The 57,671-nt window shown below is 53.4% G+C and carries 51 protein-coding genes and 1 tRNA gene (1 of these 52 running past the window's edge); 22 read left to right on the top strand and 30 right to left on the bottom strand.

Annotated elements, in window-relative coordinates; translation table 11 throughout:
• Positions 1–101, bottom strand: partial view of an MltF family protein gene (locus tag G506_RS19490; protein ID WP_051202058.1) — the beginning only. Its footprint begins 1,408 nt before the window's first position; the window shows 101 of its 1,509 coding nt (coding positions 1–101); its start codon is at positions 99–101; its stop codon lies beyond the left edge, outside the window.
• A 350-nt stretch (positions 102–451) separates the two neighbouring features.
• On the opposite strand from G506_RS19490, the gene G506_RS19485 reads away from it, so the two are divergent.
• The gene (locus G506_RS19485; protein WP_051202057.1) at positions 452–814 is read left to right on the top strand and encodes a MaoP family protein; all 363 of its coding nucleotides are present in this window, start codon (positions 452–454) and stop codon (positions 812–814) included.
• Positions 815–860: 46 nt separating this feature from the next.
• On the opposite strand, the gene G506_RS0110620 is transcribed toward G506_RS19485, so the two are convergent.
• Both G506_RS0110620 and G506_RS0110615 read right to left on the bottom strand, forming a co-directional pair.
• Positions 861–1,112, bottom strand: a complete 252-nt coding sequence (locus tag G506_RS0110620) for a hypothetical protein (RefSeq protein WP_028116848.1) — start codon at positions 1,110–1,112, stop codon at positions 861–863.
• A 10-nt stretch (positions 1,113–1,122) separates the two neighbouring features.
• Positions 1,123–2,016: a LysR family transcriptional regulator gene (locus G506_RS0110615; RefSeq protein ID WP_028116847.1), complete on the bottom strand. Its 894-nt coding sequence runs from the start codon at positions 2,014–2,016 to the stop codon at positions 1,123–1,125.
• A gap of 132 nt (positions 2,017–2,148) precedes the next feature.
• On the opposite strand from G506_RS0110615, the gene G506_RS0110610 reads away from it, so the two are divergent.
• Positions 2,149–3,333 carry an MFS transporter gene (locus G506_RS0110610; protein ID WP_028116846.1) on the top strand — a complete coding sequence of 395 codons (1,185 nt, stop codon included), beginning with the start codon at positions 2,149–2,151 and terminating at the stop codon, positions 3,331–3,333.
• Between the two features lie 72 nt (positions 3,334–3,405).
• Here the strand turns inward: G506_RS0110610 and G506_RS0110605 are convergent, their stop codons facing one another.
• Positions 3,406–3,807: an ACT domain-containing protein gene (locus tag G506_RS0110605; protein ID WP_028116845.1), complete on the bottom strand. Its 402-nt coding sequence runs from the start codon at positions 3,805–3,807 to the stop codon at positions 3,406–3,408.
• Between the two features lie 13 nt (positions 3,808–3,820).
• Positions 3,821–4,615 carry an MBL fold metallo-hydrolase gene (locus G506_RS0110600; protein ID WP_028116844.1) on the bottom strand — a complete coding sequence of 265 codons (795 nt, stop codon included), beginning with the start codon at positions 4,613–4,615 and terminating at the stop codon, positions 3,821–3,823.
• A 299-nt stretch (positions 4,616–4,914) separates the two neighbouring features.
• On the opposite strand from G506_RS0110600, the gene G506_RS0110590 reads away from it, so the two are divergent.
• The gene (locus G506_RS0110590; RefSeq protein ID WP_084631323.1) at positions 4,915–6,351 is read left to right on the top strand and encodes a sodium-dependent transporter; all 1,437 of its coding nucleotides are present in this window, start codon (positions 4,915–4,917) and stop codon (positions 6,349–6,351) included.
• A gap of 170 nt (positions 6,352–6,521) precedes the next feature.
• Here G506_RS0110590 and guaA read toward each other — a convergent pair whose 3' ends face one another.
• On the bottom strand, positions 6,522–8,096 hold the full coding sequence (gene guaA / locus G506_RS0110585) for a glutamine-hydrolyzing GMP synthase (RefSeq protein ID WP_028116842.1): 1,575 nt from the start codon (positions 8,094–8,096) through the stop codon (positions 6,522–6,524).
• 110 nt (positions 8,097–8,206) lie between these two features.
• On the bottom strand, positions 8,207–9,670 hold the full coding sequence (gene guaB / locus G506_RS0110580; protein WP_028116841.1) for an IMP dehydrogenase: 1,464 nt from the start codon (positions 9,668–9,670) through the stop codon (positions 8,207–8,209).
• 153 nt (positions 9,671–9,823) lie between these two features.
• On the opposite strand from guaB, the gene G506_RS0110575 reads away from it, so the two are divergent.
• Genes G506_RS0110575 through G506_RS0110565 form a run of 3 tightly spaced genes read left to right on the top strand, consistent with a single transcriptional unit; the run spans position 9,824 to position 13,338 of the window.
• Positions 9,824–10,438 (top strand): type II secretion system protein, encoded by a 615-nt coding sequence (locus G506_RS0110575; RefSeq protein ID WP_084631321.1) that lies wholly within the window; start codon positions 9,824–9,826, stop codon positions 10,436–10,438.
• Between the two features lie 59 nt (positions 10,439–10,497).
• Positions 10,498–11,841, top strand: coding sequence for an exodeoxyribonuclease VII large subunit (gene xseA / locus G506_RS0110570; RefSeq protein WP_028116839.1), 1,344 nt, complete (start codon positions 10,498–10,500; stop codon positions 11,839–11,841).
• Positions 11,842–11,850: 9 nt separating this feature from the next.
• The gene (locus G506_RS0110565) at positions 11,851–13,338 is read left to right on the top strand and encodes a carboxypeptidase M32 (protein ID WP_028116838.1); all 1,488 of its coding nucleotides are present in this window, start codon (positions 11,851–11,853) and stop codon (positions 13,336–13,338) included.
• Between the two features lie 56 nt (positions 13,339–13,394).
• Here G506_RS0110565 and G506_RS0110560 read toward each other — a convergent pair whose 3' ends face one another.
• The 4 genes from G506_RS0110560 to G506_RS0110545 all read right to left on the bottom strand — a co-directional run bounded on the left by G506_RS0110560 (position 13,395) and on the right by G506_RS0110545 (position 17,822).
• Entirely contained in the window at positions 13,395–14,372 is a 978-nt protein-coding gene (locus G506_RS0110560) for a PstS family phosphate ABC transporter substrate-binding protein (protein ID WP_035387257.1), read from the bottom strand.
• A gap of 41 nt (positions 14,373–14,413) precedes the next feature.
• A complete protein-coding gene (gene phoR / locus G506_RS0110555; RefSeq protein ID WP_028116836.1) occupies positions 14,414–15,715 on the bottom strand; it encodes a phosphate regulon sensor histidine kinase PhoR in 1,302 nt (433 codons plus the stop codon).
• 72 nt (positions 15,716–15,787) lie between these two features.
• Positions 15,788–16,477, bottom strand: a complete 690-nt coding sequence (phoB, locus tag G506_RS0110550) for a phosphate regulon transcriptional regulator PhoB (RefSeq protein ID WP_028116835.1) — start codon at positions 16,475–16,477, stop codon at positions 15,788–15,790.
• A 385-nt stretch (positions 16,478–16,862) separates the two neighbouring features.
• Positions 16,863–17,822: a porin gene (locus G506_RS0110545; protein WP_028116834.1), complete on the bottom strand. Its 960-nt coding sequence runs from the start codon at positions 17,820–17,822 to the stop codon at positions 16,863–16,865.
• Between the two features lie 273 nt (positions 17,823–18,095).
• Between G506_RS0110545 and rdgC the strand changes: the two genes are divergently transcribed.
• The 6 genes from rdgC to G506_RS0110515 all read left to right on the top strand — a co-directional run bounded on the left by rdgC (position 18,096) and on the right by G506_RS0110515 (position 24,956).
• Positions 18,096–19,010, top strand: coding sequence for a recombination-associated protein RdgC (gene rdgC, locus G506_RS0110540; RefSeq protein WP_028116833.1), 915 nt, complete (start codon positions 18,096–18,098; stop codon positions 19,008–19,010).
• Between the two features lie 19 nt (positions 19,011–19,029).
• Entirely contained in the window at positions 19,030–21,123 is a 2,094-nt protein-coding gene (locus G506_RS0110535; RefSeq protein WP_156904873.1) for a tetratricopeptide repeat protein, read from the top strand.
• An 84-nt stretch (positions 21,124–21,207) separates the two neighbouring features.
• Positions 21,208–22,563, top strand: a complete 1,356-nt coding sequence (ppnN, locus tag G506_RS0110530; protein WP_028116831.1) for a nucleotide 5'-monophosphate nucleosidase PpnN — start codon at positions 21,208–21,210, stop codon at positions 22,561–22,563.
• Complete coding sequence (gene xni, locus G506_RS0110525; RefSeq protein ID WP_028116830.1) at positions 22,560–23,318, top strand: flap endonuclease Xni; 759 nt, start codon at positions 22,560–22,562, stop codon at positions 23,316–23,318. Before ppnN ends, xni begins: the two co-directional genes overlap by 4 nt.
• 26 nt (positions 23,319–23,344) lie before the next feature.
• Complete coding sequence (locus G506_RS0110520; RefSeq protein WP_028116829.1) at positions 23,345–24,037, top strand: SDR family oxidoreductase; 693 nt, start codon at positions 23,345–23,347, stop codon at positions 24,035–24,037.
• A 106-nt stretch (positions 24,038–24,143) separates the two neighbouring features.
• Positions 24,144–24,956, top strand: a complete 813-nt coding sequence (locus G506_RS0110515; RefSeq protein ID WP_028116828.1) for an MBL fold metallo-hydrolase — start codon at positions 24,144–24,146, stop codon at positions 24,954–24,956.
• Here G506_RS0110515 and G506_RS0110510 read toward each other — a convergent pair.
• Both G506_RS0110510 and sstT read right to left on the bottom strand, forming a co-directional pair.
• Positions 24,953–25,516, bottom strand: a complete 564-nt coding sequence (locus G506_RS0110510; protein ID WP_035387252.1) for a GNAT family N-acetyltransferase — start codon at positions 25,514–25,516, stop codon at positions 24,953–24,955. The two genes, G506_RS0110515 and G506_RS0110510, sit on opposite strands and share 4 nt — an antisense overlap.
• A gap of 92 nt (positions 25,517–25,608) precedes the next feature.
• Positions 25,609–26,829, bottom strand: coding sequence for a serine/threonine transporter SstT (sstT, locus tag G506_RS0110505; protein ID WP_028116826.1), 1,221 nt, complete (start codon positions 26,827–26,829; stop codon positions 25,609–25,611).
• 287 nt (positions 26,830–27,116) lie between these two features.
• On the opposite strand from sstT, the gene G506_RS19480 reads away from it, so the two are divergent.
• A complete protein-coding gene (locus G506_RS19480; protein WP_051202056.1) occupies positions 27,117–27,518 on the top strand; it encodes a DUF3192 domain-containing protein in 402 nt (133 codons plus the stop codon).
• Between the two features lie 125 nt (positions 27,519–27,643).
• Here the strand turns inward: G506_RS19480 and G506_RS0110495 are convergent, their stop codons facing one another.
• Positions 27,644–30,361: an alpha/beta hydrolase family protein gene (locus G506_RS0110495; protein ID WP_035387251.1), complete on the bottom strand. Its 2,718-nt coding sequence runs from the start codon at positions 30,359–30,361 to the stop codon at positions 27,644–27,646.
• A gap of 176 nt (positions 30,362–30,537) precedes the next feature.
• Between G506_RS0110495 and G506_RS0110490 the strand changes: the two genes are divergently transcribed.
• Positions 30,538–31,548 (top strand): isocitrate dehydrogenase, encoded by a 1,011-nt coding sequence (locus G506_RS0110490; protein WP_028116824.1) that lies wholly within the window; start codon positions 30,538–30,540, stop codon positions 31,546–31,548.
• A 66-nt stretch (positions 31,549–31,614) separates the two neighbouring features.
• Here G506_RS0110490 and G506_RS21030 read toward each other — a convergent pair whose 3' ends face one another.
• The 10 genes from G506_RS21030 to G506_RS0110440 form a co-directional block, all read right to left on the bottom strand.
• Positions 31,615–35,490: a hypothetical protein gene (locus G506_RS21030; RefSeq protein WP_169628098.1), complete on the bottom strand. Its 3,876-nt coding sequence runs from the start codon at positions 35,488–35,490 to the stop codon at positions 31,615–31,617.
• 516 nt (positions 35,491–36,006) lie between these two features.
• Positions 36,007–36,768, bottom strand: a complete 762-nt coding sequence (locus tag G506_RS0110480; protein ID WP_028116822.1) for a hypothetical protein — start codon at positions 36,766–36,768, stop codon at positions 36,007–36,009.
• Positions 36,769–36,814: 46 nt separating this feature from the next.
• On the bottom strand, positions 36,815–38,734 hold the full coding sequence (locus tag G506_RS19475; protein ID WP_035387250.1) for a hypothetical protein: 1,920 nt from the start codon (positions 38,732–38,734) through the stop codon (positions 36,815–36,817).
• A gap of 266 nt (positions 38,735–39,000) precedes the next feature.
• On the bottom strand, positions 39,001–39,822 hold the full coding sequence (locus tag G506_RS0110470; protein ID WP_028116821.1) for a nucleotidyltransferase domain-containing protein: 822 nt from the start codon (positions 39,820–39,822) through the stop codon (positions 39,001–39,003).
• A 122-nt stretch (positions 39,823–39,944) separates the two neighbouring features.
• Positions 39,945–40,484, bottom strand: coding sequence for a DUF924 family protein (locus G506_RS0110465; RefSeq protein WP_028116820.1), 540 nt, complete (start codon positions 40,482–40,484; stop codon positions 39,945–39,947).
• A gap of 30 nt (positions 40,485–40,514) precedes the next feature.
• Positions 40,515–41,600, bottom strand: coding sequence for a 23S rRNA (cytidine(2498)-2'-O)-methyltransferase RlmM (gene rlmM / locus G506_RS0110460; protein WP_028116819.1), 1,086 nt, complete (start codon positions 41,598–41,600; stop codon positions 40,515–40,517).
• Complete coding sequence (locus tag G506_RS0110455; RefSeq protein ID WP_028116818.1) at positions 41,593–41,976, bottom strand: DUF423 domain-containing protein; 384 nt, start codon at positions 41,974–41,976, stop codon at positions 41,593–41,595. The genes rlmM and G506_RS0110455 overlap by 8 nt, the downstream gene beginning before the upstream one ends.
• A 25-nt stretch (positions 41,977–42,001) precedes the next feature.
• Positions 42,002–42,700 carry an alpha/beta family hydrolase gene (locus G506_RS0110450; RefSeq protein WP_205619500.1) on the bottom strand — a complete coding sequence of 233 codons (699 nt, stop codon included), beginning with the start codon at positions 42,698–42,700 and terminating at the stop codon, positions 42,002–42,004.
• Complete coding sequence (locus tag G506_RS0110445; protein WP_028116816.1) at positions 42,678–43,592, bottom strand: transcriptional regulator GcvA; 915 nt, start codon at positions 43,590–43,592, stop codon at positions 42,678–42,680. The genes G506_RS0110450 and G506_RS0110445 overlap by 23 nt, the downstream gene beginning before the upstream one ends.
• Positions 43,593–43,678: 86 nt before the next feature.
• On the bottom strand, positions 43,679–44,497 hold the full coding sequence (locus G506_RS0110440) for a sterol desaturase family protein (RefSeq protein ID WP_156904872.1): 819 nt from the start codon (positions 44,495–44,497) through the stop codon (positions 43,679–43,681).
• Positions 44,498–44,670: 173 nt separating this feature from the next.
• Between G506_RS0110440 and G506_RS0110430 the strand changes: the two genes are divergently transcribed.
• A complete protein-coding gene (locus G506_RS0110430) occupies positions 44,671–45,684 on the top strand; it encodes a hypothetical protein (protein WP_156904871.1) in 1,014 nt (337 codons plus the stop codon).
• A 69-nt stretch (positions 45,685–45,753) separates the two neighbouring features.
• Here G506_RS0110430 and kdsA read toward each other — a convergent pair whose 3' ends face one another.
• The 6 genes from kdsA to hemA all read right to left on the bottom strand — a co-directional run bounded on the left by kdsA (position 45,754) and on the right by hemA (position 51,865).
• Positions 45,754–46,605: a 3-deoxy-8-phosphooctulonate synthase gene (gene kdsA / locus G506_RS0110425; RefSeq protein ID WP_028116813.1), complete on the bottom strand. Its 852-nt coding sequence runs from the start codon at positions 46,603–46,605 to the stop codon at positions 45,754–45,756.
• 33 nt (positions 46,606–46,638) lie between these two features.
• Positions 46,639–47,886 carry a DUF819 family protein gene (locus G506_RS0110420; protein WP_028116812.1) on the bottom strand — a complete coding sequence of 416 codons (1,248 nt, stop codon included), beginning with the start codon at positions 47,884–47,886 and terminating at the stop codon, positions 46,639–46,641.
• 13 nt (positions 47,887–47,899) lie between these two features.
• Positions 47,900–48,280 carry a SirB2 family protein gene (locus G506_RS0110415; RefSeq protein WP_028116811.1) on the bottom strand — a complete coding sequence of 127 codons (381 nt, stop codon included), beginning with the start codon at positions 48,278–48,280 and terminating at the stop codon, positions 47,900–47,902.
• A 315-nt stretch (positions 48,281–48,595) separates the two neighbouring features.
• The gene (prmC, locus tag G506_RS0110410) at positions 48,596–49,432 is read right to left on the bottom strand and encodes a peptide chain release factor N(5)-glutamine methyltransferase (protein WP_420806084.1); all 837 of its coding nucleotides are present in this window, start codon (positions 49,430–49,432) and stop codon (positions 48,596–48,598) included.
• Entirely contained in the window at positions 49,429–50,508 is a 1,080-nt protein-coding gene (gene prfA, locus G506_RS0110405; RefSeq protein WP_028116809.1) for a peptide chain release factor 1, read from the bottom strand. The genes prmC and prfA overlap by 4 nt, the downstream gene beginning before the upstream one ends.
• Before the next feature lie 106 nt (positions 50,509–50,614).
• Positions 50,615–51,865, bottom strand: coding sequence for a glutamyl-tRNA reductase (gene hemA / locus G506_RS0110400; RefSeq protein ID WP_028116808.1), 1,251 nt, complete (start codon positions 51,863–51,865; stop codon positions 50,615–50,617).
• A 146-nt stretch (positions 51,866–52,011) separates the two neighbouring features.
• Here hemA and lolB point away from each other — a divergent pair, with 146 nt between their 5' ends.
• The 7 genes from lolB to ychF all read left to right on the top strand — a co-directional run bounded on the left by lolB (position 52,012) and on the right by ychF (position 57,342).
• Positions 52,012–52,617 (top strand): lipoprotein insertase outer membrane protein LolB, encoded by a 606-nt coding sequence (gene lolB, locus G506_RS0110395; protein ID WP_028116807.1) that lies wholly within the window; start codon positions 52,012–52,014, stop codon positions 52,615–52,617.
• Between the two features lie 26 nt (positions 52,618–52,643).
• The gene (ispE, locus tag G506_RS0110390) at positions 52,644–53,489 is read left to right on the top strand and encodes a 4-(cytidine 5'-diphospho)-2-C-methyl-D-erythritol kinase (RefSeq protein WP_028116806.1); all 846 of its coding nucleotides are present in this window, start codon (positions 52,644–52,646) and stop codon (positions 53,487–53,489) included.
• 20 nt (positions 53,490–53,509) lie between these two features.
• Positions 53,510–53,584: transfer RNA gene (locus tag G506_RS0110385), tRNA-Gln, on the top strand.
• A 156-nt stretch (positions 53,585–53,740) separates the two neighbouring features.
• Entirely contained in the window at positions 53,741–54,688 is a 948-nt protein-coding gene (locus tag G506_RS0110380; RefSeq protein WP_028116805.1) for a ribose-phosphate pyrophosphokinase, read from the top strand.
• A gap of 285 nt (positions 54,689–54,973) precedes the next feature.
• The gene (locus tag G506_RS0110375) at positions 54,974–55,618 is read left to right on the top strand and encodes a 50S ribosomal protein L25/general stress protein Ctc (RefSeq protein WP_028116804.1); all 645 of its coding nucleotides are present in this window, start codon (positions 54,974–54,976) and stop codon (positions 55,616–55,618) included.
• Positions 55,619–55,627: 9 nt separating this feature from the next.
• Positions 55,628–56,224 carry an aminoacyl-tRNA hydrolase gene (gene pth / locus G506_RS0110370; protein WP_028116803.1) on the top strand — a complete coding sequence of 199 codons (597 nt, stop codon included), beginning with the start codon at positions 55,628–55,630 and terminating at the stop codon, positions 56,222–56,224.
• Positions 56,225–56,250: 26 nt separating this feature from the next.
• Positions 56,251–57,342, top strand: a complete 1,092-nt coding sequence (ychF, locus tag G506_RS0110365; protein ID WP_028116802.1) for a redox-regulated ATPase YchF — start codon at positions 56,251–56,253, stop codon at positions 57,340–57,342.
• Positions 57,343–57,671: the final 329 nt, after the last annotated feature.

The raw sequence follows: 57,671 nt of genomic DNA, 5'->3' as shown, positions 1-57,671 counted from the left end.
GCCGGTGCATTGCCGTATTGATTGGCCGACGTCGGTGCGACAAACGCCAGTGCCAACGCAATCATCAAGGTGTTGCTTCGGCTGGCCTTTAACGCCGCCATCGCCCTTCGCCACATCGTACTTCGCCACATAGATTTAATTGGTCACAGCCGTGAAATATTGCTCTATCAGAATCAAGCTAGTTTATCAGGTTAGCGCGAGCCCTTTGCCGACGATTTCGGTGCTGCAAACTTGAGCTCGCGCCAGTCGTTATGTGACCAATGCCGATCTACCTCAAATAATCGCAAATTGGCACGAGACAGAATGCGGGTTCTGAATAGAATCGGGGCAAAACTGGCAACACAGCGTTTCTGTACGATCTGTGATTTGTCAGCTATCCATTAAATCAGATCGCGCACGGCGCGAGCGCAACACTGAACGTACAATCGTTATTGTATCAAGGAGCCAATCCGTGACTGCCACTACTGCGGCCCAGAGCTTCAAACAAGCTGGCCTATTTTCCGACAAACGTTACCCTCGTGGCCTAGCCCGTAGCGGCGTTTTCACCTTTAGCGAGGCACAGTTACTGGAGCGTCATGGTAAAGCTTTCCAGCAACTGTCGGCTGGCCTGCAGCAACCAGAAAACGATATCGAGCAGCACTTTATCGAGGTCGCCCACGGTCGCGCCGAAGCGATCAGCGCCGAAGAAAAAGTCTGGCTGAAGTACCAAAAAACCCTGACTCGCCGCAGCTACACCTTGACCTCATCCAATCGCAGCAACAGCAACGACGACGATGAAGGCAGCAGCGACGACAGCGACGATCTGGATCTGTAAGCCAAATCATCAACACAACGGCAACCCAAGGGTTGCCGTTTTGTTTTTACTTGATGGTGACTTTGCCACCAATCATCTTAAATGCTGGAGTGCCGCGTACCAGCGTATCCCGCGCGAATGGGGTCTGACACTTGGGGCAGATCCCAGCTGTGGTGGTAAAGTCTTTGACGATCCGCTCTTTAAAACATTTCACCAAAGCCCCGGTGCCGCCCTTGCGGTAGTGGTATAGCTGCGCCTTACATTTAGCGCAGTACACGCCAACAGTTTGGGTTGGCCCCTTTTTATTCGGTTTCGCCATCGCTCTGTCGCTACAACGTCAGCCGCGGCTGAATAAAATCCAAAAAGGCGTGCACTCGACGACTGACCGCCGACGCCTTGTAATAGACCGCATTAACCTGTTCACGGTCGCCATCTGGACAATAATCCGCCTGCAATAGCGATTGCAACCGCCCAGCAGCGATGTCAGCTTGCACCATAAAACCGGACAAACAGGCGATGCCGTTGCCCGCCAGCGCCAATTGCCGCACCGCTTCACCGTTGGTACAACTGAGCGTTGGGGTGATCTCCAAGCCCGATTGCCCATTGCTGCGCAGCGGCCAGCGATTCAGTACCCGATTGCCACTAAAACCAAGCAACTGATGGCCGCTTAAGTCAGCCGCCGTCTGCGGCTGGCCATAGCGCTGCAAGTAGGCGGGCGCCGCCACCAGCAACAGCGGACTGCGGCCGAGCGCGCGGGCGGTGAGACTAGAATCGGCCAAAGCGCCGATGCGGATCGCCACATCGGTGCGCTGTTCAAGCAGATCGACAAACCCTTCGTTCGACGACAGTTGCAGTTCAATATCGGGGTAACACTGACTAAATTCGGCCACCAGCGGCACCAACTGATGCAATACAAATGGGGTCGCGGCATCGACACGTAATCGCCCAGCCGGTGGGCTGTCTGGTGCCAACAATGACAATTCCGCTTGTTCGAGCTGATTCAACCCCACCCGTACCGCCTCGATAAAGCGTCGCCCCTCCTCGGTCAGCGTGACTTGCCGAGTGGTGCGATTAAACAAGCTGGTCTGCAACTGCTGTTCCACTCGGCTGACGGCACGGGATACTTTGGCCACCTGCAGATCCAACTGCGCTGCGGCATTAGAGAAACCGCCACTGTCGGCCACCGCCAACACCAGCACTAAATCATCGGAACGGGTCTTCATTAGCGATCCACTGTCATTTTCATTCTTGCATTATCAACAAAAATCATTTGCGTGTATTGCAGTTTTTGCCGAGCCGTCAGTTGCGGATAATCGCCGCCATTGAATGATTAACCCAGTTTATCGAGGCCCTTTATGCCTATTGCTCTGTTTGCTTTGACGCTTAGCGCGTTCGCTATCGGCACCACCGAATTTGTTATCGTTGGGCTGCTGCCGACCATGGCCGCCGATTTAGGGGTATCACTGCCCTCGGCGGGCTTGCTGGTTAGCCTGTATGCCCTTGGTGTTGCCATTGGCGCCCCAGTGCTGACCGCACTGACCGGCAACTGGAATCGTAAAACCGTGATGTTGGCGGTAATGACCCTGTTTGTCGCGGGCAACCTGCTGGCGTGGCAAGCCCCAGGCTATGAAACTCTGGTGCTGGCACGAGTGCTGACCGGTTTGGCTCATGGGGTGTTTTTCTCTATCGGTTCAACCGTGGCAACCGGACTTGTTGCCAAAGAGAAAGCCGCCAGTGCCATCGCCATTATGTTCACGGGCCTAACCGTGGCGTTGGTCACCGGTGTGCCACTGGGCACCTTTATTGGCCAACACTTTGGCTGGCAAACCACCTTTTTAACAGTGGCGATTTTAGGACTGATTGCCCTGATCGGCAGCGCAGTGCTGATCCCCAATGATCTGCAACAGCCCGCTGCTACCCGACTGAAAGATCAACTGGCGGTACTGACGCAGCCACGACTGTTACTGATTTTCGCTATCACCGCACTGGGCTACGGTGGCACCTTTACCGCGTTCACGTTCTTAGCGCCAATTTTGGAGCAGGTAAGCGGCTTTGATCCCAGCGCCGTTGGCTTGATTATGTTGGTGTACGGCGTATCAGTGGCGGCAGGCAACATTTGGGGCGGCAAGATGGCCGACCGCATGGGCCCAGTAAAAGCGCTGACGGTGATCTTTGTTGGCTTGGCGGCGGTGCTACTGATGTTTAGTTTCACCGCATTTCACCCTGTCACTGCGGTACTGACCATCTTAGTGTGGGGCGCCTTTGCCTTCGGTAACGTGCCGGGTCTGCAGGTGTATGTGGTGCGACTGGCGGAACGTTACGCTCCAAACGCCGTCGATGTCGCCTCTGGGCTGAACATCGCCGCCTTTAACGTCGGCATTGCCCTTGGTTCTTGGGGCGGCGGTTTGGTGGTCACCAATATGAGCATGACCGATACCCCATGGATTGGCGCCATCGTGGTACTGAGCGCCCTTGCGCTGACCCGTTTGAGTGGTCGTTTGGATAAAGCCATACCAGCAACACAGCCGCAAAACGCGTAATTGGCTAACAACAGAAAAGCGGTGATGAGAGTTTACTCATCAGCGCTTTTTAGTTTCTGATTAACGGAGGGGTTACGCGCTTTGCGACAACGCCGTGAGTACGGCCATCGCTCGCTGCCCGTCATCCTTAGCCACAAAGATATGATCGTGGTGATAACCGGCAATCACATTGGCACTGATCCCCTCTGCAGCCAACGCCGTGGCAAACGCCGCCGTTAATCCGACTGCTTGCAAACTGGAATGTACCTGCAACGTGATCTGCACAAACTCTCCGTCAAATGCCAACCCCTGTATTTGTGCCACCGCTTTGGGGAGGACTACCGTCAAGCCTTCCGCTTCCCAACACATCGCTCGCGGCGCCATCGCAACATATTGCGACGCCTCGCCAGTGGCCACGCAAAACACCACCGGCTCTGGATTGAGTTCAGGCGTCATGCTACGCAGCAGTTCGCTTAAGTCCGTTATCGCGGTCATCTCGAATCCTTTGTTAATCAAAAACCAACGTTTCACCATCAGCGGGGATCAGCACTTTATCGCTTAAGCCCTTGACCGTCAGCGCTTGGCGCAAATCATCACGGCGCACTGGGCAATGATTCAATGCTTCCATATGGTTAGCGATCACTTTACCCGGCGACAATTCAATAAATTCTAAAACCTCAGCGGTAGGCATCAACAGCGGTTGGCCGACATCCATCTGCGCTTGCCCTGCAGCAACCACAGTAATGTCCGGTTTAAGCTCTAACAGGGCCCGACGTACCTCACTGGTTAATACCGTATCGCCGCTAATGTAGAGTGACGGCTCATTCGGCAGGCTCAGCACAAAGCCACAGCCATTAGCCATCACCTTATGGATCCAGCCATGGCCATGCTGCGCCGGCACGGCAATGATAGTCCCACCGAGGAACTCGGTCGCTTGCCACGGCGCTAGCCCTAAGCTGACGTTGATGCGATATTTTTCCAGATAGGCACGATCTTTGGCTGGGGTGATCACCGGAATGTCTGACGCCACCAACCACTGTTCGCCGGCGGCATCCAAATGGTCACCATGTTGCAGCGCTTTGATACCAAAGGTTTGGCTGTGGGTCAGCAGGCAGTGGGTCACTTTAGCCAGCAACGCATCGGCGTTTTCTGGCAAGTCGACAGTGGGGTTTCGCTCAGCTTTAAAGCGCAGCATCGAAAATGGTGGCTGCGACCCTTTGGCGCCCAGCATCGGATCAACCAAGATCCAATGCTCGCCCGCTTCAATAATGAAGGTCGCACTGCGAAGGTGATGAATCTTCATGAGTTTCTCCAACACAAACAGACTAAAAATTTTTTGCTTTTTATTTTAACTGGTTAGCCAGCTTACTTGACAGATAACGCCGAATTCTTCGGCGGTGAAAGTTGGCTTTACTAAGTAATAGCCAGTTAAGCCATACAAGTCGCCAAATTTTTCCGGCATCCAGTCAGTAATAACTAAACAGTACAGCGGCGCAAAAGATGATAGGCTCAATCACAATCGTTCAAAGTTTACGCGCAGGTAAACTTATGTACGGCCACGATAGGATATGACCATACAACAATAAGCACGAGGAAATCGGCATGGCACATCACTCATCTAGTCACGATGGCACACCATCGCGCGAGAACTGGGGCTCGCGGGTTGGCTTTATTATGGCGGCGGCGGGCTCCGCTGTTGGCCTCGGCAACATCTGGAAATTTCCCTACACCGCCGGCGAAAGTGGCGGTGGCGCTTTCGTTCTTATCTATCTGTTTTTCGTTATCTTTATCGGCTTTAGCGTGATGCTGACCGAATTCAGCTTAGGCCGTAAAACCGGTCGTGCTGCGGTGGGTGCCTTTAAGTCGGTGGATAAACGCTGGAGTTTCACCGGTGTTATTGGGGTGCTCAGTGGTCTGTTGATCATGGGCTTTTATCCGGTCGTAGGCGGCTGGGCATTGGCGTACATCTTCAAAGTTGGCGGCGGCCTGTTGAATGAGCCAAGCGCCATTGGTGCAACCTTTGATGGCTTTATTACCAATCCGCTAGAGCCACTGTATTGGATGGCAGCTTACCTGTTGGTCAACCTGTTGGTGGTCGCCAAAGGGATCTCTGGTGGCATTGAAAAAGCCGGTAAGGTGCTGATGCCAATGCTGTTTTTCATCTTGATCATCATTGCCGTCAAAGGCTTAACCCTACCCGGTTCCGGCAAGGGATTAGAGTTTCTGTTTTCGCCGGATTTCTCCAAGGTCAACGGTGAAGTGGTACTGGCGGCACTGGGGCAAGCGTTCTTCTCGCTCAGCCTCGGTATGGGCTGCATGATCACCTATGGCAGCTATTTGAAGAAAAAAGAGAATCTGGTGCAGAACACCGCCATCGTCACCGGCATGGATACCGCCGTGGCGCTGCTGGCGGGGATCGCGATGTTCCCTGCGATGTTTGCCTTTAGCATGGAACCGGCCGCGGGCCCAGGACTGGTGTTTGTCGTCGTGCCACAGCTGTTTGCCGAGATGACCGGCGGGATGATTTTCGCGTTGATCTTCTTTATCGGCCTGACGGTCGCCGCATTGACCTCATCGGTGTCACTGCTGGAAGTAGTGGTCGCCTATCTGATTGATGAAAAGCAACTGAGTCGCCCCAAAGCGGTAATCGCCGCCGGCAGCGTCATGGTGCTGCTGTGCATCATGGCCTCACTGTCACTTGGTGGCGTTGGTCCAACCTTGTTCGATACCGGCTTGTTCGACATCTTTGATCTGCTGACCGATAAGATCTTCTTGGCCATCGGCGGGATGTTTATCTGTATCTTTGCTGGCTGGAAACTATCCAAGCAAGAGCTGAAACAGGAGATAACCAACGACGGTGAGATTTCATTCCCACTGTTTAACCTTTGGTATGGCTTGGTGAAGTACGTGATCCCAGTAGCAGTGGCAATTGTCGCCATCGGCGGGATCCTCAGCGGCTTTGACAGCGGCAAAGGGCCGATCATGATCTTGGGGATCAGTATCATCGCACTGCTGGCACTGCTGTCGAAAAAACTGTAACAGCCAGTTGGCAGCTATTAGTTGTTGGTTATTAGTTGTTAGTTGTTAGAAGCCATCAACAGTCTGTTGACTGCCACTTATCCAGCAAAAAGCCGAGGTCATTACGACCTCGGCTTTGTTATTGCAGCTCAACGAACTCTCAGGAGAGAGAACGTGTTAGCAAACGGAAATTATTCCCACTCGATGGTCGCTGGTGGCTTACCAGAGATATCGTAAACCACGCGGGAGATGCCGTTCACTTCGTTGATGATGCGGTTGGATACGCGACCCAAGAAGTCATATGGCAGGTGGGCCCAGTGAGCAGTCATAAAGTCGATGGTCTCTACCGCACGCAGGGACACAACCCAGTCGTACTTACGGCCATCGCCCATAACGCCTACAGATTTCACTGGCAGGAACACGGTGAACGCCTGAGACACTTTGTTGTACAGATCGGCTTTGTGCAGCTCTTCGATGAAGATTGCATCGGCACGACGCAGCAGATCACAGTACTCTTTCTTCACTTCGCCCAGAACACGCACGCCCAGACCTGGACCTGGGAATGGGTGACGGTACAGCATGTTGTATGGCAGCCCCAGTTCCAGACCGATCTTACGAACTTCGTCTTTGAACAGCTCGGTCAGCGGCTCAACCAGACCCAGTTCCATATCTTCTGGCAGACCACCCACGTTGTGGTGCGACTTAATCACGTGCGCCTTACCGGTAGCAGCGCCGGCGGATTCAATCACGTCTGGGTAGATGGTGCCCTGCGCCAGCCACTTCACGTCTTTGATCATGCTAGCTTGCTCATCGAACACTTCGATAAAGGTGTGGCCGATCGCTTTACGCTTGGCTTCTGGATCGTCAATGCCTTCCAGTGCCGACAGGAAGCGCTGCTCAGCGTCAACGCGGACGATGTTCAGACCGAAGTGATCGCCAAACATCTCCATCACCTGATCGCCTTCGTCCAGACGCAGCAGGCCGTTATCCACGAATACACAGGTCAGTTGCTCGCCGATAGCGCGGTGCAGCAGCATCGCTACTACAGAAGAATCTACGCCACCAGACAGGCCCAGAATCACTTTGTCGGAGCCTACTTTCTCTTTGATGCGAGCAACCGCATCTTCGATGATCGCTTCGGAGGTCCACTTCGCTTCGCAACCACAGATGTTCAGCACGAAGTGCTCCAACATGCGCTTGCCTTGCTTGGTGTGAGTTACTTCTGGGTGGAACTGTACGCCGTAGAAACGACGGGATACGTCAGCCATCGCCGCGAATGGGCAGGTGTCGGTTTCCGCTACTTTAACGAAACCCGCTGGAATGGTGGTTACCTTGTCACCGTGGCTCATCCATACGTCCAGCAATGCAGTACCTTCTGCACTTACGGCGTCTTCGATGTTGGCGAACAGTTCAGTGGCTTCCACCACTTTTACTGACGCGTAACCAAACTCACGCTGTTCAGAGGTCGATACTTTACCGCCCAGCTGCTCAGCCATGGTCTGCATGCCGTAGCACACACCCAGCACTGGCACGCCAGCGTTGAACACGTACTCTGGTGCACGAGGTGAGTTTTCCTCGGTTACCGACTCTGGACCACCAGACAGCACGATACCAGTAGGGTTGAAGTCGCGGATCTGATCTTCAGTAACATCCCAGCCCCACAATTCACAGTAAACGCCGATCTCACGAATACGACGCGCCACCAGTTGGGTGTACTGCGAACCGAAATCGAGGATCAAGATGCGGTGGTCATGGATATTGCTCATGGCGTGTATCTCTTTTTATAGGTAAAACAGGGGGCAGCGCTTGCTGCCCCTTGAAAATTGTTAGGGTCAAAGCCGGCGGCATTCTACAGTCTGCCACCGAGTTTGGCTAATTAACCCATGCGATAGTTCGGTGCTTCTTTGGTAATAGTCACATCGTGTACGTGCGACTCTTTGATACCGGCACCAGAGATCCGCACGAATTCCGCTTTAGTGCGCAGATCTTCGATGGTGGCGCTGCCGGTCAAACCCATGCAAGAACGCAAACCGCCCATCTGCTGATGGATGATCTCTTTCAGCTTGCCTTTGTAAGGAATGCGGCCTTCGATGCCTTCTGGCACCATCTTGTCGGCGGCGTTGTCAGACTGGAAGTAGCGATCGGAAGAGCCTTTGCTCATTGCACCCAGCGAGCCCATGCCGCGGTACGATTTAAACGCACGACCTTGGTACAGTTCGATTTCACCCGGGGCTTCTTCGGTACCGGCGAACAGACCGCCAGCCATGATGCAGGACGCGCCAGCGGCAATCGCTTTGGCGATGTCGCCAGAGAAACGGATACCACCATCGGCAATCACTGGAATGCCGTACTGGTTACACACTTCGGCGGCATCAGAAACGGCAGTGATCTGCGGTACACCAACACCGGTAACGATACGGGTGGTACAGATGGAACCGGGGCCAATGCCTACTTTCACCGCATCGACGCCGGCGTCGATCAGCGCTTTGGCGCCTTCGGCGGTCGCTACGTTGCCACCGATGATCTGAATGTTCGGGAACGCCGCACGGGTTTCACGGATGCGCTGCAGTACGCCTTCGGAGTGACCGTGGGAGGAGTCCAGCAGGATCACGTCAACACCGGCTTCAACCAGCGCGCGCACGCGATCTTCGTTACCTGGGCCCGCACCTACCGCAGCACCGACGCGCAGACGGCCTAGCTCGTCTTTACAGGCGTTTGGCTTACGCTCGGCTTTTTGGAAGTCTTTAACGGTGATCATCCCTTTCAGCTTGAACGCGTCATTAACCACCAGCACTTTCTCAATGCGGTGTTGATGCATCAATGCTTGGGCGTCGGTCAAAGGCGTACCTTCCAGTACGGTCACCAGGCGCGCTTTCGGGGTCATCAGCTCAGCGACAGTCAGCTCTGGGTTGGTGTTAAAGCGCACGTCACGGCCAGTCACGATACCAACCAATTCGTCGTTGTCTGCGATCACTGGGAAACCGGCAAAGCCGTTTTCTTCGGTCAGCTGGTGCAGTTCCAACATGGTGGTATTCGGGGTAACGGTGATTGGATCTTGTACCACACCGGCTTCGTACTTCTTCACCAGACGCACTTGATTGGCTTGTTGCTCAATGCTCATGTTCTTGTGGATAAAGCCGATGCCGCCCTCTTGCGCCATAGCAATTGCCAAACGCGCTTCGGTCACGGTGTCCATCGCCGCAGACAGCAGCGGAATGTTAAGACTGATGGTTTTGGTCAGTTGAGTGCCAAGAACGGCAGTGTTCGGTAGAACGGTAGAGTGGGCTGGGCATAACAGCACGTCATCAAACGTGAGTGCCTCTTTTTTAATACGTAGCATGGGCAACATTCCACCAAATTTGAGGGTTAGAGGTCTGAAATATTGCTGGCGAAGTATAGTGATCCGCTTGTGCGATAACAATCAATCTGACAACAAAAAAAGCGACATTACTCGCATTTATTGGCCACAATTGTTTACCCGAATGGAATTTTTATGACAATGCCAGACTCCCATTTTGCGGCTCAGAATCCATTGCATATCCAATCGGTTAAGAGTTCGCCTTTATGCCGCATGCAAGCCAATCGCGGTGCCAACGGTTTTACCCTAACCGAGATTGTTCTGGTTTTGCTGCTAATGGCAATCCTTGCCACTATCGCTGCCGGCAAATACATCGATCTGCAACGGGATGCCCAGATCGCTCAGTTACAACGGCTTGCTGGCGAATTACGCAGCGGTTTAGTGCAACTGAATGCGGCTGCCCAGCTACCCAGTCGGTTGCAGCCGCTGGAGCAAACCAAACCCAATGCCCCCACGCACCAAGTGCTGCTGGAAAACGGCGACGGCTACCACGTAACGCTAACCACCGACAAAGCGCTACTGGATGGCGGTGAAGTGTGCCACCTACTCGGGATTTCGCCGACTCGTTACGAAAAAAACCAAACCCCATCCGCATACTTACAGCAAGGCTACCGTTGTAAATTCGAAAACGACCAAAGCTCATATGTTGCCTTGGAAAGTCTTGGTAACCGCTGTCGATTGCAGTTCGATCCGCGCAACCAGCAGGTCAAGCTGAGTTGTCCAGATAAAGATCAGTGCGTGTGCCCATAACCGTGAAAGCCACAGCTTAGGTGGTATAATCGCGGCACTTTTCGACAACGGAAACTGTTGTGTCGCAATCCATTCTGACCGTGTCGGGGCTAAGCCGACAGATCAAATCACTGCTTGAGGGCGGTATCGGCCGCGTCTGGCTCTCTGGCGAGATCTCCAATCTGGCCACCCCCGCCTCGGGCCACATCTACTTCACCTTAAAAGACGATCGCAGCCAAATTCGCTGTGCGATGTTCCGAGGTCGCGCCACTCGCTTAACCTTCCGCCCTGCCCACGGCCAACAAGTCTTGGTGCGTGCCGACGTCACTCTGTATGAGCCGCGCGGTGACATGCAGTTGATGGTGGATTCGATGCAGCCGGCTGGTGATGGCCTGTTGCAGCAGCAATATGAAGCGCTGAAGATGCAACTGGCCGCCGAAGGGTTGTTTGCCACTTCGGCCAAGCAGCCGTTGCCAACACAGATCACCACACTTGGGGTGATCACCTCGGCCAGTGGGGCGGCTATCGCTGATGTATTAAGTGTGCTTAAGCGGCGCGATCCGATGCTAAAGGTAATTATCTACCCGACGCTGGTGCAAGGCCGAGAAGCCACCGCAGCAATCTGCAACGCTATCGAACTGGCCAACCAACGTAATGAAGTCGATTGTTTGCTGCTAACCCGTGGTGGTGGTTCGCTCGAAGATCTGTGGTGCTTTAACGAACAAGCGGTCGCCCGTGCCATCTACCATTCGCGCTTGCCACTGGTCAGTGCCGTTGGCCATGAAGTGGATACCACCATTGCCGACTACGTAGCTGACGTTCGAGCGCCAACGCCATCGGCGGCGGCCGAACTGTTGAGCCGCGATCGCAGCCACCTAGGTCAGCGGCTACAAGCTCTGCAGCAACAACTACAGCGGGCAACTGCCGCCCAACTGCGCCAGCAACAACATCAACTGGCTTTGCTGAACAGTCGCTTGCAAGCGGCGCACCCGAAGGCGCAACTGCAACAGCACAGTCAACGCTTGGATGAGTTAAGTCTGCGTCTGCAACGGGCAATACAATCGCAGCTGCAGCGCCAGCGCCATCAACATCAGCAACTGCAGCAGCGACTGCAGGGGCAGCATCCTCAACAACGCCTTGGGATTGCCAAGCAGCGGCTAGAGGGCCTCAATCAACGCTTATTTGCAGCCCAGCAGCGGTTGTTTAGTCATAAGCGCTATCAGCTAGGGCAATTGGTGGCCAAGATCGACAGCGTCTCGCCACTGGCGGTACTGAGCCGTGGTTATGCCATCGCTAACTGTCATGGCCAAGCGCTCACCGATGCCAGCCAAGCCAGCGTTGGGGACAGCATCGACATTCGCCTGCACCGTGGCCAAATCAGCGCTACCGTCAGCGCCATTTCGCAACCAAACAAAAACCAATAAGGAGTGGCCATGAACGCGTTTGACAAACTCACCGAGCACGCCAAAACCCTATCGCACTTCAACCACCTAGCCGCGATCTGCGGCTGGGATCAAGCGGCAATGATGCCCAGCGGCGGCAACGACGCGCGCAGCGAAGCAATGGCCACGTTATCGGTGCATCTGCACCAACTGCAAAACCAGCCGCAACTGGCGGATTGGTTTAACGATGCCGAGAACCAATCGTTATCCGCGCAACAACAAGCCAGCCTACGGGAGATGAAACGCCAGTGGCAGCAAGCGACGGTACTGCCTGAGTCTCTGGTTAAAACCCAATCCTTGGCGGGGGCGAAATGCGAACACGCGTGGCGCAGTCAGCGAAGCCAGAACGACTGGATTGGCTTTGAAAAAAACTGGGCCGAGGTGGTGAAGCTGTCGCAAGAGGAAGCGCAAATTCGCGCCGAGGTAAACGGTTGCAGTCGCTACGACGCGATGCTGGATCTCTACGAGCCTGGCGTCACCACCGCGCAACTCGATGCGCTGTTCAGTGACGTAAAAACTTGGCTACCAGAGATGATCGATCAAGCGATCGACAAACAGGCTAAGCAACCAATTATTGAAGCCAGCGGCCAATTCCCAGCAACGGCGCAAAAAGCCCTAGGCCAGCAGGTAATGCAACTGCTGCAATTTGATTTTAATCACGGCCGCTTGGATGAAAGTACTCATCCGTTTTGCGGCGGCGTACCAACCGATGTGCGGATCACCACCCGCTACAACGAGCAGGAATTTACCCAATCGTTGATGGGGATTGTCCACGAAACCGGCCACGCTCGTTACGAACAAGGCCTGCCTAAATTACTGGCCGGGCTGCCTGCCGGTGAGGCACGTTCGATGGGGCTGCATGAATCGCAATCGCTGTTTTTCGAGATGCAGTTGGGTCGCAGCCGCGCCTTTGTCAGCCATCTGTCCCACATGGCGGCGCAGCAGTTCCCGCAGCACGATAGCAAGCTGTTTGAGCTCGACAATCTGCACCGACTGTATACCAAGGTGGAGAAAGGCTTTATCCGGGTTGATGCCGATGAACTAACCTATCCGGCGCACGTGATCTTGCGATTCGAGATCGAACGAGATCTGATCAACGGCCAGATCAGCCATCGTGATGTGCCAGAACTGTGGCATCAAAAAATGCAGCAGTACCTTGGGCTATCGACCGCTGGCAATTATCAAAATGGCTGTATGCAGGACATTCACTGGACCGATGGCACCTTTGGTTATTTCCCCTCTTACACTTTGGGGGCGATGTACGCGGCGCAATTTATGGCGGCGATGCGACAGACGGTCGATGTCGACAATGTCGTCACCAGCGGCGATCTAACCCCAATCTTCAGCTGGTTAGAGGAGAAAATCTGGCGTCACGGCAGCACCCTAACCACCGACGAACTGGTTCGCCATGCCAGTGGTGAAGCGCTGAACGCCAAGCACTTTAAACGCCATCTAAGCGAGCGCTATCTAGTGAAGTAAGCTAAAGCCACTAAAAAGCCGCCAACCGGCGGCTTTTGCTTAGCGAGCCCTGCCAATCACTGCGTCAGCGGCAGTCCTAATACCTGCAGATCCCGTTGCACCACTGTCCACGGCAACGGTACGTAGCCATCTTTGCTGACCACCGCTTGCCCCTCTTTGGACAAGATAAACCGCAGAAACTCTGCAGTCAGCGGCGCTAGCGGCTTATTGGGGTGTTTGTTGACGTAGATATACAGATAGCGGCTGAGTGGGTAGCTGCCATTGGCGGCATTGGCGGCGGTAGCAGCAACATAATCGTCGCCATGTTTGGCAATCGCTACCGTCTTAACGCCTGCGGTTTGATAACCAATCCCCGAATAGCCAATGGCATTCAGCGACGTTGATACCGATTGCACTACCGAAGCTGAACCGGGTTGCTCGTTGACCTCGGCCTTAAAATCACCGCCGCACAACGCCCGTTTCTTAAAATAGCCGTAGGTGCCGGAAACCGAATTACGGCCATACAACTGAATGTCGCGCAGTTGCCACTTGCCGGTCAGTGCCAATTGCCACCAATAATCGATGCTGTCACCACCGCAGCGTTGGGTAGCTGAGAATATCCCATCTACTTGCGCCAGCGTTAAGCCGCTGATGGGATTGTCTTTATGAACAAACAGTGCCAGTGCATCGATCGCTACCCGCACCGCCGTTGGCTTATAACCGTGACGTTTAACAAAGGCTTCCACTTCGCTCGGACGCATCTGCCGGCTCATGGGGCCTATCTGGCTGGTACCAGCGGCCAGCGCTGGCGGTGCCGTTGACGACCCTGCCGCTTGGATCTGCGGGTTGATATTAGGGTAGTGGCGCCGAAAGGCTTCCGCCCACAGGGTCATCAAATTCGCTAGAGTATCCGAGCCCACCGACGACAGATTACCGCTAACCCCACTGCGCTTGACGTAATCGGGTAATGATTGCTGTTGCGGCTGAGCTGCGGCTGCGGCACACAGCAACGTTGTCAGCGCCACTGCGCTGATAATTTGTCGTATTGTGCTCATCGCCATTGCTGGCCCCTATTCATTGGTACCGACTGCACCGACTAAGCCGATTGCGGCGCGTGCAGCGACGTCGGTAGTTCAAACCAAAACCGGCTGCCCTGCCCTAGCACCGAACGGATCTGCAGTTGGCTGTTGTGGTGGCTTAACGCGTGCTTGACGATCGCCAGCCCCAAACCGCTGCCGCCGGTGTTGCGTGAGCGGGCGCGATCAACCCGGTAGAACCGCTCGGTCAATCGCGGGATATGCTCCGCTGATATCCCCTCGCCGCTGTCATCAACACTGAATGTTGGTTTGCCATGCACCAGCGCCCAGCGAACCGTGACTTCGGTGCCAGCTTGGCTGTAGCGAATCGCATTTTGTACCAGGTTGGCACAGGCGCTGTGCAGCTGCATTTCGTCGCCAAACACCTGCAAGTGCGCATCGATATCAAACCGCAGTTGATGCTGACCGGCGGACAACTCTTCCGCCTCCAGCCTTATCCGTTGAAAAATTTCAGCCATATCGACCCGATGCTTGAGATCGATGTCGGTTGCCGATTCGATACGCGATAACACCAGCAGCCGGTCAATTAGGTTTTTCATCCGCTGCGACTGCTCATCCATCGCATCGTATTGCTTGGCGATCATCGAGCCTGGCTCTGCGGTCATCTGCATGATCTCCACATACCCTTGCAATACCGTCAACGGCGTTTTCAATTCATGGGAAACGTTAGCTACAAAGTCCCGACGCATCTCTTCAAGTTGCCGCACTCGGGTAATATCACGGGCAATCAGCAGGCGTTGGCTATCACCGTAAGCCATCACTCGGATCTCTAAAATTCGGGCATCGTTTACCGGCGAGTGCAACTCTAATGGTTCGCTAAACTCTCGCTTGTGCCAGTAACTGATGAACTGCGGATGGCGCAGCAGATTGTGGATGCGGTTGCCAGAATCTTTCGGCCAGTGCACTCCCAATAGGTGTTGCGCCAGCTTGTTACTCCATTGAATTTCGCCCTCGGCGCTCAGCACTAAGGTGGCATCCGGCAGCGCCTCTGCCCCTTCCCGAAAGCGTGACAACATCCGCGCCAGCTGCGCTCGACGCCGACGGTTCTTACCCTGCAAGCGATAGATGCCGTTAAAGATCGGTTCCCAGCTGCCACTGCCGTGCGGCGGCGTTAGGCTGCGATCGTGCCACAGCCAATTCGCCAACCGGTTAAGGTGTCGGTAGTGCCAAAACATCAGCAACCACGTCGCCACGAGCAGCGCCCACGGCAGTTGCTCAAAATACAGACCGACAGCGGTGAATGGCACAAACCACAACAGCAGTCGCACCACTAACTGGGTTTTGGAATACTCTTCAAACATGCAATCGACACACTTTAAGATCGCCATACCCGACAGCAGTGGCTGTCGGGTATTGCAGGGAGAAATCAACCGTTAAACGCGAGTAGAAAAGCGATAGCCGGCGCCGCGAACGGTTTGGATCAGGCGATCATGCCCTTGCTCTTGAATCGCTTTACGCAGCCGCCGGATATGCACATCAACGGTGCGGTCTTCGACGTAGACATTGGTGCCCCAGACGTTATCAAGCAACTGTTCGCGACTGTAGACCCGCTCTGGATGAGTCATAAAGAAGTGCAATAAGCGAAACTCGGTTGGCCCCATATCCAAGTTGGCGTCATCGATGGTGACCCGATGAGACACCGGATCAAGTCGTAGACCCTGCACCTCAACCGCTTCTTCCAAGCGAGTCGGGGCAGCCCGGCGCAGTACCGCTTTGATCCGTGCCACCAGCTCTTTCGGTGAAAACGGCTTAGTCATGTAATCGTCGGCACCGACTTCCAGCCCCTTCACCCGATCTTCCTCTTCACCGCGAGCGGTCAACATAATGATTGGGATCTGGCGAGTATGCTCGTTGCTGCGCAGGGTTTTCGCCAACTGCACACCGCTGCCACCAGGCAGCATCCAATCCAGCAAAATCAAATCGGGGTACGGTTCGGTTACGGCCTCAAGGCCTTGGTTGTAATCAGCGGCAGCGGTAGTGCGAAAGCCGTGCTGTTCCAGCACAAACGCCAGCATCTCGCGGATGGCCGATTCATCTTCAATGATTAGAATATTTGCAGTCATAGCAGTAACTAGGGTCCACGGGTGACGATTCGCGGATGATTATCTGGCAACTAAGTGACAGAAATATGACTAAGGGTACGAGATCAGCCTATTGATAACAAACCGAAATCGTATTGGCCGCAATAGGTCGACAAAGTGCACCAACCCGCTAGGTGAGTGATACCAATTCACTTAAGTAAATGGTCTATCTAGTGCGAAGGAGAAATCGTCTCAATCAAGGCGCTCAACGCCGCTGCTAGTGGCTCTACCAGTAAGTTGAGTAACGCAGAGTGAGACGATTTAAACCAGCAATAGTGATCAGATATTTAGGTGAATTGGTATAAGTCATTTACCAACAAAAAGGAGCCGTCTGGCTCCTTTCTCGATGGCGATGTGATTAGCACCGTTAGAACTTGTGTTCCAGCCCCACGGCTGCAAAAGCGCCCGACTTGCTGTTTAACTGATCCTCGTATGAGCGATCGGTATAGTAAGCAAACAGCTTGGTGGTTTTCGCCAGTTTATAGTCGGCGCCAACCGAGAAGCCATCGGCAGTGTCTTCCATATCAACAAACTGCGCTTTTAAGGTGAGGTCATCGATACCGTAAGCGGCCGACAATAACAAGCCGTCTTTGGATACGCTGTTGAAGGCCTCTTGTTGTTGATACAAGGCCCCCAGTTTGATGCCAGCAACTTTGGCACCAGCAGTAAAGCGCATCACGCTGTCTTGTTTATCGATGTCGGCATCATAAGCCGCAGCTAGGTAAAAATCGGACTTTTTGAACTTGGCATCACCGTACATCGCTGCCAAAGAAAAACCATCGGTCGGCTTGCCGTTGGCATCCACCGAATCAGCAGAACCTTCGGCCACATAGGTCAGCCCTGCGCTAAACAGGCCCAAGGTCGGTGTCAGGTAACTGACCGTTTGCTCTTCTCGGTTCTCGCCTTGAAAGCCATAGTTTTTCATATCGCCGGAATAGTCGGAGAAGATATCCACCTTACCCTGCGACTTTTTCAATACGGTGTCATTGCGACCCAGCGCGACCGAGCCCAAATCGCCCTTCAAGCCGACAAACTGGTTGCGTGCTTTAAAGTTATTTTTGTCATCGCTATCGGTATCCACTTCATACTCAACGGTATAAAACGCGGTTAATGATGGGCTCAATTCGATTTCGCCTTTAACGCCCAAACGCGATGAGTTTGAACGCACCTCAGTTTCTGCAGCCTCGCTATTGCTGTCATCAAAGTCGTTATAGCCCGCTTCAATATTCACTTTGCCGTACAGGGTCAGTGCCTCGGCCATGGCTACAGATGGGATCACAGCAGCAGCCAGGGCAGCCGCCAAAACAGTACGCTTGGTTGAGAGCATTATCATTTCCTTGTTTGTCATTGTGTTTGTCTGGATTCAGCAGAAAACAGGGCGAATCATGTCAGCGTCACATGACACTTATATTTCAACAATCCATGACATTTTCATTACAACACACCAACAATAAAAAAGCGGCACAGCGCTACCACAACCGGTGTTTTTTTAACTTTTAAATCAGCGGCAAACTGGAAAAAATAGTGCGCATTGCACCGTTTAACGCTTTTCCTTACACTGCCACCTTAGCTTTCTGCCCCGCTTTTATAGGTAACCTCCATGTGGTTTAAAAACGCCCAGCCGTACCGGCTAACCAAAGCGATCGACTGGTCCATTGAAGAGCTTGAACAGCGTCTTGATGCCTATCGCTTTACCCCAGCCAACAGCCAAGAAACGGTAAAACTGGGCTTTGTCAAAGCACTGGGCAACAAAGTGGGCCAAGCTCTGGTTCATGGCGCCGGAAACAACCTGATGATCGCCATGGAGAAAGAGGAAAAGATGTTACCTGCCTCGGTGATCCGCGAAGAGCTGGACGAGCGTCTGCAAGCCTTAGAATCGGAACAAGGCCGCCCTGCTCGTAAAGCGGAAAAAGACGCATTGAAAGAGGACATCATCGCCACCCTGCTGCCGCGCGCATTCAGCCGCCGCAAGCAGATTCGGGCACTGATCATGCCAAAGCAGCAGTTGATATTGGTGGACTGCTCCAGTGCCAATCGCGCCGAAGAGTTACTGTCGCTGCTGCGCCAAGCCATCGGCTCACTGCCAGTAGCGCCGCTGTTACCAAATACACTGCCAGAAGAAGCGATGACCGATTGGGTTCGCACCGGCCGCGTCGGCAACCTGTTTGAACTGCAAGAAGAAGCCGAACTAAAAAGCTTGGCTGAAGCTGGTGGCAGCATAAAAATCAAAGACTTGCCACTAGATAGCGATGAAGTTAAAGCCTATCTTGATAACGGGTTATTGGCATCCAAAGTCGCTTTGGACTGGTCTGAAAGCATCAGCTTTGTGCTGCATGGCGATCTGTCGTTGAAGCGACTGAAATTTGCCGACGTGCTACAAGATCATAACGACGACATCGACAAAGAAGATCTTGCCGCTCGGCTGGATGCCGACTTTTCACTGATGTGCGGTGAGTTTGAAAAGCTGTGGCCTAATCTGCTCGACGCCATGGGCGGCGTCGACGAGACCATTTAATCAAGCCAGCGCTGCCTTAATGGCAGCGCCACTTATCGGATCCGGCTATTGCATGCTGCGCCTGTTCTGCCTTCTGGTTTTACTTTCGACTCCAGCGTGGGGTTATTCCGGCGAACGCTTATTGCTGCTATACCAGCAAGTCCGCAGCCAGCCAGAGTTATTACCACAAAGTATTGCCAGTTACCCGAGCCACAGCGATAACAGCGTCAGTGACCGCTATCTGCTGCTGGCCAATGCGGCAATCCGCCAGCACGACCTCGCGTCAGCTGATGCCCATCTACAGCGCTTGCAAGGGCGCAATTTAAGCCAGTTGCAAAAGGGCTGGTTAAAGCTTCTAAAATCCGAGCGCGCCGAACTGTTCGCCAGCAAAGTGCTTAGTGGCTTGGCCGAAGCAAAGCGCGCCAGCAAACTGCTGGCGCCGCTGTCGAGTAAATTCAGCCAACAACTCTACTTCGACAGCCTACTACTCCAAGCTCGACAACTGGACAAGCTCAAACGCAATCCCCAAACACTGCAACAGTTGCAACTGGCACAAGTGGTTGCCGCCAATCTGGGCGAACTAGAGAAGGCTCGCTTAAACGCCTATTTGGGGCAATTTTACCGGCGCATGGGCCAATACCAGTTAGCGGTTGATCACTTTCAAATCGCCCTAGCGCTGGAACCGAAAGTCAACGATCTGCGCTTCAGCGTGGAGCTGTACCTGCGCCTAAGCGATCTATATCTCGGCCTTAGCGATATGCTGAACGCCATGCACTTTAGCCATCGCGCCGCTGAGCTAAGTGAACCAATACCGTACCTACACAGCATCGCCATGACCCAACTGGCCGAGGTATACCAACAGCAATTGCAGTTTGAGCAAGCGGTGCATTATCTGCTATTGGCACAAACCGCCATTGCCCAGACCAACTCGCCGCTGCAGTTAGCCACTGTCCATCTGTCGCTGAGTGAAAGCTATCTGGCGATGGCCCAATTTGGTAAAGCACGTAGTTATCTCGACAGCGCCGAAGTCACCTTTAAACAGCTTGGTCACGAGCACTTTAAAAAACAGGCGATGCTAACTGAAATTCGGCTACTGCTGGCCGAGCAAGATGGCCGCCAAGCGCTGGCGCTGATTGAACAATTTGAAGCGACCTTGATGCCGAACAGCTTCCGTCATCAACTGCTTAAGCTCAAAGCCCAAGCTTATCACCTGCTCGGCGACTACAATCGAGCGTGGCAACTGCTATTAAAATTCAGCGATACCATCCGTTATCAAGCGGAAACGACCGGTAAAGAGACCCTAAAACAGTTAGCCAAGCACCATCTGCGCCAGCGCGGAGAGCAACAACAGCAGCACCAGCGACAGCAGCAAAGCAAGTTGGATGAACTCAACTTCTATTTGCAGATCCTTACCCTTACCATCGTGATACTGCTGCTGGCGCTTCTTGTAAGCTTGCGCCGAATTCGCAAGCAGCGTGACCAAGAGAGCCAAGTGCAGCACTTGCTGTACCATCAAACCGATGTCGCGCTACCCAATCGCAACGCGCTAATCCAGCAAATGCCGCAACATCGCGGCATGCTGGTGCTGATCCAGTTGGGCAACCTGCCCAATATGGAACTGCAATTAGGGCGCGGCGAATTCATCAAACTACGCCAACAAATTGCGATTCGTCTTGGCACCCAGGAAGGCTTAAAGCAGCTTTATGAAACCAGTCCTGGTCGGTTTGCAATGGTAATCGACGGTAACCAGCGGGTGCAGTTCTTGACGGGATTGTTAGAGCGTATCGACCGTTGGTCGTTGCGGCGCCATTGCGGTAATGGCCGTATCGCCATCGGCGCCATCGACATTCCGTTTCAACCCGGTTCACTGTTGCAGTTGCCACCGGAATGCAGCATTCAACTGGTGCAACTGGCGCTGTGTGGTGCCATCGAACAGACCCACCACTTTAATCAGCACGCCTATCTCCTGCTACAGCCGGCGACCTTAAATGCCCCAGTGCTGAACCCCAGCGCCATCTACCAAAGTGCGCAAAAATCAATTCAAAATGGGGTGATCCGCTGCATCAGTAACCTACCTACAGCGCAGATCCGCTGGCCCAGCGGAGCCATCAGCAAATTCAGCGAGACCGATTAAGGGGCAACCTAAGCTCGTAAAATTCTGCCTAAGCGCTTGTAATGCCGTAAAGTTAACTCAAGCCCGACCGCAGTGGAGTGCCCCATGCAAATTCACGTCAGACCGAAAGGCAGCTTAGATCAGTTGTCTCAACTGGAAGTGGAGCGGTTAAAAGCCAGCGCCAGTTCCGATCTCTATCAACTGTTTCGCTCCTGCTCACTGGCGGTGCTGGCCGCCGGCATTGAGTGCGACGACAGCAGCGCCCTATTCAATCAGCACCAGAACTTTCAAATTCGCCTGCGCCAACAAGAGCGCGGGGTGTTTTTAGAGTTGGATTACCCGCCGCAAGAAGCGTTGGTCGATGGCAAGCTGATGCGATCGATTCAAGAGCATCTGTTTGCGGTGTTGCGGGACCTGCTGTACATCAATGACCGCTATCAAAATTTGGCGCACATCAACCTCTCTAACGCCCGCCATATCACCAATGTGGTGTTTGAGATCCTGCGCCACGCCAAAGCCATCACCCCCAGTCGTAAAACCAATATGATCGTCTGTTGGGGCGGCCACAGCATCAACGACATCGAATACGATTACACCCGCGAAGTCGGTTTTGAGTTAGGCCTGCGGGATCTCAACATCTGCACCGGTTGCGGTCCAGGTGCTATGGAAGGGCCAATGAAGGGGGCGGCGATCGCCCATGCCAAGCAGCGGCTCAAAGATGGTCGCTTCCTTGGCCTAACCGAACCATCAATCATCGCCGCCGAGCCACCAAACCAGATCGTCAATGAACTGGTGATCTTGCCCGATATTGAGAAGCGCTTAGAGGCCTTTGTTCGCGTCGCCCACGGCATAGTGATCTTTCCCGGTGGCGTCGGCACAGCCGAAGAGTTGTTGTATCTGCTTGGGATCTTGCTCAACGAGCACAATCGCGCCGAACCGATGCCAGTGGTACTGACGGGGCCAGCCAGCAGCGCCGATTATTTTGCCGAGATAGACGAGTTTATTGGCGCGACCTTAGGCCAACAAGCCCGCAGTCGCTACCATATTATCATTGATGATCCGGTCGCCGTCGCCCGCTATCTAAAACAGCACACCGAGCAAGTGCGCGCCCATCGCAAACTGACCGGCGATGCCTACGCCTTTAATTGGGGACTGACCATCGAGCCTGAATTTCAACTGCCGTTTGAGCCCAGCCACGACGCGATGGCCAATCTGGCGCTCACCCCGGGCAGTAACCCTGCGGTGCTCGCCGGTAACCTTCGCAAAGCCTTTTCTGGTATCGTAGCCGGCAATGTAAAAGCCAGTGGCATCAAAGCGATAGAACGCCACGGCCGATTCCAGTTAAGTGGCGATCCAGCGATGATGACCCGCATGGATAAGCTGCTGGCTGCCTTTGTTGCCCAGGGAAGAATGAAACTTCAAGGCGACTACCACCCCTGCTACGAGATCCACACTGGATGACCATCAAACTGCTGCTTATTGACGCCTTAAATTTGATCCGCCGGATCCACGCTGCCGTGCCAGAAAACGACAGTCAGGCGCTGTTTGAACGTTGTCAGCAAGCACTAACCAAAGCGCTAAACTTCCACCAGCCTAGCCACGCCATCCTAGTTTGGGATGGCGGCCATCAACACAGTTGGCGCAAGGCGTTGTATCCCGACTACAAGGCACACCGCAAGCCGATGCCAGCGGATCTCGCCGCGCAATTGCCAAGCTTGCGCGAAGCACTGGAAAAGCACGGGGTTCATTCGGTCTTAGAAGCCGATGTCGAAGCCGATGACATCATCGCTACCATCGCCGATAAAATCGCCCAGCATCAGGGCCAAGTGCTGATCCTCTCTACCGACAAAGGCTTTGGACAACTGCATAGCGCCCAGATCCAACAGTGGGATCACTTTCAAGGCGAAGCGATTGATGCAGCGCTGATCGAGCACAAAATCGGCGTTCCTTGTCAGCAACTGCTGGACTTTTGGGCATTGGCTGGCGACAGCGGCAATGGCATTCCAGGGGTACCTGGGATCGGAAAAAAGACTGCGCAACAACTGCTTAGTGAACAGCCCAATCTGGCAGCAATTTACCAGCAATTGCCAGAGGGCAAGCTGGGACAAAAACTGACGCAGCACCACGAGGTAGCCCGTCTTAGCTATCAATTAGTGCGACTGCGCCGTGATATTCCACTAAACCTCAATCTGAACCAATTTCGGATCCGCAGTTAAACGGCGAAAATAGCGAGGGAGTTGCCATGAATAACACCGTATTGATCACCGGCGCCAACCGTGGCATCGGCTTGGAATTTGTCCGTCATTACCTCGCCGCTGGCGATACCGTGATCGGCTGCTGCCGCGCCCCCGAGCAAGCGTTGTCGTTACAGCAACTGTCAGAGCGGCATCCGGGCCAGTTGGAGTTGGTTGGCTTGGACGTCACCGAGCCAGAGCAATTCAACGGCCTTAGTGATTATTTGCAGGGCCGAGCGCTTGATCTAGTGATCAATAACGCCGGCACCTATGGCCCCAAGGGCGTCCCTTTTGGCCAAGTCACCCCACAAGGGTTTAGCGAAGTGATGCAGGTTAATGTGTTGGCTCCGCTGCTGCTGGTGCAAAGCCTTATCGGCAACCTCGAGCGCAACAGCAAAGTCGCCATTGTCTCCTCGAAAATGGGCAGCATCAGTGATAATCAAAAAGGCGGCGCTTACTTCTATCGTGCCTCCAAATCGGCGGTCAACGCCATCGCTATGAGCCTCAGCCGCGATCTAGGTCCTCGAGGTATTTCGGTGGTCAGCTTGCACCCTGGCTGGGTGCAAACCGACATGGGCGGGCCACAAGCGCACATCGACGCCGCTACCTCCGTAGCCGGTATGGCGCATGTAATCGAGCAGTTAACCTTAGCCGACAGCGGCAAATTCATTAATTATGACGGCAGCGAATTGGCTTGGTAGTGAGCCGCAGTTCGAGATGGGAATGATCCCATCAGTTGCTTTTCCCCGCCTCGCCCCCTAGGTTAAACAAACGTTTAAATTAATCGTTTACTTGCAAGGTGGTGCCATGCCAGTTCGACAACGCTATCAGCATGACTTAGTGGAAGGAGCTCGGGTTGGCCGCTTTAACTTAGGGATCAACACCACCTTTATCGTCTACCGCATCGGCGACACCCTGTTTGATACCGGCCCAGGCAATCAATGGCCAGAGGTCGAGCAATTTGTTGCCGAGCGCCCGCCACGGCAGTTGTTGATCACTCACCATCATGAAGATCATGCGGCAAACGGAGCCGCCATCGCCGCCAAGTATCAGCTGATCCCGTACGCGCCAACCCAGGCGCTCGATAAGCTGCGAAATGGCTACAAGACGCCGCTGCTACAGCAGTTATTTTGGGGTAAGCCCAAGCCGGTCGAGACCCAGCCGTTTGCCGATGATTTAGTGTTGGATAACGGTAGCCGTATTATGCCGGTGCATACCCCAGGGCATGCGCGGGATCTCACCTGCTTTTACCTACCGCAGCAAGGCTACCTGTTCTCTGGCGATCTGTATCTGTCAAAAACCATCCGCTATTTTCGCAGCGATGAAAACCTCGATGAACTGATGGCCAGTTTACGCAAAGTACTGGCACTGGATTTTGACACGCTACTTTGCCCCCACCGAGGCCCGGTTACCGACGGCCACAACGCCTTAGCAGAGAAGCTCGATAACCTGCGGCAACTGTGTCAACACGCCCAATCGCTGCAACAGCAAGGGCTGCCGCTGGCTCAAATTGTCAAACGACTGCTTGGCAAAGAGGATATGGTGGGCTTGGTCACCGGCTACAACTTTTGTAAAACCAACTTAGTGCGTTCGGCCTTAGCGGTAACCGACTTAAGCTAATTGGCTTGATCAGCACCTTGCTGACGCAACCATTCGGACTTCAACAAGCCATAAAAACGATGGTCAACAATCCGACCATTAAGGTTTTCGGCGCGACGAATGGTGCCCTCTAGGGTGAACCCCAAACGGCCTGCAACCGCTTGGCTGGCGATGTTGTCAGTGGCGGCGGCGAGCTCTACTTTTGCCAGTTTGCAGTGGTTAAACCCCAACTCAATCAACTTCGCCACCGCCATGGTGACAATCCCCTGCCCTTGTACATCGCGACTAAGCCAATAGCCTATGCTGGCTTTACTGAGGCTCTTGTTGATTTCATTAAAGCTAACGCAACCGACCACCTTACCCTCAAGCAAAATCGCCATCGTCAACGACTTACCAATCGCGTACTCGTGTCGCTTAGCCTCGATAAACTGAGTAAAAAAACTTACATCAAAGGCTTTCTCTGGCCACGCCAAAAACTGGCTTAAATAGCCCCGCTGCTGCTGCACCAGTTGCCAAAATTCGCTGGCAAACCTAGGTTCAAGCAGCGCCAAGGTGAGCCGATTATCAATAGTTACTTTCATGACTGCCCAAAAAACAAAACGCCCCAAGGGTTCTTAGCTTGGGGCGTTACTGCATCAAATCAAACGTATCTTATTATTTTTATTTGGATAGATTACGCTTTTTGATTGTTTGCTGCGATGTCTGCGGCGGCGGTGAACAGCACGTCGGTAGAGCTGTTCAGCGCGGTTTCAGCGGAATCTTGGATTACGCCGATAATAAAGCCAACCGCCACTACCTGCATCGCCACGTCATTGCTGATGCCAAACAACGAACAAGCCAGTGGGATCAGCAGCAGTGAACCGCCAGCTACCCCAGAGGCACCACAAGCGGAAACCGCCGCGACCACGCTCAGCAATACTGCGGTAGCCAGATCCACTTCCACACCTTGAGTGTGCACCGCCGCCAAGGTCAGCACGGTGATGGTAATCGCCGCACCCGCCATGTTGATGGTGGCGCCCAGTGGAATTGACACCGAGTAGGTATCTTCATGCAGGCCCAGTTTCTTACACAGCGCCATGTTTACCGGCACGTTAGCGGCAGAAGAGCGAGTAAAGAATGCGGTCACGCCGCTTTCACGCAAACATTGGAACACCAGTGGGTATGGGTTTTGTTTGGTTTTCCAAAATACGATCGCTGGGTTCAGTACGAAGGCGATCAGAGCCATTGCCCCCAGCAGAACCGCCAGTAGGTGGCTGTAGCCCCACAGAGCGTCAAAGCCGGTGGTGGCGATGGTGTTTGCCACCAAACCAAAAATACCGAACGGCGCAAAGCGGATCACGACTCGAACAATGCTGGTGATGCCGTCAGAAACGTCTTTAAACACCTGCTTAGTGGCATCAGAGGCGCGATGCAGCGATAAGCCCAGTGCCACACCCCACGCAAGGATACCGATAAAGTTACCAGTCATCAGCGCGTTAACTGGGTTGTCAACGACATTGAACAGCAAGGTGTTGATAACCTCACCAATGCCCTCTGGCGGATTAGCCGAGGCGGCATCGGCAGTCAGCGCCAAGGTAGTTGGGAACATGAAGCTCATCACTACCGCAGTGACCGATGCGGCCAAAGTACCGAGCAAGTACAGACCGATGATCGGACGCATGTTGGTGGCTTGATCTGGATTTTTGTTGGCGATGGAGGACGCCACCAAAATAAACACCAAGATCGGTGCTACCGCTTTTAATGCAGATACGAAAAAGTTGCCGAGTACGGCAACCGATTTAGCGGCCTCTGGCGCCAATGCTGCTAGGGCAATACCGGCGATAAGACCAACGAGGATCTGTTTCACTAGGCTGCCTTCGGCAAACTTAGCTGCAACTGACTGTAATTGGTTCATGGTTTAACTTCACTTGTAATGTTTTTTTGTTTTTCAACTACCGCTGCTATTGCGGTTAGGCTCTGACTTTTAACAATTTTTCACTATGGCTGTCTATGGTTTGTGATAACCAACAGTGATTAATGCGGGCTTCACCGCAATCCCCTTTGAATCACCCCTATCAGTTAATTATCGATTGATTTACAACAACATAGGTAGGCCATATCAATGCTTGCTGGCGGCTTAACAACACCATTACCAGCTCGCACTACACTTACGTCAGTTGCCATCGCTGTAAGGTTGTCGTTTTGACCAAGATAAAACTGAGCCAACTGCTGCAGATAAGCCTGTCGTCAGTGGCGATATTACTCTCAAGTACCGCCCTTTATGGTCTCTGGCAACAGCAGTATCAAGTGGCCGAACCGCAAGATTGGGAGCAGCGACAACAGCGAAACGCGGAGCTTATCAGCCGTTTGGAGTATGGCAAAAGTAACCTCGAGATTATGGACCAGCTGGGTAGTGCCGACTTTACCGAAGCGCATACCGACCAAGATGGCAATCAATGGTTACTGCTACGCTACCGAACCCAGCATCGTCGCAGCGATGGTTTAACCAGCCACGACGAGACCACGCCGTTGCTGTTTAAAAATGGCAAGTTGGTGGAGTGGGGTCAGTCGGCTTCCGGCAAGTTCGCCATCACCCGGCTGTAAGCGGCCGCACAGTGGTTCGAACTTTGGTTGTCACTCATCGCTAAAAAGTGGCGACGTTCGAATGACGTCAGCCTTGATAATAAAACGCCGGCTCAGATGAGCCGGCGTTTACAAATAGCTAACGGTTATTGCTTAAGATCCGGTTGCCGCCATGGCTGGCCGTTCAACCACCATTGCGGCGCCGGTTTGCCTTGCAAGGTATGTTGGTAGAACGCCATGGTCTTAAGCGCATAGTCGACCTTGTTGGGATACTGCTTCAGATGATGCGGCTCCCCTTGGTATTGCAGCATCACCACCGGCTTAGATAACCGCCGCATCGCTAAGTACAGCTCTATCCCTTGTTGCCATGGCACGGCATCGTCTTGATCGCCGAACATGATCAGCATCGGCGTATTGATCTTGTCGACATTAAACACGGGGCTATTTTCCAGATAAAGTTCCGGCGCCCGGTACAGACTAACGCCGATACGGCTTTGCCCGGCTTCATACTGAAATTGCCGCCCAAGGCCACTTTTTAAGCGAATACCGGTATAAGCCGAAGTCATGTTTGACACCGGCGCTCCGGCGACAACCGCGGCAAAGGCATCGGTCTGCGTCACCAACTGCGCGCCCTGATAACCGGCCCAGGAGTGGCCATTTAGGCCAACCCGGTTGGGATCGGTGATCCCCAACTCGACTAATCGTTCCACCCCAGACAGCAACGCCGATTTGGTCGAGGCGCCCGGCTCACCAATGGCAAACTTCACATCTGGCATAAAGATGGCGAAACCTTGCGAGTTGTACCAAGGGAAGTTCGGTCGATGATTAAGCGCCATCTGCGGGAATCGATGCAGATACTGCCCCATCAATCGATAGAAATAGACCACCGTCGGCAACGGCGTTGTGCCATCCCAACCTTCAGGGGTAATCACAACCCCAGTGAGATCTTGACCGCGGTCATTGCGCCACTGCACCGGTTTGGCATTACCCCAGTCTAGATCATCCAACTGTTTGCCCAAGAAGGTCACCTGGGTCAAATCGCCGCGGTTACCCTCGGCCAGATAGAGATCGGGGAATTGGTCATAACGCTCTTGGCTGTACAGCGCTGCAGCACTGTTTTTGGCTTTGCTAACAAAGCGAATACGACCCTGATACTGGCGCCAAGGGTTTACCGCTCCGGTAGCGATATTAAGCAGATGCAGTCCCTCATCGCGGCTGATCTGATTAGTACTGTGCAGCAGCAGCGGACTTGCTAACGGGTACAGTGTTAGCTGTGGATCTTGCTCAACCACTCGATAGCTGACCTGACGCTGACGCCCTTCGGTCAGCGGCTTAAGCTTATCCCGTTGCAGCAGATGCAAATCGTACTTGTCGTAAACGATCAGCCCTTGGCCATCCGCCAACCACGGGCCAAAGCCGTAGCTTGGTGCTGGACTCGGATAATCATGATCTTCATTGGCGAAGCCCGGCCCCACTTTGCTGGTGCTGTTGGCTTTAATGTCGTGCCAGAACAGTTCGCCACGCACGTACCACGCCACCGCACTGTCATCGGTTGCCAAGGTCGGGCTGTCGTTCCAACTGGCTTGGGTTATCAGCAAACGGCGTTGGCCGTTGTTCATATCAACCAGATACCAGTCACGGTAACTGCCGGCCCAGCTTTGCATGCGCCGATAGAGTTGATCGGAAGATCCCAGCAGGTAGCGGCCATTATCACTGACAAGCACCTGTTCGAGTTGCGGATCCGCTAACTGCACAAATTCATCTTGGTCGAGGTTCCAAACCCCAAGGAACTGGCGCTTAAACTCATCCTCAAACTGCTTTTGCTCATGGGTCTTAATCCGCGGATCGTCACCATGCCACAACACCAGATCGGCTTTGTTTTGCAGCTGCGTGATGTCTTGCAGCGCTTGGGCGTCAGCAAATTCGGCGGGCTTATCCACTCTCGGACGGCGCGCCTGACGGCCGATAAACAGACGCTGGTTGTCGGCAGAAAACGTCAGTTCACTGTAGCCACTGACAATAAAATCAGCGTGATTGACATCCAGCCAGCGCAGATCTTCATCCACTTCAAAAATGGCCACTTGGTGCTGCCGTTGGCGCTTAGCCTCATCACGGTTGCCCCAACTGAAAGCCAGCAACTGGCCGTCGTCACTAAGGGTAATGTCGCCACTGATGTGTCCAGCTTGGCGATGCACTTCGGTAGAGCTGAGATCGCCATTGAGCAGATAGATGCCATTGGCACCATTATCGGTGGCGGTGCTGTAGGCGATAACGTTAGCGTCTTTTGCCATCACCACTTGCCGCACGTGACTGACCATTCGGGTTTTGCCCGTAGCAAGATCACGCACCGTCAAACTGGTACCCAGCTTAGCTTTGTCGTTGTCTTCAGCCTCTTTACTATCAGGCTGTTGGCTTTCGGCCAATTCATGCAGCAACAGCAGCCGCTTGCCATCGGCACTAAACCACGCCTGTTTGACCCGCTCAAAACGGATCATCTGACCACTCTGACTGTCGATCAGCACCCGGTCGGCTTTCAGCTTTTTGCGCGCTTGGGCATCGGCGTTTTCACGCGCCAACAGCGGCGGTTCAATAACAAACAGCGCAAACTGACCATCGGCACTCAGTATCGGTGCACTGCCGCCGTCAATCGAGAACAAATTGCCGCCAATCCGTTGTAATTTGCCGATGCTATCGCCACGATCCGGCGCCGCCACGTAGGCTAGGGTCGCGCCATTATCAGACAGCACTGGCTGCGTTAGGCTTTGGAAATCCATGATCACCGCTGGCGTTATCGGCTTCGCCATTGCTGCTGCCGCCAGCATCGACATCACCAGCGTCAATGACGTTGTAAATTGTTTTATCACCTCGGCCCCTTTTTACGTTCCGCTGTTGTGTCAAATTAGCTAATCGCCTGTAAGACTTGAGTAAAAGTCGGTATGCTTAGCGCGCTCATGCTAACAAAGCCCCCCAACCCTGTCATTGCTGATAAGGATAAGAGGCGGGCCATAAAAACACACGACACTCGTGGAAGGAAGTCACTATGTCCGCTACTCGCATTACCGTTATCCCCGGAGACGGCATTGGCCCTGATATCGTCGAGGCCACCGTCAAAGTTTTAGATGCGGCCGGTTGTAACTTTGAATACGACTACACTGATGCCGGTCTTGCTGCCCTAGAAAAGTATGGCGAACTGGTACCACAGCAAACCCTCGATTTAATTGCCCAAAACCCGGCAACCCTGAAAGGGCCACTAACCACCCCAATTGGTGCTGGCTTTAGCTCAATTAACGTCAGCCTACGCAAACAGTTTAATCTGTATGCTAACGTCCGTCCGGTGCTGTCACTTAAAGGCACCCAAGCCCGTTACGACAACGTTGATATCATCACCGTTCGGGAAAACACCGAAGGGATGTATTCCGGTGCCGGCCAGATCATCAGTGAAGATGGCCTGTTGGCGGAAGCCAAAAGCATCATCACCCGCGAGGGCGCCGAGCGGATCTGTACCTTTGCCTATGAGTTGGCACGCAAAGAGGGTCGCAAAAAAGTCACCGCGGTTCACAAAGCCAACATAATGAAGACTACCTCGGGGTTGTTTTTGAAAGTGGCCCGTGAAGTGGGCGAACGCTACCCAGACATTCAATCGGAAGAGATGATCGTTGATGCCACCTGCATGAAGTTGGTGATGGATCCTTCCCAATTCGATGTCATCGTTACTACCAACCTGTTTGGCGACATTTTGTCAGACCTGTGCGCAGGCTTGGTGGGTGGTTTGGGGATGGCGCCTGGCGCCAACATCGGTGACAACAGCGCTATCTTTGAAGCGGTGCATGGCAGTGCCCCCGACATCGCCGGCCAAGACTTAGCCAACCCAACCGCAATTATTCTGGGGGCGATTCAGATGCTGGAGTACCTTGGCATGGGCGACAAGGCGGCACTGATCCGCACCGCCGTCCAAGACACCATCGCCGCCGGTGAGTGTGTCACCAAAGACCTAGGCGGCAACGCCGGAACCAAAGCCTTTACTGACGCCATCATCGCTCGTCTGCGTTAACCTTGGCTACACCACCAAAAACGCCAACCGCATACCGGTTGGCGTTTTTGTTACTAACGACCAAAGCTAGTTTGCGTGTTGCTGCCAATACAGTTGGGTAGCCCAGCCAAAGAACGCTCGCGACCAATCGGGATCACCAAAGTTGTACAACACAAATTGGCTCATCTGCTGGATCCGAGGGTCAATCCGGCTTAAGTCAGACCAATCATAGGTTAGCGCCAACTGATCCATTTCGCTGGCGATGCCCGTGCCCAGTACATCGTACGCAACCACACCGGGGGCAACGAATACCCGCTCGGTTAGGGTTAGGGTCATGCACTGCAACAGATCATCGCTGACATACCCCTCTTGATTGGCTACCAGCAAAAAGCCGACATCCATATGGCCATGACTGCTGTCTTCTGGCTTAACATTACCATTCACATCAAAAGCGTAATTCCACTCGCAGGTGCCATCGTCACCGTATTGCAGGTGCGATTCGAAGAAACGGACAATCTCCTCGACCTTAGCGCGCATCGCCGCATCGCCGCCTTCTTGCCACTTATCGATGTAGATCATCGCCACCGCTAAGGTCAGGTTGTGATTGTATGGCAACGGGTTGGAGTACAAGCCGCCGTTACCAAACAGGTCGTTCTTGTCGTTGACATAGAAATAGGAACCAGCGACTTCGGCGTTTTTAGAGTTACTAAACGAGCTATTGTGGTTATTAACAATCGCTTGGGCCTGTGCCAAGAAATCATCGGCTAGCGCCATATAGTCCTGTTTCTGATGGGTTTTAATGTAATCCACCACCCGCATAATGGCATTGAGCACTTGCCCATCGGTCAGTACCGTCAAACGATAACCGTTAAAGGGACGGCGCCAGCCGTCACCCACCAACCGTCTATCCAACAAGTAGGCCTTCGGGGCGTTAGCATAGGGCTGTTTAGCAATGTTCAATTCGCCGCGTTTGGCCCGCTTAGCGTCAGTGTAATAGAGCATGTGCTCCGTCAGTTCGACGGCATAATCGAGGTACTTATCGTCCTCATAGGTGGCTGCCATCATCAGGTAAGCACGTAACCAATAGTGCCCGTGCCACGGGAAGCTGTCGTTATCATTACCATTAGTGCCGCTGAGCAGCGGTCGCCCACGGCGTGAATAGTGGGCAAACTCCTTGTCCCAGTCCGCTTGACTACGGATCGCTCCTTGCGGCGCAAACACCCCAAAGCTCGGTGGCTGCCAATCGTTATCGCTGATCCCATGCAAACGATTCTCACGGCTTGGCGCGCTGCTGTTTTCTTGGATCTGATAGCTGTCATCGAAACTGTAGGCGCGCATCCGGTCGTCATTGGAGTAATCAATCAACGCTAATCCCTGCAATAACGCCGCGCTGTAATCGTTGCCGTAACGCATCGACACATCGTAGGCCTGATAATCGATGCGAGAACTAACCACGGTGTTGTGGATCCGTCCATCACTGACGGTAATCGCTCCTCGCTTGAGGTAAATGTCGACGTAACCGGTTTCATCAAAGGCGAATAGGTTTGCCATCCGAATTTGATGGCCATCAAACACGCCGATAAAGTCACTGTTGGTGATTGCCAGATAGCCATCACCGCCGCTGACGATATAGACCGGTTGCTGATCCTGTGGTTTAACCCAGGCCGCCACACGATAAGCCGCAGCGGGCGCCCAACGCTGAAAATCGAAATAGGCATTACGACCATTAAAGCGCAACTCGCGCTTATTATCAGACAGGTAGAGTTCCTCGCCACCATCGGGAACCGGCGGTGGTGGCAGCGGATCAGGATCGGGATCTGGGTCCGGTTCGGGGTCAGGATTAGGATCCGGTTCTGGTTCTGGGTCAGGATCTGGCACTGATGGCCCCCCGCCACCATACAGCGCCTGCCATTTATCCTCGCTAAAGTGATCCGGCGCGACATTGTCGATCTGCAGATCACTGGTCAGCAGTCGATCGGCGGCGACTGCAATCAACTCGCCATCATGGCCATTAACCTCCACCAACTGTTGCTGCTGATTAAAGGTGTACGAGCGAGAGTTACTTGGCCGCTGCAGATCGAGCAACGTCAGCGATTGCAACGTGGCAGTGGAGTAACTGCCACCACGACGGAATATCCAATCAAAGCTCAGTAAGGTGGGATTGATGGCCGCATTACTGACAGAGGCGCTGGCATAGCCATCGGTCACCGTCATTTTGCCCGCTTCAATCAGGTATTCGATATAGCCGTGTTTGGCAAAATCGAACTTGCCGTAGATCCCCGGATACTTGTTCTGCCACTGGCCTTTAACCGATTTATGGTTAAACGACAGATAGTTATTATTCGAAGAATCGGACAGCAAAAAGCTGTAGCTGTCGGGATCTGGGTTTAACCCACGCAGATAGGCGATCACTTTGTAGCGACCACTTGGGCGCCATTTGGGGATCACGGCGTAACTTTTGTCACCAAAGCTAACGGCGTACTGCAACTTCGGTGCTGGAGGATCGGGGTCGGGGTCGGGGTCTGGGTCTGGGTTGGGGTTGGGGTCGGGCTCAGGGTCAGGATCAGGATCAGGATCAGGATCAGGCACACCGGTATCAGGATCGGTGCTGGAGTCCACACCATAAACTCGTTGCCAGGCCGCAGCAGAAAAGTGATCTGGCGCGGGGTTTTCAATGGTTCGCTGCGCTGCCAGCCAACTGCTTTGGGTTAGACCGTACAACTGTCCTGCATTGTCGTTTACCTCGAGCATTCCCAGCTGCTTATCCATCGCATAGGAGCGTGAGTTTTTCGGATTGCTGTGGTCAATGAGGGTCAACGACTGCAGCGCTCCCAAGAAGAATCCGCCGCCTCGGCGAAACACCCAGTCGTAGGCTACCGAAGTTGGATCGATCACCGTCGATTTTACGCTGGCGGTGGCGATGCCATCGCTCACCTGCATGCTGCCGTGGTCGACGGTTATCTCGATATAGTTGGTTTTATTGAACGCAAATTTGTTCCATATGCCGGGAAAACTTGGGCCCCACTTACCCTGCACATTGTTATGGCTAAATGCCAAATATTCCGAGGTGTTGGAACTGCTTAGCAGCATATTCAAGGTGCCAACATTGGGATTAACCTTGTCCAGATAAGCGATCACCGTAAATTTGCCGGACGGAACCCAGGCATCAATCGCGGCATAACTCTGCTTGCCATCAAATTGCACCGTCGCCAGCGATGTTTGCAGTGGCGGTTTGCCATCGTCGGGATCCGGTGCAACTTGGTCTGGATAAAAAGCTTGTAGCCATTGCTCATCATCAAAGTGACTTGGCATCGGATTTTCGATCACCAACGAACTGCTGCGCCAATCTTGTTCGCCGACGTTGATGAGTGCTTTCGCATCGGCTTGACCGCCAACCTGCACCACTCCACGTTGCCGGTCGAAAGCGTAGGCTCGCGAATTGTCTGGGTTCTCTAGATCAATCAATGCCAAACCATCGAGCCAACCGCGAGAGTAGCCGCCACCACGGCGGAACAGCCAATCAAAGCGGCTTTGGGTTGGCACAATCGCCGCGTTGCTGACACTGGCCACGCTATCGCCATCGCTGGCAATCAATTTGCCGTCACTGACTTCAACTTCTAAATAATTGGTTTGATTAAAATTAAACTTATTCCAAATACCTGGATAACTGCCACCAAATTGCAGTTGCAATGAATTATGAGTGAACATTAGATAGTTTGAATTCAAACTATTACTTAACAGCATCGTCTTTGCATCGGCATTTGGATTTAATTCCGACAACCACGCGACAATTTTGTAATCCCCCTGTGGTTGCCACGGCTCAATTTGGCCATGACCACCGCTGCCATTAAAGCCGACCGAGTCCGCCGCATCGGTAAAGGGTAACATGCTTATCAGCAAGGCTAGCCATCCACAGAGGTACACGGTCAAGCGGCTTGTCGTAATCAAACGGACGCGGTTCATCTGCACTCCAATTTGGCGTGAATTAGCCCAAGTTAATAATCCAGCATCGCAAAGCGTAGGGTACAGTTGCCAAGTCAGCGACCTTAAAAGATTTACGCCGTCATCAACAAACAAATAAGCCACTAATAACCTTAAATTAATCAACAAATAGCCGATCAATCTATTTAAATAAATTGGAAAATTTCATTGAGTTATTGAGTTACTAGGGCGTGTTGACGTTTGATGTTCATAATTTGGTCGAGGATGGCGGCTGTCAATCGAGGATTGCGATTGAAGGCATAGTCGCTCTACGTCGAAATCGTATGACGAAGAGTGACAGCTGCTAGTCCGACCCTGCAAGGCGCCCCTCAGTGACCACGGATCAGCAATACAAACCGACCAAGTTCAAGTTGCTTTCAAAAGTAGCCAATGATGGGCGCAAAAATATACGGCAAAGGTCAACACGCCCTAATAAACGAAAAGCCCCGCAGGTTGAACTGCGGGGCTTCAGTGGTGTTTGCTTACACGTTGCTGGCGCTAAAACATCGGTTTAAAGTCGGCAGATTCCGACTGACCAGAGCTAGTCGCAGAAAGTACCGTACCGTCAGCGAAGCTCATGCCGGCACCATGGTCTACGTCGTCGACCTGATTGCGACCTTGATTAAGCTGACGATCAATTTCTGCCGCCCGCGCAAAACCCAGTTTATTGAGTTCCGCTTCCAGCATACCGTAGTAGCTGAAGGTACCGCCAAGCCAGCGAGCGGGGATCACCAAGGCATAAGCTGAAGCGAAAAATGCGGCGCCAGCGATCAGGAAACAGTACAGATCCTCAAAGCGCATCACGCGCTCAGACCAACCAAATGCCAACAGCGCTAACGCAAACATCGATACGATATAAACCGCATCGATCAAGCGCCCCCACAAACGTTGCAGCGGGTTCCAACCGCTCAGAGCTCGACGTGCCCCTTTCTGCTCCGCTTTACCTAGCGAATACAGTTTCTCAGTATCGTGAATGTAAACATCATAGGGATATAGGTAACTGCCTTTCGGATAGTAGAAGATGGTTACCGCGGAGCTGCCCGGAATGTTAATTTTACCGCTCTTAACCACCGATTTAACTTTGCCATCCACGGTTCGCACGTTGATGGTGGTGTTATGCCGAGTCGACGTTGTGCCATTTTCGGTGGTTGTGGTGGTTTCAATGGAGCCACCGGCGTACATACCAGTTACGGTTTGAAATTCGCCAGTGTGTTGTTTTCGACCGATTTTGAAGTCGTAATTAAAAGCCACAAAGCTCATTGGTGTCTCTCACTGGTGCTCGGCGCCACGGCGCCGAGCAGTTCGATTATTCTGACTTATCGTCTAACTGAAATTGCTGATTCGCGCCCAGCGCGGCGGTAGTTTGCGCCGGTTGCTGTAACGACATCGCCCGGGTCTGCTGATTAAGCTGATGGATCTGCTCCGCCGCTTCCAGATCCGCCATGGTGTTGAGATTGGCGATGGTCTGACGGCTGGCCAAGTAGCCACGTAAATCATCGACAATAGCAACCATATCCGCTTCATCGCTGTGCAGTTCCATCAGGTGGCGCGGCTGCTCGAGGTTTTTGCTGCCGACTCCTGCAAAGGTGCAGGAAACCGCTTTAGCAACGATCACCCAAGGGGTCATTGATGAGCGCACAATAACGTTTTCTGACTGAGTCGAGTCGTAGATCCCTTTGCCGGTAGACACGGTGCTTTCGGTAAAGGTGCCTTCGCACTTGAAGTAGATAAGCTGCGATTCGAACTGAATCTCGCTCCAGAATACGTGGGTTAGGTTGGTCAACAGCCGACCAAACAAGCCCAGCACCATCAGCGCCAACACGGAATTAAACAACAGGGCGATCAATTCACCGGTCTGGGTTCCCAGCTGTTGGGCACCGGCATGTTCTGGCAAATCCTGTTGCAGCAACTGAATCAGCGCAAACAGGTTGTCGTATTGGCTAAACAGCACCAAAGCGCAACCCAGCATCAGTAACTGACCAACACAGGTACCGGCAATGCGCAGCTGCTTCGGCAATCCCGACATCGGCATCGGCTTCACCCGAGGTTGGGTCTCTTGAATGGTTTCACCGTAAAACGCGCCCTTGCCGTTGGCCTGCTCTTTCAACATCGGCATCAGCTGGCGGTAAACTCGGTTTGGCACCTCTTTGTAACGACGGTTAGCTAACACCATCGAGTCCAAGTTGATGAAAATCTCTCGAGGATGTACCGACTCCTGCCAGTTTTCACGCAGTTCAGAAACTTCAGTAATTGGGCTTGCTTGACCACAACGGTGGCCAACCAACACCGCCAGCAATGCCACTGACAGCAGCGCCAACAGCGCCAGTGCCAGCAACCACATGCTCAGCGATACATTGTCATAGATGGCGGTTACTACGCTTACCATCGCCACATCACTGCTGCTGCGGATCTGCTCGATCGGGCCAAACAGCGCTTGACCTGCGGCGCTGTCAAACATGGTCGACATCAGCCAATTGATCGCCAATCCTGCCGCCAGCGGCAGAGTTACCGCCAGCACCAAAGTGCGAGCAATGCCGGCAGCGCCGCGATTTAAGGTGCTGTAAGCCACTTGCCGCGAGATTGGTCGACCAGCGGTGAACCAAATGATCAGCAGGTAGGCCAAGAACATGAACGACACCAACGGCTGAATAAAGCTGCCGTTATCGCCAATCAAGCCGGTGGCTAACACAAAGCTAGCTAGACCATAAGCCAGCAGCGCCAAGACCGTTTGCGCCACGGTGTCGGTCAGCTGCTGGGCCATATTTCGGATCGGATATGGTACGAAGGTTAGCTTCGGAAACAGGGTGTGAATCAAACGGCTGATTAGCCCTTGCGGCTCGCTGAAAGTCAGGTTTTTACGACCAACCAGCATCTGTTCCATCTGCTCGGCGCTGTACGCGACATCATGGCGTTCGGCGTTGGCACTGTCGGCTTCCGACTTGGCGTGGTTAAACGCCAATGAGGTTGGCACACTACGGCCAACGAAGAAGCGCAAGGTTTGCATTAGACCCGAACCCAATGCCCACAGACCATTGGCCAGCAGCAAAAAGCCAACGGCGGCGGTCACAATGCCAAACAGATGATTTTCTGCAACGTCAGCAGTGACCGATAGTAACGCCACTGCCCCCAGCGCCGTGGTCAATAAACCGCGAATGGCGCGGATCACCCCTTCAAAGCGAAATGGATTGCGGATCCCAAGGTCGAGGGAACCGTGTTCGTAAGCCATGCTACCTACCCGAAATAAACCAATTAAATACAATCCGAGCGAGCAAGCCTTGCGGCTAAATCTAGCTCGAGGCTACAAAAAATCGTTACGAATTATATTTTAGCTAGTTAAATTAGTAAGTTAGCCTGATCAAAAAAAGGTTACCAAGCGGTATTGAAGCGCAGCCGCGAGCAATCCTAAGCAACTCAGTGATGGCTTTGCGTTGCCGTAAAAACAAAAATCCCCGCCAGCACTAGGTCTGGCGGGGATTTTGATTGCAAAGCAGCTTAGGCAACGGCGGTTGTTATTTGCGTCAAATAGGTCAATGCTGCCTGTTGGGCGCGGTCTCGCACCTGTACTTGTGCTGAACGAAGCGCCAGATAGAGGGAGGCGCTCGCTTTAATGGCTCGGCACAGATCAGCCGCTTGATAACCGGCAACGGTTTGTTGCAACTGCAAAGCATATTCCGGCAATAGCTGTTCCAGCTTACGCACCCCACTAGGCGGGTGGCCCGCTTGGGCCAACGCCAATGGCCCCAACACTTGCTGGCGTAGGAAGCTTAAAAAATCCAACGCTTCAAACAGCTCGCCACGGCCAACTTTACCAGCAGCGTAATGCAGCCATACCCAAAAACGATCTTCTAACCACTGCCCCTGCGGTTGCGGATAGCCGCCACAAGGCGTTGCCAGTGCATCGGCCAAGCGCGAGTCTCGTGCCCACAGCAGCTGCGGCTGATCAACCCGCTGGGCAGCATCGGCGACTGCCACAAATTTAAAGTCGATATGCAGCAAACCACCATCGTCGGCTTGGTACAGGCCAATCAACAGTCGTGGCTCGCCAACGTGTTCGCCAGTCAGACAGGTTAACAGTTGATGCTCGGCACTTAGCTTAGCGGCCCACTCGGCACGTTCTGCCATCATCTGGCCGTGCGCCGTCGGCTCCACGGCAATCACCATATCCAGATCACTGAACTGATCCAGGGTATTGGTGGCAAATGATCCCGCCAGCGCAACGCCAACGATGCGGTTATCTTCGGTTATGGTCGCCAGAGCGGCGTTCAGGAAGGCCCGATGCGAATTCGGTAAAGAGCTAGGGAAGCTGGCCATCATTTTATCTCAGTGAATGCAGTCGCGGTCGTCCGCCACTGTCTGCCGATAAAAATGCAGCATTACAGAATGCCGCCGTTGTTATTGAAGCACAAACAACGGCGACTAAGGTTGTGATTACGATCTTAAAAACTGGAGCCGGGTTCGGTTAAGAACTGCAGCTCAGCCGCGGTCGAAGTGCGGCCAAGAATGGCATTACGGTGAGGATAACGGCCAAAGCGTTCGATGATCGCCAGATGCCGCCGTTCAAAGTCGAGATTGTGTTCCAGTTCTGGCTGAGAAAACAACTGCAATGCTTGTTGATGGATCAGCAGCGATTCGCTATGCATGTACGGCATATACAGAAACGCCCGCTGCGCCGCCGGTAATTGCTGGTCAAACCCTTGGGCGACCGCCTGCTGAGCCAGTACCAATGCCATCGGATCGGCGCTGAACGCTTGAGCTTGGTCGCGGTAGAGATTACGCGAGAACTGATCCAGCACGATGATCTCCGCCAGGGCCCCGGCCGCACTTTGGCGCCAGCACCACAGCTCTGCCGCTAACGCTTGCTGATGCAGATCACCGAAGCGTTGTTGGATCTGTCGGTCAAACTCCAGATCTTTGCTAAACCACTGCTTCGGTGTTGCTTGTTCAAACCAAAATTGCAGCACATCCTTGTGTTCCATGGCTCCTCCTGAGCACTCAATTAACCGTTGTTAGTAATCAAACTTCTGCTTGGTGATGCGGTGTACGTAAACGGTGATCTCTTCACGGTCGTGGTACAGGTGCTTGGCTTTGATTTGCGCTCGCACCCCACCGGCACGCAGTGCTTCAGACAACTGATTCAAACACTCCGTCACCATTGGGTAACGCTGTTTCATCGGCAGCTTGAGGTTAAAGATCGCTTCATGACACCAGCCGTTAATAAACCAGCGCGCCATCAGGCTGGCAACTCGATCTGGCTTTTCCACCATGTCACACACCAACCAATGGTTATTGGTGTGAATTGGCTGGTGCTTAAAGCCATCAACCGCATAGTGCTTCACTTGGCCGCTTTCCATCAGGCTGTCGGCCATTTCGCCGTTATCAATCGATTCCACAAACATGCCGCGACGCACCAGTTGGTAAGTCCAACCGCCAGGACAGGCGCCCAAGTCGACCGCTTTCATGCCGGAGCGAGCGCGCTGCTGCTGTTCTTCTTCACTCAAAAACAGGTTAAAGGCTTCATCCAGCTTCAAGGTCGAACGACTTGGGGCATCGCTTGGGAATTTCAGACGCTCAATCCCCATGTAATGCGCAGAACCATTATCGGAGCGGCTGTAACCCAAGTAACCGTTGCCACTGTCGGTCAAAAACAGGTGGATACGCGCCATGTTATCGCGCTCGGTTTTAGTTAACAGGCCGTGGTTACGCAGCGCTTGACGCAACGGCACGGTGAACTTGCGGCAGAATGACAGCAACGAGCGGTACTCATCGCCCTCACCGCTTTCTACCCACAATTTACCGGCTTTTGGCAAAGTATCGGCGTGGGCCATAATGGCGCTGATGCGATCCGCTGGATCCATCCCTTTCAGTTCAGCGGTCACCACAAACCAACTGCGGGCGAAGATCAGATCGTTAAAGTGCAGGCTCGCCATCAAGGTGGCGCCATCTTCGCTGCCATAACCTTCAAACAAGATAAAGCCGGAGTTTTTGATCAGGCGCGAAAAACCAAAGATATTAAGCTCACCGGCCAACTCTTGGATCTCCGCTGCACACTCTTTCTCAAACCCCGGACGGCAGTGCAACAGCACCTTATTCATCGATTTTCTCCCAAGAAAACGCCGCTGCGGCCAGCAGGCCCCAGCCAATCATAAGAATTAGGCCACCAATAGGGGTGATCGGTCCCCAAATTTTGCTACCACCAAATACCAGCATATAGATGCTGCCGCTAAACCCCGCCATACCGACAATAAAGCAGGCGCCGGCCGCGACTAAGCGACGGCTGACATGTTGCCGCAGGGCAATGGCCACCGCCAGCAGCGCTAATACATGGAAAAACTGATATTCCACCGCGGTGGTGTAACTGTTCAACAGGTTGGCCGAGACCTTGCCCGGCAAACCGTGGGCGCCATACGCCCCAAGGGCAGTAGCAAGTAGCCCTAAAAGGGCGGCGATGATGCCATAAATTCGGCTCATGGAGTTATTCCTTTGTGCGATTAAATCAGGGAGTGGCTGGACTATTGGCCAGTCCCAGCTTGGAAGTGATCAGAGTGGCGGCAGTGGCGATATGCTGTTGTTGAGTTAAGCCACTGCTTTTGCGGGGAACAAAGCTGTGATCGCCATCCTCTAGCCAATGCAACTGCAGTGATTCAGGCAAATTCTGCTCGGGCCATTGCTCGGTTAACTGCGGCTGATTACCGAAACTGTCACGACAGCCTTGAATGATGGTGACCGGGACTTGCGCCTGCTGCAGCGGTTGCCAGCGCCATTGCTCTGGGGCGGTTTTACCAACCGGATGAAACGGATAGCCCAAGGCAAAAACGCCATCAATGCCGGTCTGATGCTCACTGCTAGCACAGACACAGGCCACCCGACCGCCCATCGATTTACCGGCTAAAAACAGCGGTAAATGCGGGTAGTTGGCTTTGGCAGCGGCAATCCAACGCATAAAGCAATCGGTGAGTTTCGGTAAGCGATCCGGCGGTCGCCGTTTGTCTAACGCCCGTGCTGCCACCATGTAATCAAACTCAAAGCGGATCACCAATACGGCTGGCGAGGCTAACGCCGCCGCCATCTCGGCCATAAAAGGATGGTCCATCCCTGCCCCTGCGCCATGGGCTAGTAACACCAACGCTTGGGCTTGTTCACCGCCATCCAATCGTGGCGTTGAGGGCCACTCAACCGGTTGGGATAAGATCACTGTGGGCCTCTTCAACAAAGGTTTGCAGCAGCCATTCACGAAACGCTTGGATCTTACCTAAGTCCTCTTGGCTCTCATGACAGACGATGTAGTACGCGCTTTTACTTTGCAGCACCCGATCAATAGGACACACCAACCGCCCGGCTTCCACCTCTGGCCGCGCCAATACTGAGGAACCGAGCGCCACCCCCTGACCATGGATCGCCGCCTGCAACACCAAACTGGAATGGCTAAAAATTGGCCCAGAGCTGACGTTCACCACTCCTTCGCCATGTTGCTTAGCCCACGCTTTCCAGTTATGGCGGCTCATGTCGTGCAGTAACGTATGTTTGGCCAGATCTTCAACGGTCCGCAGTGGCTTCGGTCCCTGCAGCAATCGTGGTGAGCACAGCGGCACAAAGCTTTCCGCCCGCAGCTTATCAGCCCGCAGTCCCGGCCAATTGCCGCGGCCAAAATAGATGGCGACATCGACATCCTCGGTCAGGGAATCTTCATCCTGATCAACCGCCTTGATCCGCACATCAATCTCTGGATGCAACTCGGTAAAACGCGCCAGCCGCGGTACCAATGACTGGATCGCAAACGATGGGCTCATACTGACCGTCAGCGCGCCGGTGGCGGTTCGCGCCAATAGCCGTTCAGTGGCATCCGCTAACTGGGTAAAGACGTCTTTGATCTCAAGGAAGTAGCTCTGACCCTCTTCGGTCAACAGCAGAGACCGATTGCGGCGGCGGAACAGCTTTAATCCCAGATGCTCTTCCAGCGCTTTGATCTGATGACTGACCGCCGCTTGAGTTACAAATAACTCCTCAGCGGCGCGGGTAAAACTTAAGTTTCGGGCTGCGGCTTCAAACGCTTTTAACGCATTCAGGGGCGGGATCCGTCGGGACATGATGTTCGCTAAATTAGTTTTTCTAATGCCATTGTACTGCGGCTAAGCGGCACGGCAACCCTTGTTAAGCTATCCAGATCACCAAGTTAGTCATTTTTCGCTGGTTGATGCAGTGGCGGCCCAAACAACACCCGCAACTTTGCCCGCCAATTGGGTGCAGCGATGGTCTGTTGCCATAGGTAGCGCCACTGATGAGACACCATCACCGTCCAGCGTTTGGGCTCCATAAACCCAACCACCCCAAAATCCACCGGCACTTTAGCCAACTCTGGCTGGAAGGTGCCAAACATCCGGTCCCAGATCATCAACACCCCTGCGAAGTTCTTATCGATGTACTGTGGGTTACGGCCATGATGCACCCGATGATGGGATGGCGTGTTAAACCAATAATCGAAAACCGGTATGCCTGCGGTCGAGCGGGTATGAACAAAAAACTGATAGCCAAGGTTTAGGCCGACGATAGCCAGCACCAGTTTTGGATCGTAGCCCAGCCACACCATCGGCGACCAAAACAGCCACATCCCAGCAATCGGATAGAACAAACTTTGTCGAAAGGCGGTGGAGAAGTTCATCAGCGGCGAGCTGTGATGCACCACATGCGCACACCACAGCCAATGGACTTTATGGGAAGCACGGTGAAACCAGTAGTACAGGAAATCTTGCAGGACAAAAGCCCACAACAGATTCAGCGGGGTGAGTTCGATATCCCATAGCCGATACTGATGCAGTAGATAAAACAGCGGTAAAATTGCCAGCAGCGATAGCATTTCCGCCAATTGGAAGGTACCCGCCAAAATCAGATTATTTAGGCTATCTCGGCCTTGATATCGCTGCGGATAGCGCCAGTACTCCCACAGCATAATTGCCAAATACAGCGGTGCCAGCGCTAGTTGCACGTATTCCATTGGAAACATCCCTCTCCCCTGTTTTTCAGCTAACGCGAGTTTAACGCGCGGTAACCGCCGACAACGGCATCGCCAAAAACCCAAAACGAACAAACTTACCACTAAAACTCTTGTTTTTAGGCTGCAATATCAACAACATCTAGCAAATCACAGATAACTGAAGGATCGCCACTGTGGCAAGTATGCTTACCGAACAAGTACAACTGGGTTTTGATATTGCAACCAGCGTTACCATCATCGGCGCGCTGATATCATGGAGTTTAGAAAGTCGCCGTCGCGCCAGCAAAGAGCGTCAACTGGGACTGAATGAGCGAGCTCGTGTCGCCTCATTAGAGAAAGTACAAACCATCCTAAGCGAATTCGAAAGTAGCTTTAGCGATATGGTGCAATCATGCTCGCAGTTTAGCGGGCCAATTCGGCGTCGCATCGGTAACGTCAATGGTGACAGTCCATTTGCTCGCCTGGAACATTATCTGCAAAGTCGCCCAGAGAAACTGGACGAACTGGTTGCGGCACTGGAACAGATCCGCGGCCACGTCGATGTCTATTACGAAGCGATCCAAAAGCGCCGCTATTCGTTGGTGCCGGTGCTCGATTCGCTGCCCGGTGGCGATGAGTTTCTGCAGGCATTACAGCAAGACATTCGCGAAATCGGTCGTGCCCACGACAGCATTAACTCGGGTTATGTGGCGCTGTTGAAAGAGTTCCACCAATTGGTGCAGTACAGCAATCAAGTACTGGAGGGCGCCGACGCCGATGCTGAAGTCAGCGATAAAATTGATCTGCTCCTGAAAGACCAAGAATTCCCCCGCAAAGCGTACGCCCTGCTAGCCGACGAAGACTACGATAAATGGGTTGATAGTTTTGTCCCCAGCGGCAGCGAACCGGAATTTCGTGAGCGGCGCAAGGACAACACCCTATTAGGGGAAAATAACCAACTGTTACTGCGCGTCTGCATCAATCTTGCCGGCGGCGTGATCCGCAACCAACACCGACTCTACGCCCAGATCCTGTGGCTTGCCTCCAAACAAGTCAGCGCGACTCAGGTCGAGTGCAAAGATATTCTGATTAAACTCAGTGCATTAACCCATAAGCTGATGGCCAATAATGAACAGACGCATTTGGATGGCATCATCAAACTGTACGAGTCAGATAAATACTTCGATCGCGATGGTTCGGTCCGTTAGCTACCCAGCCAGCAGATATAACAAAGCCCACAACGGCAGCAACCGCTGTGGGCTTCTGTTGTCAATTGACTAGCGAATTTCTAGGTCGGCTTGGTTCTTGATCAGATCATCCAGCGCTTTAATCTGCGCCAAGAATGGCTCTAACTTCGCCAGCGGGAACGCCGATGGACCATCGCACTTAGCGTTATCTGGATCCGGATGCGCTTCCATAAACAGGCCAGCCAAACCGGTAGCCAAACCCGCTTTCGCCAATTCCACAGTCTGGTGACGACGACCACCGGAAGCCGCACCCAGCGGATCACGGCACTGCAGTGAGTGAGTCACGTCAAAGATCACCGGCATGCCGCCAGAGCACTCTTTCATAGTGCGGAAGCCAAGCATATCAACAACCAAGTTGTCGTAGCCAAAGTTGGCACCGCGTTCACACAGAATGATCTCGGACTTACCGCACTCTTGGAACTTTTCGACGATGTTCTTCATCTGTCCTGGGCTTAGGAACTGCGGCTTCTTCACATTGATTACCGCATCGGTAGCTGCCATCGCCGCCACCAGATCGGTTTGACGGGCCAAAAACGCCGGTAGCTGGATCACATCAACCACTTCCGCCACGGGCGCAGCTTGCTCGATCTCATGGATGTCGGTGATCAGCGGCACGTTAAAGGTGCGCTTGATCTCTTCAAAGATTTTCAGGCCTTCTTCCATGCCTGGACCACGGTAAGAGTGGATCGAGCTGCGGTTGGCTTTATCAAAGGACGCCTTAAACACGTAAGGAATGCCCAGCTTGCTGGTAGCTTCCACATATTGTTCGGCAATCTGCATCGCCAAATCACGGGATTCCAGCACATTCATGCCGCCAAACAGCACGAACGGTTTGTCGTTAGCAACCTCAATGTTGCCAACCTTGATGGTGATTGCGGTCATCGCTTCCTCACTCAACCTTAACGACGCCATCGCTTACGCGGCGATGGCTTGCAAAATCTGGCCACAGAACCAAGCCATGTAGGTGCCAAGCACATAGCCTAGCACCGCCAGCAGCACCCCAACCGGCGCCAAGGCCGGATGAAATGCCGCGGCCACTACTGGCGCACTGGCGGCACCGCCGACGTTGGCTTGGCTGCCCACCGCCATATAAAACAGCGGCGCTTTAATCAGTTTGGCGGTAATCAACATTAAACTGGCGTGCACCAGCATCCAGATCCCACCCAATAAAAAGTACACCGGCGCTTCAACAATGGCGGTAATGTCCATGTGCATGCCAATGCTGGCCACCAACACATAGATCCCCACCGAGCCCAGCTTAGCGGCACCGACGGCCGCTAGATTACGGGCACGGGTCAAGGATAACAACACACCAATGGTGGTGGCGGTCACAATCAACCAGAAAAAGCCCGAATGCAGGCTGTAACGCTTCAGCTCAGGGAAGTTGGCTTGGAAATAGGGCGCCAGATAATCTGCGGCGATGTGCGACAGCGCCATCGCCCCAAAACCAACCGCCAGAATCAGCATGATTTGAGTCAGCGACGGGATCACTTCATTCTCTCGCTGCCACTGACTCATCTTCTGCCGCAGCGATTCCAGTGCACTGGCATCGGCACCGGTGCGCTCATCCCACTGCTTGGCTCTTGGCGCCAAAAATAGCAACACCGCCATCCACATATTGGCGACAATCACATCCACCGCAATCATCGAGGAGAAGATGGTGTTACCAACGCCATAAATCTCTTTCATCGCGGTTTGGTTGGCGCCGCCGCCAATCCACGAACCAGCGACGGTAGTCATACCTCGCCACACCGATTCCGGACCGTTGTTGTTAAGTAGTTCTGGGAACAGTGCCGAGGTCAGCAGCAGCGCAATCGGCGCACCGATAACAATGCCAGCGGTACCGACCAGGAACATCACAATCGCTTTGGGGCCTAATGACGCGATCGCTTTGAGATCGAGATTGAGGGTCAGCAGCACTAAGGCAGTCGGCAGTAGAAAGCGCGAGGCTACGTAGTAGAGGGTATTGTCACTGCCATCGATCACCCCAAAGGTGTTCAGCAATGACGGAATAAAGTAACAAAGCAGCAGCGCCGGTACATAGCGGTAAAAGCGCTGCCAAAATGGGTGGGAACTGTGGGCGGTATAGAACACCGCCCCCAGTACTAGCATCAGAAGGCCAAAGACCGTGGCTTGATTAGTAAATATCGCGTCAACAGGCAAACCTTCCTCCGCGCTAGGTGAATAGGATTGGCGTTTTGGTTACCGCCAGTTTCGCCATGTAGAACAGCCAGCCCAGCGCCCCGACAAAGGCAAAGGTACGGTACAGCTTGCCGCGACCGGCCTTAAAGATCAGCACACCCAGAATAATGTAGGCCACCAACGCCAGCAGTTTCTCTGCCAACCATGGGCTGTTGAATGGGGTAATGCCACTGATAAACATCAATGCCAGACCAGAAAGCAACAGCACCGTGTCGATCACGTGAGGACCAACCTTCAGCAGTTTGTGCTGCAGTATTGGCGAGTCTTTCATCACCAACACATAGCGCAGCGCCAACAAGGCGATGCTGATGCCGATAACGGTAAAATGGATATGGCGTAATGCTTCGTAAGGCATGATTATTTTCTTTCCTTGATTGAAAAAATGCGCCCAATGGACGCAACTTTTTATCGTTAACTAGGGCGTGTTGACGTTTGGTGTTCAGAATTTGGTCGAGGATAGCGGCTGTCAATCGAGGATTGCGATTGAAGGCATAGTGGCTCTACGTCGAAATCGTATAACGAAGAGTGACAGCAGCTAGTCCGACCCTACAAGGCGCCCCTAAGTGACCACGGAACAGCAAAACGAACCAACCAAGTTCAATTTGCTTTCAAAAGTAGCCAATAACGGGTGCAAAAATATACGGCAAAGGTCAACACGCCCTAAAACAGCCTACGGCTGCCAATGGCCTAATGTAAAGCGGTCACGACCGCCGTAGTCTTGGCCAAGAGTGACCTCAGTAAAGCCGACGTTACGGAAAATCGGCGGCACCGTAGCGCCCTGATCATAACCGTGTTCGACCATCAAAAAGCCACCTTGGTTCAGATGCTTAACCGACTCAGCAGCGATATGTTCAATATCAGCCAGGCCGTGATTTGGGGCGACCAGCGCCGACAGAGGTTCAAAGCGCACATCGCCCTGCCCTAAATGATGATCGTCACCATCAATGTAAGGGGGATTCGAGATGATCAGATCAAACTGCTTCGCCGCCAGTGGCGCGAACCAACTGCCGTGATGGACGGTCACATCCAACCCTAACGCTTGGGCGTTGCTGCGAGCCAGCGCCACGGCATCCGGGTTGAACTCAACCGCCTCGACCTGCCAGCCCGGCATTTCACTTTTTAGCGCCAGCGCAATCGCGCCGGTGCCAGTGCCTAAGTCCACCACTCGCGCGTTGGCTGGTAACGGCAGCGCCAGTGCGGCCTCCACCAACGATTCAGTATCTGGACGCGGGATCAGGGTACTGGCGTTAACCTTAAGCGGCAGACTCCAAAACTCGCGTTCGCCAATGATGTGCGCCACTGGTTCACCGGCTTCACGGCGGACGAGGTCAGGCTCAATCGCGGCCATTAACGCGTCATCCAACTGGTGTTCAGGCCAAGTGAAGATAAAGCTGCGCGGCTTCGCCAGATGCTTTAGCACGATAAGTTCGGCATCCAACTGGGCGCTGTCGCTATCCGATAATCTGGCCGCAGCCGCAGCCAGATAGGCATCTAAACGCACCCTTATTCGCCCGCCAGTGCCGCCAACTGATCCGCTTGGTGCTCCTGCAGAATCGGCTCCATCAGCGCTTTCAGATCGCCTTCCATCACTTCGTTCAGACGGTAGATGGTCAGGTTGATACGGTGATCGGATACGCGGCTTTGTGGGTAGTTGTAGGTACGAATGCGCTCGGAGCGATCGCCCGAGGTAACCAGACTACGGCGAGTGTCGGTTTCCGCCTGCTTACGACGCTCATCCTCAGCCGCTTGAATACGGGCACCCAGTACCGCCATCGCTTTGGCGCGGTTCTTGTGCTGGGAACGTTCGTCCTGACACTCCACCACGATGCCAGTTGGCAAGTGAGTAATACGGATTGCCGAGTCGGTGGTGTTAACGTGCTGACCACCGGCACCGGACGCACGGAAGGTATCCACTTTCAGATCCGCAGGATTGATCTCAATCGCTTCAGCGGCTTCCACCTCTGGCATTACCACCACTGAACACGCGGAAGTGTGAATACGACCTTGGGTTTCGGTGGCCGGCACTCGCTGCACCCGGTGACCACCGGATTCAAACTTCATTTCGCCGTAAACGCCGTCACCAGAGAACTTAGCGATCACCTCTTTGTAGCCGCCGTGTTCGCCTTGGTTGGAGGACATTAGCTCGACTTTCCAGCCTTTGGTGTCGGCGTACTTGCTGTACATCCGCAGCAAGTCACCGGCAAAGATCGCCGCTTCATCACCGCCAGCGCCGGCGCGAATTTCGACGTAGGCGTCGTTGTCGTCTTTCGGATCTTTTGGCAGCAGCAGAATTTGCAGCTCACCTTCCAGACGCTCAGAGTCGAGCTTAGCTTGCTCTAACTCCTCTTGTGCCATCTCGGCCATCTCTGGATCGGCCATCATCTCCTTGGCGGTTTCAATGTCTTCTTGAGCCGTTTGGTAGGCTTGGAATGCCTGTACCACTTCTTCCAGCTGCGAGTATTCTTTGGTCAATGCACGGAAACGGGTTTGATCAGAGATAACATCTGGCTCGCCCAGCAACGCCTGAACCTCTTCATAGCGTTCAACGAGGCCTTCTAATTTGGCATATACGGTAGGTTTCATAGCGACCTTCAGATAAAAAGCAACGGCCCCAATGGGGCCGTTCGAATAACAAATTTGGCGGGCAAATCTGCGCCGGTGGTTGCCGTGCGGATTTTACGAACTGAGGTTAATTGTCGTTGATACCCAGTGCCTGACGCAAGATCTCTAGCGATTGCAAGTCTCCCGCGCGGGCGGCTTTCGACAACGCTTGGGTTGGCGAGTGGATCAATTTGTTGGTCAACTTATTCGCCAACTCCAGCATCACCGCCTCTGGCGAAGCGCCTTGCGCCAACTTATTGGTGGCCGCGGCGACGGCCTCAGCTTTAAGTTCTTCGCTTTGGCTACGGAACTGGCGAATGGTGTCAACCGAGTCCAAACCGCGCAGCCAATGGGTAAATTCCGCCGCTTGCGCCGCCGCAATGGTTTCCGCTTGCTGCGCCGCTTCTAAGCGGTTGGCCATGTTCTGCTGAACGATGCCTTGGAGGTCATCAACGGTATAAAGGTAGGCGTTATCAAGCTCGCCTACTTCCGCCTCGATATCGCGCGGCACCGCGATATCCACCAGTAGCATCGCCTGCTGACGACGCTTTTTCAGCGCGGTCGCGACCATCCCTTTACCCAGAATTGGCAATGGCGACGCGGTGGAGGAGATAACAATGTCCGCTTCTGGTAATACATCTGGGATCTGCGCCAAGGTGATCACCTGAGCCCCAAATTCCGCCGCCATACCCTCCGCTCGAGCCACGGTACGGTTGGCAACAACCAGATCAGTGGCACCTTGCTCGCGCAAGTGCCGCGCCACCAGTTCGATGGTTTCACCAGCCCCAACCAACAACACTTTGGCTTTAGAGAGATCTTCAAAGATATGACGGGCAAGGTTTACGGCCGCAAACGCCACCGACACCGCCGAAGCACCAATTTCGGTATCGGTACGGATCTGCTTCGCCACCTTAAAGGTGTGCTGGAACAACCGGTCGATGGTGTGAGCAATGGTGCCCTTTTCTTTGGCGTTGGCGTAAGACTGTTTGATTTGACCTAAAATCTGCGGCTCGCCAAGTACCAGCGAATCGAGACCGGCAGAGACTCGCAGCAGATGCTGCACCGCTTTTTCGCCTTGGTGCAGATAGATGCAGTCACGCAGTTCTTGCTCATCCAGATTATGAAATTGGCTTAGCCAGCGAATGGCGTTATCCGCCTCAACATTGTTGGTGTACAGCTCGGTACGGTTACAGGTCGAGACGATCACCGCTTCGCGGGTTTTACTGGCAGCAGCGAGGCTGGTCAGCGCTTCTTCAAGGATGTCTGGTCCGAATGCCACTTTTTCGCGCAGGGCTACGCTGGCAGTCTTGTGATTGATCCCAATTGCAACTAACGTCATGGCTTTGAAACTTGGTTTGCCCCGTTCTAGTTCTGTTGTAGGCGCCGGCAATTCTATGCCGTTTTCTTACACCCGCGAAATGAGTATCGGCCTTTTACCCGAAGTTAAACGAATCATTGCGGGCTTGTGCACAAAGTTGGATAAAAATGTTCACCCAACCACTCAAACTGCTCATCTCTGTTTTTACTGCTGTTGTGTTAACTGCTTGTAGCAGCTATCGCGCGGTTGATGACCATAGCAAAACCGTGACACACCCCGATTGGACGGTAAGCGGTAAGTTAGCCTTTATCAGCCCAGAGGAGCGAGTATCGGCCAATCTGTACTGGCAACATCATGCCAGCAATGGCAAAGATGAACTGCGCTTAACCGGCCCTTTAGGGGTTAACGTGTTGAGTCTAAGCAGTTTTCCAGGATTTGCTACAGTCACCATCGACGGTAAAAGCTACCAGAGTGATGACGCCGATAGCCTAATTGTTCGGTTAACCGGTTGGCCACTGCCTTTGTCACAATTAGGACAATACCTTCTGGGTGATACCCAGCTAACCGAACAAGTTTCCAGCGCTAATCACAATCAACGCCAACAAATTGAACTCACCAATCCCAACACTGGTGAAACATCTCAGCTTATCTACCATGGTTGGCAGCAACTTTCCGGTTACAAAGTGCCGCGTCAGTTGGAGTTGCGCCAAGGGGATCAGCGGATAAAATTAGCGATCAAAGAGTGGCAACCAGAATTGCCAACCAATCCATAATCTTCAACAACTGCGATCCCGCCTTGATGCAATCTGTAACCTCTACTTGGTGGCCAGCACCGGCCAAGCTCAACCTGTGTCTGCACATTAACGGTCGCCGCGCCGATGGCTACCATGAACTGCAAACTCTATTTCAGTTCATCGACTGGTGCGACTACCTGCGCTTTACCCCGCGCAGTGACGATCTGATCACTTTGACTCCCGCTATCGACGGCGTTGCCAACGACGACAACCTGATCGTCCGCGCCGCCCAACTGCTGCGCCAATACAGCGGTTATCAAGGTGGGGTCGATATCGAACTGGATAAGCAACTGCCAATGGGCGGCGGTATAGGCGGCGGCTCATCCGATGCCGCCACCACCCTGGTGGTGCTCAATCACCTGTGGCAGACCCAAGTCAGTGTGGATGAGTTAGCCGCGATGGGATTGACCTTAGGCGCCGATGTGCCGGTATTTGTTCGCGGCTTCGCGGCGATGGCCGATGGCGTTGGTGAACAGCTTCGCTCGGTCGAGGTAAACGAGCCTTATTACCTGGTGGTAGTGCCCAATGTGTCGGTTTCAACTCAGGCAGTATTCTCACACCCAAATTTAACTCGCAATAGCGTCAAAATCCCGAGTCTTGAGCTGCATCCAGAGCTTTGGCAAAACGACTGCCAAAAGGTCGTATGTCAACAGCATCCGCAAGTTGCAAAGGCGCTTTCGTGGTTGCTAGAATACGCGCCGTCAAAAATGACCGGCACCGGATGCTGCGTCTTTGGGGAATTTTCTTCAAAAGCGGACGCTCTGGCGGCCTTGGATCATTTGCCACAAGGGTGGACGGCAAAGGTAACTAAAGGTTGCAACCGCTCTCCCCTGTTAGCGCTGCTATGCTAACGCTAACAAAAACCACTTGTTGGGCTATCGCCAAGCGGTAAGGCAGCGGGTTTTGATCCCGCCATTCCCAGGTTCGAATCCTGGTAGCCCAGCCACCTCTTGGCCCTACTGTCTCTGGTAGAACATCGCTGTCGTAAATACCGTGGCGGGTTGGGGTTGAGAGTACATCTTAAAAAGCTGGATTTTCCAGCCAATAGGCGTCAGTAACCGCACTACTGACGCCAAAGACAACCAGCCAGAAGGTTCTTCCTGTGCCCGACATTAAGCTATTTGCCGGTAACGCCACCCCGGAGCTTGCTAAAAAAATCGCCGCTCGTCTGTACTGCTCATTGGGCGACGCTGAAGTAGGCCGTTTCTCTGACGGTGAAATCAGCGTACAGATCAACGAAAACGTACGTGGTAGTGACTGTTTCATCATTCAGTCCACTTGCGCTCCAACCAACGACAACTTGATGGAGTTGATCGTGATGGTTGACGCTCTGCGTCGCGCCTCTGCTGGCCGCATCACTGCGGTAATTCCGTACTTCGGTTACGCTCGTCAAGACCGCCGCGTGCGTTCTGCTCGTGTGCCAATCACCGCCAAAGTTGTTGCTGACTTCCTGTCCAGCGTTGGCGTTGACCGCGTACTGACCTGCGATCTGCACGCTGAGCAGATCCAAGGCTTCTTCGACGTACCAGTAGACAACGTATTCGGTTCTCCAGTTCTGCTGGAAGACATGCGCGCTAAGGCACTGGAAAACCCAGTGGTTGTATCTCCAGACATCGGCGGCGTAGTACGTGCTCGTGCTATCGCTAAGCTGCTGGACGATTCCGATCTGGCGATCATCGACAAACGTCGTCCACGCGCCAACGTATCCCAAGTTATGCACATCATCGGTGACGTTGCTGATCGCGACTGCATCATCGTTGATGACATGATCGACACCGGCGGCACCCTATGTAAAGCCGCTGAAGCGCTGAAAGAGCGCGGTGCTCGCCGTGTATTTGCTTACGCTACCCACGCGGTATTCTCTGGCGACGCGCCAAAGAACATCGCCGATTCAGTGATTGACGAAGTGATCGTTACCGACACCATTCCACTGAAAGAGGAAATGATTGCAACTGGCCGTGTTACCCAGCTAACCATGTCTGGCGTACTGTCCGAAGCGATCCGCCGCGTGAGCAACGAAGAGTCCATCTCTGCGATGTTCGAACACTAAGAAAAAGTCGCCCTAAGCACTGATTCTTAACAACGCCCCGTCACTTGCTTAAGTGACGGGGCGTTGTCGTTTCTAGGGCCGAATTGATGGTCTATGTTTTTCTCACCTCAAGGGTTTGAGGCAGTTGCGCGAAAAATGGTAAAGTAGCGCGCCTTTGGATAAACCAAGGTCCGTTGTTGGTTGTCGGTAACTCATCGCTTTCTTTGGTCGCGAAGAAAGCAGCGCTTTAGATGGAGCTATCGCAACAGTGGCCATTAAGACACCACAATAGGAGAGTAAGCAAAGATGTCTGATTTTATCTTTGACGCCAAAGTTCGAGAAGAACATGGGACCGGAGCGAGCCGCCGTCTGCGTCGTAACAAACTGATCCCTGGTATTGTTTACGGTGGAGATAAAGCACCAGTGTCGCTGACCCTAGATCACGACAAGGTCAATCTGGCACAGGAAAAAGAGGCGTTTTACAGCCAAGTGCTGACCCTAAACGTCGATGGCAAACCAGAGCAAGTGATTGTAAAAGCACTGCAACGCCATCCGTACAAGCCGAAATTGCTGCACGTTGATTTCCAACGCATCAAAGCCGGTGCTGAACTGACCACCATCGTTCCCCTGCACTTCTTGAATGAAGAAGAGAGTGTCGGCGCTCGCGCTGGCGGTACCATCGTTCACCTACTTAATGAAGTAGAAGTGAAATGTACCCCAGAGAACATGCCAGAGTTTATCGAAGTTGACATGCTCAACATCGACAATGGCCATGCCGTACACTTAAGTGATCTGCCTCTGCCTGCCGGTGTTGAACTGGTTGAGCTAAATAAAGGCGACGATCACGATCTGACCGTGGCACAAGTCCAACCGCCGAAAGGTGGCAGCGATGCGGATGACGCTGAGGACGCAACTGACGATTCCACCGCCGAGTCTGGCGATACCGAGTAAAGAGTAACGGTGAGCAGTAACATCCGTTTAATTGTGGGCCTGGCAAATCCAGGCCCTGAATATGTTCGTACCCGCCACAACGCGGGCGAATGGCTGGTCAATGAACTGGCCCGCATGCACAACGTCAGCTTAAAAGCCGAAAGCAAATTTTTTGGTTTGACCGCCCGCATTCAAGCCGGCGGCCAAGACTTGCGCTTGCTGATCCCAACCACCTTTATGAATCTCTCTGGTAAATCCGTTGCGGCGCTGGCTAACTTTTATAGCATCGCCCCAGAAGAGATCTTGGTGGCCCACGATGAACTCGACCTGCCTCCAGGCATCGCCCGCATCAAAAAAGGCGGCGGCCATGGTGGTCACAACGGTCTGAAAGACATCATCGCCAAGATGGGCAACAACAAAGAATTTTATCGTCTGCGGATCGGCATTGGCCATCCGGGCGATCGTAATCGCGTTGCCGGTTACGTATTGGGCAAAGCCCAAGCTAATGAACAACAGGCCATGGATGAGGCCGTGGACGAAGCCAGCCGCTGCATCGACATTTTGCTGCGCGACGGCATCGCCAAGGCACAGAGCCGCCTACACACTTTCGCGGCCCAATCGGCCTAACCAATCTAGCTATAGGGTTTTACACCATGGGTTTTAAATGTGGCATCGTTGGCCTGCCTAACGTAGGCAAGTCCACCCTGTTCAACGCACTGACCAAAGCCGGCATCGAAGCCGCTAACTTCCCATTCTGCACCATCGAGCCAAACACTGGCGTGGTGCCGGTGCCAGACCCTCGTCTGGACGCGCTGGCAAAAATCGTTAATCCACAACGCGTATTGCCTACCACCATGGAGTTCGTGGACATCGCCGGTTTGGTAAAAGGTGCCTCTACTGGTGAAGGTCTGGGCAATAAGTTCTTGGCTAACATCCGTGAAACCGACGCCATCGGCCACGTAGTACGCTGCTTCGAAAACGACAATATCGTTCACGTAGCCGGCGGCGTTAACCCAGCCGACGACATCGAAGTGATCAACACCGAGTTGGCACTGGCAGATATGGATGCCGTAGAGCGTGCTCTGCAGCGTCTGGCTAAGCGTGCCAAAGGCGGCGACAAAGACGCCAAAGCTGAAATCGTGGTACTGGAAAAGATCCTGCCAGTTCTGGAAAACGGCGGCATGGCCCGTTCTGTTGAACTGACTGAAGATGAAAAAGCCCTGATCCAATACATGGGTCTGCTGACTCTGAAGCCAACCATGTACATCGCTAACGTTAACGATGACGGTTTCGAGAACAACCCATACCTGGACAAGGTGCGTGAGATTGCTGCCGCTGAAAACGCCGTAGTAGTCGCAGTATGTGCCGAGATCGAATCTGAGATCGCTGAGCTGGACGACGAAGAGCGTGCCGAGTTCATGGCCGATCTGGGTATTGAAGAGCCGGGCCTGAACCGCGTGATCCGTTCTGGTTATGAACTGCTGAACCTGCAAACCTACTTTACCGCGGGTGTAAAAGAGGTTCGCGCTTGGACTATCCCTGTTGGTGCCACTGGCCCACAAGCCGCTGGCAAGATCCACACCGACTTTGAACGCGGCTACATCCGTGCGGAAGTAGTAGGTTACGACGACTACATTCAGTACAACGGTGAGAACGGCGCTAAAGAAGCCGGTAAGAAACGTTCCGAAGGTAAAGGTTACGTGGTTGCCGACGGCGACGTAATCCACTTCCTGTTTAACGTTTAATCAATACGTTATTACTAAGCCCAGCAAATTGCTGGGCTTTTTCATTTATCACGCCATCAGCACCAGAGAAATTGATATTTCCTCACAGCTTGGGCTTAACCGGATGCCGCCACAATAGCCAGTTTGAGATCGTTTTTTGATAGACTTGTCTAATTTCCCAACGAACGATTCAGGCCGACGTTTTTTTACGGGCAAAGCGGTTGACGGTCATAGGGCAACTCAGCATAATACGCCGCGTTCCCAACGAGGAAACAAGAAAACACGGCTATGTAGCTCAGTTGGTTAGAGCACAGCACTCATAATGCTGGGGTCGCAGGTTCAAGTCCCGC

Origin of the sequence: Ferrimonas senticii DSM 18821 (assembly GCF_000422665.1) — a bacterium.
Lineage (GTDB): Bacteria > Pseudomonadota > Gammaproteobacteria > Enterobacterales > Shewanellaceae > Ferrimonas > Ferrimonas senticii.
The sequence above is the reverse complement of the archived record's forward strand: the minus strand, read 5'-3'. Positions and strand labels throughout refer to the sequence as shown.

Bases quoted from the DNA above. Each gene is read 5' to 3' on its own strand.
- G506_RS19475 (WP_035387250.1), bottom strand. From the start codon at position 38,734: ATGGCTTACGAACACGGTTCCCTCGACCTTGGGATCCGCAATCCATTT.
- G506_RS0110490 (WP_028116824.1), top strand. From the start codon at position 30,538: ATGTCCGCTACTCGCATTACCGTTATCCCCGGAGACGGCATTGGCCCT.
- G506_RS0110560 (WP_035387257.1), bottom strand. From the start codon at position 14,372: ATGAGCACAATACGACAAATTATCAGCGCAGTGGCGCTGACAACGTTG.
- G506_RS0110465 (WP_028116820.1), bottom strand. From the start codon at position 40,484: ATGGAACACAAGGATGTGCTGCAATTTTGGTTTGAACAAGCAACACCG.
- xni (WP_028116830.1), top strand. From the start codon at position 22,560: ATGACCATCAAACTGCTGCTTATTGACGCCTTAAATTTGATCCGCCGG.
- G506_RS0110620 (WP_028116848.1), bottom strand. From the start codon at position 1,112: ATGGCGAAACCGAATAAAAAGGGGCCAACCCAAACTGTTGGCGTGTAC.
- G506_RS0110470 (WP_028116821.1), bottom strand. From the start codon at position 39,822: ATGATGGCCAGCTTCCCTAGCTCTTTACCGAATTCGCATCGGGCCTTC.
- G506_RS0110455 (WP_028116818.1), bottom strand. From the start codon at position 41,976: ATGAGCCGAATTTATGGCATCATCGCCGCCCTTTTAGGGCTACTTGCT.
- G506_RS0110600 (WP_028116844.1), bottom strand. From the start codon at position 4,615: ATGAAGATTCATCACCTTCGCAGTGCGACCTTCATTATTGAAGCGGGC.
- G506_RS0110590 (WP_084631323.1), top strand. From the start codon at position 4,915: ATGGCACATCACTCATCTAGTCACGATGGCACACCATCGCGCGAGAAC.
- phoB (WP_028116835.1), bottom strand. From the start codon at position 16,477: ATGACTGCAAATATTCTAATCATTGAAGATGAATCGGCCATCCGCGAG.
- hemA (WP_028116808.1), bottom strand. From the start codon at position 51,865: ATGACGTTAGTTGCAATTGGGATCAATCACAAGACTGCCAGCGTAGCC.
- lolB (WP_028116807.1), top strand. From the start codon at position 52,012: ATGTTCACCCAACCACTCAAACTGCTCATCTCTGTTTTTACTGCTGTT.
- ispE (WP_028116806.1), top strand. From the start codon at position 52,644: ATGCAATCTGTAACCTCTACTTGGTGGCCAGCACCGGCCAAGCTCAAC.
- G506_RS0110565 (WP_028116838.1), top strand. From the start codon at position 11,851: ATGAACGCGTTTGACAAACTCACCGAGCACGCCAAAACCCTATCGCAC.
- G506_RS0110375 (WP_028116804.1), top strand. From the start codon at position 54,974: ATGTCTGATTTTATCTTTGACGCCAAAGTTCGAGAAGAACATGGGACC.
- G506_RS0110605 (WP_028116845.1), bottom strand. From the start codon at position 3,807: ATGACCGCGATAACGGACTTAAGCGAACTGCTGCGTAGCATGACGCCT.
- G506_RS0110445 (WP_028116816.1), bottom strand. From the start codon at position 43,592: ATGTCCCGACGGATCCCGCCCCTGAATGCGTTAAAAGCGTTTGAAGCC.
- G506_RS0110520 (WP_028116829.1), top strand. From the start codon at position 23,345: ATGAATAACACCGTATTGATCACCGGCGCCAACCGTGGCATCGGCTTG.
- guaA (WP_028116842.1), bottom strand. From the start codon at position 8,096: ATGAGCAATATCCATGACCACCGCATCTTGATCCTCGATTTCGGTTCG.
- G506_RS0110415 (WP_028116811.1), bottom strand. From the start codon at position 48,280: ATGCCTTACGAAGCATTACGCCATATCCATTTTACCGTTATCGGCATC.
- G506_RS0110510 (WP_035387252.1), bottom strand. From the start codon at position 25,516: ATGAAAGTAACTATTGATAATCGGCTCACCTTGGCGCTGCTTGAACCT.
- G506_RS0110440 (WP_156904872.1), bottom strand. From the start codon at position 44,497: ATGGAATACGTGCAACTAGCGCTGGCACCGCTGTATTTGGCAATTATG.
- kdsA (WP_028116813.1), bottom strand. From the start codon at position 46,605: ATGACCGCAATCACCATCAAGGTTGGCAACATTGAGGTTGCTAACGAC.
- sstT (WP_028116826.1), bottom strand. From the start codon at position 26,829: ATGAACCAATTACAGTCAGTTGCAGCTAAGTTTGCCGAAGGCAGCCTA.
- G506_RS0110575 (WP_084631321.1), top strand. From the start codon at position 9,824: ATGACAATGCCAGACTCCCATTTTGCGGCTCAGAATCCATTGCATATC.
- guaB (WP_028116841.1), bottom strand. From the start codon at position 9,670: ATGCTACGTATTAAAAAAGAGGCACTCACGTTTGATGACGTGCTGTTA.
- phoR (WP_028116836.1), bottom strand. From the start codon at position 15,715: ATGTTTGAAGAGTATTCCAAAACCCAGTTAGTGGTGCGACTGCTGTTG.
- rdgC (WP_028116833.1), top strand. From the start codon at position 18,096: ATGTGGTTTAAAAACGCCCAGCCGTACCGGCTAACCAAAGCGATCGAC.
- G506_RS0110545 (WP_028116834.1), bottom strand. From the start codon at position 17,822: ATGCTCTCAACCAAGCGTACTGTTTTGGCGGCTGCCCTGGCTGCTGCT.
- G506_RS0110480 (WP_028116822.1), bottom strand. From the start codon at position 36,768: ATGAGCTTTGTGGCTTTTAATTACGACTTCAAAATCGGTCGAAAACAA.
- G506_RS0110535 (WP_156904873.1), top strand. From the start codon at position 19,030: ATGGCAGCGCCACTTATCGGATCCGGCTATTGCATGCTGCGCCTGTTC.
- G506_RS0110615 (WP_028116847.1), bottom strand. From the start codon at position 2,016: ATGAAGACCCGTTCCGATGATTTAGTGCTGGTGTTGGCGGTGGCCGAC.
- rlmM (WP_028116819.1), bottom strand. From the start codon at position 41,600: ATGAATAAGGTGCTGTTGCACTGCCGTCCGGGGTTTGAGAAAGAGTGT.
- ppnN (WP_028116831.1), top strand. From the start codon at position 21,208: ATGCAAATTCACGTCAGACCGAAAGGCAGCTTAGATCAGTTGTCTCAA.
- prfA (WP_028116809.1), bottom strand. From the start codon at position 50,508: ATGAAACCTACCGTATATGCCAAATTAGAAGGCCTCGTTGAACGCTAT.
- G506_RS0110515 (WP_028116828.1), top strand. From the start codon at position 24,144: ATGCCAGTTCGACAACGCTATCAGCATGACTTAGTGGAAGGAGCTCGG.
- G506_RS21030 (WP_169628098.1), bottom strand. From the start codon at position 35,490: ATGAACCGCGTCCGTTTGATTACGACAAGCCGCTTGACCGTGTACCTC.
- G506_RS0110610 (WP_028116846.1), top strand. From the start codon at position 2,149: ATGCCTATTGCTCTGTTTGCTTTGACGCTTAGCGCGTTCGCTATCGGC.
- ychF (WP_028116802.1), top strand. From the start codon at position 56,251: ATGGGTTTTAAATGTGGCATCGTTGGCCTGCCTAACGTAGGCAAGTCC.